Genomic DNA, 55,845 nt, shown 5'->3' on the forward strand with positions numbered 1-55,845 from the left:
CTTGAAGAACATACGGATAAAGCATGGTATGAGATTGACCGGGACAAATTTCCTGAGCTGGCAGAGAAGTATGAAGTGATGGGAATTCCAAGCCTGTTATTGTTCAAAGGCGGAGAAAAGCTGGCTCATTTGCACAGTGCAAACGCAAAAACACCAGAGGATGTTCGGGCGTATTTGGATAGTCTGCCCGTATAATTTCCTCCATCAAGCTGCGGTGCAGCTGGAGGTTTGGCTGCTTAACGCAGCCTTTTTTTTTGCCTATAACATGGATAAAATGAATAAAGAAATCACCATAATAACGAATTGCCATGAAGGGACATGTTATGGATATCAGACAGTTAAAGTATTTTGTAGAGGTCGGAAAACAGAAAAGTTTTACTAAAGCCGCACAAACCCTGTTCCTTTCCCAGCCTTCTTTAAGCAAAATGGTAAAATCACTTGAAGACGAACTGGAGGTCCAGTTGGTCGACCGCTCCGGGAGAACGATTGAATTAACGGATGCCGGACAGGCGGTATACCTTCACGCCCAGCAGATTCTTCATTCAATGAATGATTTGTCCTCCTCGTTGTATGATGTAATGAATTTGAAAAAGGGCCAGGTGTCTATCGGCCTGCCTCCGGTCATAGGTACGTTGTTTTTTCCGAAGATCCTTGGCGACTTTCATAAAAATTATCCGGAAATCGCCATCAGGCTCGATGAACACGGTGCAAAAAAAGTGGAAGAGGAAGTGATAGCCGGCCAGCTGGAGCTGGGGGTATCCGTTTTGCCTGTGGATGTAGAACAATTTGATGTGGTACCTTTTATGAAAGATGTAATGGCTCTTGTGGTAAGCAGCCAGCATCCCCTTGCCGGCAGAAAGCAAATTGAATTAAAGGAACTGCGTGATGAAAGCTTCATTTTCTTTACTGAAGAGTTTGCTCTATATGGCAGAATGCTGGGCGTATGCCGGCAAGCGGGATTTGAACCGACGATTGCCTATAAAAGCTCACAGTGGGATTTCATTACTGGCCTGGTTGGTGAAAATCTGGGTGTTTCTTTTTTGCCGGTTTCCATGTTTAACAAAGCAAACGATCCAAAAATTCAAATGGTTACGATTCAGGATGTGGATATTCCATGGCACCTTGGAATCATTATGAAAAAGCAAAAATACAGAACATACGCCGTGAAAAAATTTATCCAGCATCTACTGCACTATTAAACCTATAACCTGAAGGCATGAGTGATATTAACTTTATGTATTTTACGAATGAAACGGACGAGAGTACAGTAAAGGTATTCCATTCGCAAAAACAAATTGGAGGTATTTACTCATGGAACAAGACAACAGATATCAAAAAGGAATCAATAAGTTGATGGAGTATACCACAACAAAGAACGACGATGTGTCTACGCATTTGAAAATCATGGATGAATTGAAAGATCTTGCACCGGAAGTCGGACAATATATCATCGAATTTGCTTATGGGGAAATATATACGCGTGAGGGATTGGATAATAAGCAAAGAGCGCTTGTCACCATTTCCTCTCTCGTTACCCAAGGAACAGAGCCGCAGCTGGAGCTTCATATCAATACAGGACTTACAGCGGGGCTGCCCCCCCAAGAAATTGTAGAATCCTTTATCCAGCTCATTCCTTATACTGGTTTTCCCCGCATTTTAAATGCACTTGCCGTGGCCAAAAAAGTGTTTAGACAGCGTAAAATAGGTGTGGAAAAAAACAATATTCATTAACTAGAAAAGCACCCCAGGGAAACTGCCTGGGGTTTATTTGATGTATCCTTAAGCCGCTCTGCTTTTCGTTTGGATTAATCTTATGCTAGATTAGGTAACATAAATGATGTATGCAAAAGGAAAGGGGTTGAGCTGAATGAATGAAACGATAAAAAGTATTCTTTCTCACCGGTCGATCCGGCGGTTTAAAGACGAACCAATTGGGCAGGACACAGTGGAAACACTGATTCGATGCGCTCAGGCTGCATCCACTTCAAGCTACCAGCAGGTCTATTCCATCATCGGCATTGAAGAACAGAGCATCAAGGACAAGCTGGCAGAGCTGGCGGGCAGCCAAACCTATGTGGCCCAAAATGGTTATTTCTTTGTTTTTTGCCTGGATTATCACCGCCATCAATTGATGGCACAAATTGCGGGGCAAAATGTTGACGATACGATTAAATCCAAAGAGGGTTTTATGGTTGGAATGATCGACGTGGCGCTTGCGGCACAGAATGTAGCGGTAGCAGCTGAATCTCTTGGATTGGGCATCGTTTATATCGGCGGCATCCGCAATAAGTTACCGGAGGTTTCAGAGCTCCTCCGCTGCCCTGACCATGTGGTACCTTTATTCGGAATGGCTGTCGGCCATCCCGATGCTTCTCCAGGATTGAAGCCGCGGTTGCCTCAGGCGGCAGTTTTCCACAAAAACCAGTATGTTGAAGATGAAAAAGCGCTTCCGATCCTAAAAGAATTCGAACTTCAAACCGCCGAGTATTACAGGGAACGCACGGGCGGGGCTCGAGATGAAGGCTGGGCCACACAAATGGCCAGAGTGATGAGCCAGCCAAAACGAACGTACATGAAGGAATTTATTGAATCCAAGGGTTTGGATAAGCAATAAACGCAGTTGAATTGACGAGTTTGGGATTTGATATTTGTAACGGGCGAAAAAGAACGGTATACTTACATTATGCAAGTAATTAAATATTATTTTCCTTCGGGGTCGGGTGAAATTCCCAACCGGCGGTGATGAGGTATAATCCTCTTAGTCCGTGACCCGGACGCTTTTTTTGCGGACGGTGGATCTGGTGAAATTCCAGAGCCGACAGTATAGTCTGGATGGGAGAAGGAATGACGAAATGCCTTTTGGGATGCTTTTTACAAGTACACCAAGGCTTATTTCGACATACTGTTTATTGATATGATGAGTATTTTCAGAATGCAATAGATAGAAACCCCTGGGAGTTTAATGACTTTCAGGGGTTTTTTTTCATTCCTTGAATAAAAGAAGTGCAGCAGGAGGTGAATCGATGTTTACTGGAATCGTTGAAGAATTAGGTACAATCGAAGGAATTAAAAAAGGCAACGAGACCATTGTGTTAACCATTTCCGCTTCAAAAATTCTTGAAGATGTCCACCTTGGAGACAGCATTTCCGTTAACGGTGTTTGTTTAACGGTGACCACCTTTTCAGAGAAAAGCTTTACCGTTGATATTATGCCTGAAACCTATCGGAGCACAGGACTGAAACTCTTATCGTTTGGATCAAAAGTAAATCTTGAACGGGCTATGTCATCCGGAGGGCGGTTTGGAGGACATTTTGTCAGCGGCCATATCGATGGTACCGGCGAAATTGTTCAAAAACGTCCCGAAAAGAATGCTATTTATTATGATATAAAGGTTCCAAAAAGACTGTCCAACTATCTGTTGCTGAAAGGATCAGTGGCGGTGGATGGAACAAGCCTGACCATTTTTGGTTTGACGGATGATACGTTTACGGTCTCATTGATCCCTCATACCGTTTCCTATACTGTATTAGGTGATAAAACCAAGGGAGATTCGGTGAATGTGGAGTGCGACATGCTTGGAAAGTATGTTGAAAAATTTATCACAGGCAAAAAAGAAGAAAAACAAAAATCAGCCATAACACTGGAATACTTAGCAGAGCATGGGTTTTAAAGCAGAGGAGGGATGATCGATGTTTCACAGTATAGAAGAAGCGATTGAGGATTTGATTAACGGTAAACCCGTCATTGTGGTGGATGATGAAGACAGAGAAAATGAAGGAGACTTTGTCGCCATCGCTGAAAAAGTAACACCATCAACGGTTAACTTTATGGCAACTCACGGAAGAGGACTGATTTGCGCACCGATTGACGAAAATCTTGCAGCTAAGCTGGAGCTGACACCGATGGTCACAAATAACACGGATCCCCATGGGACGGCCTTTACAATCAGCATTGACCATGAAAGCACAACAACGGGAATTTCGGCTGCTGAACGGGCCATCACCATTCAAAAAATGGTTGAAGAAGGTGCGAAGGGAACTGACTTCAAGCGTCCCGGCCATGTCTTTCCCTTGATCGCCAAAAAAGGAGGCGTTCTGAGGAGAGCAGGACATACGGAAGCTGCCGTTGATCTTGCTCTGTTGGCAGGCGCAAAACCAGCAGGAATGATTTGTGAAATCATGAATGCAGATGGAACCATGGCAAGGGTGCCAGAGCTGCAAAAATTGGCACTAGAGCATGATCTGAAATTCATTACCATTAAAGATCTTATTCAATATAGAAACCGGAAAGAAAAAATGGTTAAAAAAGAAGTCGAAATTAAATTGCCGACGGATTTCGGAGATTTTACCGCCATTGGCTTTTCCAATCTTATTGATGATAAAGAGCATGTAGCGCTGATCAAAGGAACGATCGATCCCGAACAGCCGGTACTTGTAAGAGTGCATTCAGAATGCCTGACCGGTGATGTTTTCGGTTCTCATCGCTGTGATTGCGGCCCGCAGCTTCATGCGGCACTTCAGCAGATTGAAGAGGCTGGTTCAGGTGTACTGCTCTATATGAGGCAGGAGGGGCGTGGAATTGGCCTGCTGAATAAGATGCGCGCCTACAAGCTTCAGGAAGAAGGCTTGGACACGGTGGAAGCCAATGAAAAGCTCGGCTTCGCGCCTGACCTTCGTAACTATGGCATCGGCGCACAAATCTTGAAAGAACTCGGCATTAAGAAAATGCGACTTTTAACTAACAATCCCCGCAAAATTACCGGGCTTAAAGGTTACGATCTTGAAGTGGTTGAACGGGTGCCCATTCAGATGCCGGCAAATAAAGACAATGAAAACTATTTAAAAACAAAGAAGATGAAACTGGGGCACTTGCTGCAGTTCTAAACAGAGGAGGATACACAAAAATGGGAAACATTTTTGAAGGAAACTTAATCGGAACAGGACTAAAAGTAGGGGTCGTAGTAGGCCGTTTCAATGAATTTATTACAAACAAGCTGCTTGGAGGCGCACAGGACGCACTGAAACGCCATGGAGTGGAAGAAGAGAATGTGGACGTGGCGTGGGTGCCAGGTGCTTTTGAAATTCCTTTGATCGCCAAAAAAATGGCCGATTCCGGAAAGTACGACGCAGTAATTACACTTGGAACGGTTATTCGCGGGTCAACTCCTCACTTTGATTATGTGTGCAACGAAGCGGCAAAAGGTGTTTCAGCGGCTTCACTTCAGTCAGGGATCCCGGTTATATTTGGTGTTTTGACCACTGATTCGATCGAGCAGGCAATCGAGCGCGCAGGAACGAAGGCTGGTAATAAGGGTTGGGAAGCGGCTGCTTCTGCCATCGAGATGGCCAACTTAAATCGCCAATTTAATTTTTAATAAAAGGAAGTCCGTCTCTGGCGGGCTTTTTATTTTTTATAAATTGTTAGAAAATATACAATATTCCATATTGACACTTTAATTATAATAGTGGTACTATTACTGAGGTCAAAAGAATTCCAATTTATTGAAAGGGTGGTTGTGTCATGAAAAAGACTATGATTCATTTACTTTGTTTAACAAAAAGCTCTTTTTTAATTTCATATGGTGACCGGCCATTCCGTAATGACGCATAATCTTTAGACACGGCCGCGCTTTTTCCTTTGTGACGTGACGTGTCTCTATTTTTAGCATATCGCCTCCCTGAGGCGGTATGCTTTTTTGATTTTGGGGTTCTATTTACCATTCATATAAAGGAGCGATGCAGGATGAGATTACTAACAATGGTGAGATTAAAATGGCAGCTTCATTTGGGAACGGGGTAGCTTTCGGATGATGGTTTTTAGGAGGAGAGGAGTGAAACGATGTTTTCTGTTTTAAGCAAATTGGCATGGTTCTTTAAAGAGCACTGGAAACGCTATACGATCGCGGTCGTTTTATTAATTGTGGTTGGCATTCTGGAGGTTATTCCTCCAAAAATCGTCGGAAATGCAATTGATGCCATTAACCTGGGCAAATTGACAAAAGAAACACTGATCCAGACGATTTTAGTATATACCTGTTTATTAACTATTACTTATATATTAACGTATTTCATGATGTATCAGTTGTTTGGCGGGGCTTTTGTTGTGGAACGGATCCTCCGTTCCAAATTCATGAGGCATCTTTTAAAAATGACTCCTTCGTTTTATGAAAAAAATAAGACCGGAGACCTTATGGCCCGGGCAACCAACGATTTAAAGGCCATTTCAGTTACCGCAGGGTTCGGAATCCTCACCCTGGTAGACTCGAGTGCATTTATGCTGGTTATTTTGTTTACCATGGGGTTGTTTATCAGCTGGAAACTGACACTCGCCGCTGTCATTCCCCTCCCGCTCATGGCCATTGCCATGAATCGGTACGGAAAGAAGGTCCATGAACGGTTTTTGAAGGCACAGGATGCCTTTGGAGACATGAATGATCAAGTGCTTGAGAGCATTTCGGGAGTGAGGGTAATCCGTGCTTACGTAAAAGAGCAGGAAGATATGGCCCGCTTTCAAACTCTCACGGATGATGTCTTTGGAAAAAATATTGCTGTTGCCAAGGTGGATGCGTTGTTTGAACCAACCATCAAAGTGCTGGTTGGAATCAGCTATTTGATTGGATTGGGATATGGTGCATATCTTGTTTTTCACAACACACTCACTCTGGGACAGCTTGTTTCTTTCAACGTCTATCTTGGAATGCTGATATGGCCGATGTTTGCCGTTGGCGAATTAATCAATGTCATGCAGCGGGGAAATGCCTCTTTAGACCGGGTAAACGAAACACTTGCCTATGAACCGGATGTAAATAGCCATCCCCACCCGATAAAGCTGGACCGGCCGGGAACCATTGAATTCCGTAATGTATCGTTTCGGTATCCGTCATCTGAAAGGGATAACTTAAGAGGAATTCATGTAAGCGTTAAAACCGGTCAGACGCTTGGTATTGTTGGAAGAACAGGAAGCGGGAAAACAACGCTGCTCAAACAGCTTCTTCGTGAGTATCCGTTAGGAGAGGGGACCATCAGCATCTCGGAAATCAATCTGGCACAGCTTGCCATAGAGGAAATTCAGGGGTGGGTCGGCTATGTTCCGCAAGAAGCTACCCTTTTTTCAAAAACAATACGAGAGAATGTCCTGTTTGGGAATAGCCAGGGAACGGATAAGGAGCTTCAGCATGCTCTTAAAATGGCAGCTTTTGATCAGGATGTGAAGTATTTGCCGCAGGGACTCAATACGCTGGTAGGGGAAAAAGGCGTCGCTTTGTCCGGTGGGCAAAAACAGCGGGTTTCCATTGCCAGGGCCTTGCTCATCGATCCCGAGATCCTGCTGCTGGATGATGCCCTTTCAGCGGTTGATGCAAAGACAGAAGCTGCCATCATCTCTAACATAAGAAGAGAGAGAGCAGGCAAAACAACTTTGATTACAACCCATCGGTTATCAGCAGTGGAACACGCCGATTGGATCATCGTAATGGACGATGGGGAGATCGCCGAAGAGGGAACACATAACGAGCTTCTGGAGCACGGCGGCTGGTACAGTGATCAGTATGAACGGCAAAAGGTCGAAGAACGTCACGATGAAAGGGCGGTGTAAATAAGTGAAGCCTGGAAAACGATTATTCCAATACGCTCTGATTTATAAAAAAAGCTTTATAATTGGGCTTCTTCTGCTGGCTCTCGCGGTATCTGCAGAGCTTACCGGTCCTTTTATAGCAAAACGAATGATAGATGTACACATTTTGGGGATAGAAAAGCCATGGTTTGAAACCGGGACCGGTTCAAAAAACACGGTAGCTTTTCAAGGAAAGTTCTATAAAAGGGAAGACCGGCTGCTGCCGGGTGAACGCAAGGGAACGCAAGTCAGGATCACCCAGATCGGAAGAAGTTATTATTTCATTCCGCGACCTGCCAATATTGAAGGCGAGAAGAAGTACAATAACCATAAAATTACCGTTTCAAATAAAAGTGTTATAAAAGAATACCCGGCAGTACCGATGAAAAACAAGGATCTTTTTAAATTCTACAAGCCTGAGATTGGGGGACTCGTCAAACTGACCGGTTTTTATTTTGTTCTGCTATTGTTCGCGAGTATTTTTCAGTATGGCCAGCATTATATGCTGCAAAGCTCATCCAACCTTGTGATCAAAAAACTGCGTCAGGATGTTTTCTCCCAAATCCAGCGGGTCCCGATTACGTATTTTGACAATCAGCCTGCAGGAAAAATAGTATCCCGGGTAACGAATGATACGGAAGCGATCAAAGAATTATTTGTAAATGTGCTGTCGAATTTTTTTACAGGAATCATCTATATGGCGGGGATTTTCACAGCTCTCTTTATCCTTGATGCCCGCCTGGCCATGATCACCATGGTTTTGGTTCCTATTCTCCTTGTATGGATCAAGATGTACAGAAAAGTTGCCTCCAAGTATAACCATATTATTCGTTCGACGTTGAGTGATATAAACGGTATGGTTAATGAGTCCATTCAAGGCATGCCGATCATTCAGGCGTTCAAAAGGCAAAAAGAGACGGTTAAGGAATTTGAAGAGATGAACAAAACGTATTATTCCTACCAGAACAAGCTGCTAAGCTTAAATGGCCTAACGTCCCATAATCTTGTAAGTGTTCTTAGGAACCTGGCGTTCGTTGCTCTGATCTGGTATTTCGGGGGAGCTTCTTTAAAAGCGGATGCCCTGATTTCCGTTGGTGTCCTGTATGCTTTTGTCGACTATTTAAATCGGTTGTTCCAGCCCATTACCGGGATGGTGAATCAGTTGGCACAGCTTGAACAGGCACTCGTGTCGGCAGAGCGTGTGTTTGTCCTGCTCGACGAGCCTGGAATGAATGTGGTAGTGAGAAAGGCGCCCCGCTATAAAGGGGATGTTTCATTCAAGGATGTTTCATTTGCTTACAATGAGGAAGAAAATGTGCTGAACGATATTTCCTTTGAAGCAAAGCATGGAGAAACCGTAGCGCTTGTCGGTCATACCGGATCTGGAAAAAGTTCAATCATGAACCTGCTCTTCCGTTTTTATGATATCAAGCAAGGAAAGATATTAATTGATAACAAAGATATCATGACGATGCCAAAACAGGTTGTGCGTGAGCATATGGGTATTGTACTGCAGGACCCGTTTTTATTCAGCGGCACGATTGCTTCCAACATTAGTCTTGATGATCCTTCCATCACAAGGGAAAAGGTAGAAAAAGCGCTAACGGATGTAGGGGCCATGCCATTTGTACAAAACCTTCCCGGCGGTCTTGATGAACCGGTCATTGAAAAGGGGAGCACCCTTTCTGCCGGCCAGCGCCAGCTTCTGTCTTTTGCCAGAGCACTCGCCTATAATCCTGCCATATTAATTTTGGATGAAGCAACAGCCAGTATTGATACTGAAACAGAAGCCATTATTCAAAATGCGCTTGAAGTGCTCAAGCAAGGGAGAACGACCTTTATTATTGCCCACCGTTTGTCCACGATCAAAAACGCAGATCAGATTCTGGTTCTCGACCGCGGCAGAATTATGGAGCGGGGAACGCATCAGTCTCTGATGGAAACGCGCGGACGTTATTATCAGATGTATCAAATACAGCAGGGGCAGCAGACAAGTAAAGCAGTATAATACAAAGGGGAGCCAACGAGGGCTCCCCTTTTATTATATCTATTGTGCTGTTTTTTGTTCAGATGCTGCTTTTTCTGATCCCATGATCTTTACTTCATGTTCCTGGACGGACATTTCATCATGTGCAGTCGAAGCCGATGAACCTCCCAAGGCTGTGGACATACCGCCGATCACGATTTTCTTTTTCCAATCAGGATGCATGCATACCCTCCTATTTAATGTGAAGAAAATCAGTTTTGAAAGCAATACCCGTTGTTAGAATATTTTAAACTATTTTACAACTTATATGACTAAAAAGCAAAAAAAGAACCCTTTGCGGGTCCTTTTACGATTTCATGATGGCATACTGCCCTCTGCTTGTTTTAAAGGTTATGATGCTTTGGTCTACATTGATTTCCTCAATGCCATCCAGCGGCACCTCGTACAAAACAGAAGGAAGCTCTGTTTTTTCGCCGTCTTCGGAGCTGTAGGCCGTGCCATGAAGGAACATGACATTGTCTGCAATGTAGTCATCAACGGAATCCCGCTGTTCAAAGGTGGCCTTTTCCAGCTGAATGTTGATTTGATCCAAATCTTCATTTTCTTCTTTTCGAATGGTAATCTGATTTCCTGCCCAGTCGTTTATTGTATTTTTAATATCAATGATTTTCAATTCACTCATTTGGGTCACCTCTCTAACAATGTACCCCTATTGCACAAGAATAAACCATTTGGACAGCACGATGACGGAAAATACGCAGACTATAGCAGTCTTACTTTTCAGGCTGGATTTTCTGGATAACACCTTTGCCCCATGGCGCGACTTTTACTGCTACGGAGTATTCCTGTCCCGGTTCTTCAAACTTCTTTCCTGTATTTTCTTCGACATAAAAACGTTCAAGACCATATTCCAAATGAAGCATTCCAACCATAGAGGGGGTAGCCTTTGCTTTTAAATAGACCTGGCTGCCTGAAACGTCAGGAGAGCGATTTGTTAACTTTTCAATGTGGTACTTCCCGTTTTCCGGGGCAAGAACGACATATACGGGGGTTGGTTCTTTAATGGGCTCTCCTTTCCAAAGGGAATCGGGAGCATCACTGATTTCGTAATTTAAGGACACATAATCCCCGGAGAATACATCCGTCGGGTCCACGGGCTTTGTTTTCAGCTGGATCTCCTTGCCAAAATAATCAACCCCATAATAACTTCCTGCTATTCCAAACAGAACGAGGACCTGAAGAATGATCAAACTAATCCACCATTTATTTTTTTTCATGCTGGGTCCTCCTTTCCGCTAACACATCTTTTTTCTTTTTCTGCAAAAAGAAGTACAGAGCAAACAAAAGGATTCCACCAATCAGGAAGAACAGGGATTTTGGCATAAACGCCCACGCCAAATTCATGTAAGCAATAAAGGTGACGAGCAAAAACAAAATGATGCCCCAATTGATCTGATAGCGCTGTTCTGTCCGGTATCCTTCGGACAGCAGCAATCCGGAAAACACGAAGGCAACAATTAAATACAGGATTCCAACTGCCAGATTTCCGATGAAGATGGACAGATAAAACCAGGGGGAAAATAAAATGCCGCTTTTTATGAGTGCTGGCAAGGTGCCTTTTTTCATTCTCGAAAAAATGAGGAAAGCGGCTAAGAGAATAAAAATAAGTAAAAATGAAAGCGGCTCGGGATAATCAAAGGGATCTGAGGAAGAATTCGTTAATGTAAAGTACAGCACCAGATTTATCACAAAAGCTGCAGCTGAAGCAAAAAACTTAAGGGAAGATCCAAGACCTTGCTCAAGCCATTCTGACAGGCTGTATACACCTAGAAGAATAACGATCAGCCATAGCCAGTTTTCATCAAGAGTTCCTGCCAGGAAACCGAGATTCAAAATAAACCCGGCGGAGAAGAAGCGGATGTACAAACGGTTCTTTTCGTTCAGGACGAACCAGCCCAATCCAAGTCCGAACAAAATCAGGAGTACATAGCTGTAACTGGAGAACTCGGTCAGGGTATAAATTTGCCCTCCGGTTAAGATGGCAAAGGTAAGAAAAAATAACAGCCTTCCCCTAAGGAAGTTCAGATAAATCAAGGCAGGCACGGACCAGATAATAAAGGTGCGTGCGTCGTAAGAAACAAAGTGGTACGTTTGGCCAAGCAGGATTAAAGAAGCACCAAAGGTGGCTAAACCCAGGCCAATAAACGATTGTCCCAGAGCTTCCTTATCTTTTTGCAGAAATGCATGACCCAAGCCATAACAGATACCTAAAACCGCGATCAGCAATATCAGCCTGAAAGGAGGAGTAATGCCGCTCCAATTGGCTGCAATAAAGGACAAGATTCCGAGACCGATTAAAACACTTGCGAAGATGGGTATAAGGCCGATGCCCCTTTGTGAATGATTATCCTTATATTTTGCCACTATCAGACGATATTGCTCTTCGCTAATAATGTTTTCAGCTACCCACTTTTTTCCCTCTTTCTCTAACCATTGATCATTCAATGTTTCACCCCGTTTCTTTTTAATGGAAAAAAATACATGTTAAAATATGACGCAGTTGTCGTTTGAAGTTATACTGATTTTTCCTTTCCACTTTAACAGAGTAGGACGGAAATTTCAGTACTTCACAAGATGATATGCCAATTGATTTTAGAGAATGCAGCTAGGAAAGGAAAAGCAAAAAAAACTCCACATAATTTGGAAAATGGGGCAGTGTATATCCTTATTTTATTGAAGCACAATAGATTTAAGGAGGTGATATCAATGGCAAACAACAATAGCTCAAACCAACTAGTAGTTGCTGGTGCTCAACAAGCTCTTGATCAAATGAAGTACGAAATCGCTTCTGAATTTGGTGTTCAACTAGGTGCTGATACAACGGCTCGCGCTAACGGATCTGTAGGTGGAGAAATCACTAAACGTCTTGTAGCAATGGCTCAACAACAAATCAGCGGTTCAGCTCGATAACTCTATAATCATGGCTGTAAGGGGTGGAGCGATCCGCCCCTTTTTAATTAACTGCATTTGGAAAGAGGAATGTTTATGAGCATGTGTCCGGTCTGCAATCAATTACATACGGTCGTTTTCCATTGCCCGGACTGCGGCAATGCGGGCGAGGACCAGGGAAAGCTGAGCGATTATTTTGATGACTATAGTCCATATGTGGATTCCGATGGTCTGAAGCTCGAAAATGGATATCCGGCAGATTTTAAGGAGTCCGAGTGCCCACATGTTTATTATTGCAAAATTTGCCGGCAGGAAATGGTCATTTTTATATCTGAGTGGACATAAAAAAATCACCAGCCCGTTTTGAGCTGGTGATTTATTTAATAATACGAAGTCGCCGTTCGAGACGTTCACGGCTCCATTCAAGCAGGGTGGATAAACCCCAATATATAAGTGCGGCTTCCAAAAGAATCGGCAGAACAATCAAGCTGGATGCACTGCGCTGATCGGCAATAGAAGTAAGTTCAGGTACAGTAATGACAGATGCTAGTGACGAAGACTTGGCAACGTCTATCAGTGAGTTCCAGATGGACGGGATGGCAATGCGCCATGCCTGAGGCAGGATAACCTCCCTAAACGTCTGATAGTAGTTCATGCCAAGTGAATAGGATGCCTCCCATTGGCCGTTAGGTATGGATTGAATCGCTCCGCGGTAGGACTCCGCAATATAAGCGCTGAAATGAAGGATTAATCCGACAAGTGCTGCCTGCCATCCTTCAGGAGTGATCGCAAACGTAAATCCGTTATACCATATCAATAATTGAATAAGAAGGGGAGTTCCCCTGAAAAAGGAAATATAGATTCTTGCAATACGGGAAAGGACGCTGTTGCTCGACATTCTGCATAACGCGATGACCAGCCCAAAAATTAATGAGCCGATAATGGACCCCAGGCTAAGGAGAACGGTGATTTTGGCTCCCTCCAGTAAAAACGGGAGGGAGTCCACCATGTACTGGAGAGAACTACTCACTTACGTCTGCTCCGAAGTACTTTTTGGAAAGTTTGGAAAGCGTACCGTCCTTCTTCATGTCAGCAAGAGCCTTATCCACTTTTTTCGCTAAGTCTTTATTATCTTTCTTGAAGGCAAAGGCCATTTTATTTTCATTGAACGGTTTGCCCACTGCTTTTACATTGTATTTTGTGTTTTTCAGTTCTGTTAAAACGAACAGTTCATCATTCAGAGCCGCATCCACACGGTTAACGTCAAGATCGGACAGTACTTGTGCAATGCCTTTGTAATACTTAATCTTTGCTCCGGCCTTTTCAGCTTCAACGGAATAGTTGCTTCCTTGAGTGGTTCCGACCACCTTGCCTTTAAGGTCTTTGATTCCTTTAATGTCCTTGTTACTTTTATTTACAATAACTTTCCCGCCAGAAATGGTGTAGGGAGTAGAGAAGGCATATTGTTTCTTGCGCTCAGGCGTTATCGTCACCTGGTTGGCTACCATATCAAAACGGCTGCCAAGTGAAGTGAACATGTTCTTCCATTCTGTCGGTACGATTTTCGGCTTCATATCAAGGCGTTTCGCAACTTCTTTTGCTACCTCTACATCATAGCCGGTTACTTCGTTTGTTTTCTTGTCACGATAGGAGAAGGGAGGGTATGTAGCTTCCGTTCCGATCGTCAGTTCTTTTTTCTTTGCTCCGTTGCCGCCGTTATTATTGCCGCAAGCGGACAAAATTCCTGCAAGCATGACGGAAACCATGAGGATGGCCCATAGTTTTTTCATGTGTGTGTACCTCCATAATATATCCATAAATGGATGATTTTTTTCGTTAAATCCGATAAAACTCATCAGAATTCCTTAGTCATTTAACCAGTAAATGAAGGAATTGTCAATGATAAAACATTATTCCCTAATCCACCTTGTTTTTCACATGATTTGCCCAAAAAAATAAAAAATTCTCCATCAAGGAGAAGGCAAGCCTTCTTCCTGATGGAGATTCGGATATCCTTGCTGTTTTTTAGCTTAGTGAATACGTAGCTCTGAGTCGTTGTCAAAGAAATGCGATTTGTTCATATCAAGAGCAAGGTCAATATTTTGGCCGTTTCGTACATCGGTACGAGAGTCTACACGAGCGATGAAGTCTTGGCCCGCAATTGTAGAGTAGAGGAAGGTTTCAGCTCCCATAAGTTCTGCTACGTCAATACGGGCGTTGATTTTCGTATTGGCAGAAGACTCAAGGAAGACAGGCTCATCATGAATATCTTCCGGACGAATGCCGAGTGTTACTTCTTTATTAAGGTAGCCCTGATCACGAAGTGTCTTCATTTTGCCTCCAGGGATAGCAACACGCACATCACTGTTAACCACAAAGAAACCGTCCTCTACTTTTCCTCTGATGAAGTTCATCGCCGGGCTTCCAATAAATCCGCCGACAAACATGTTTTCAGGTGTATCGTATACTTCCTTAGGTGAACCAACCTGCTGGATGTGTCCGTCTTTCATAACAACGATTCGTGTAGCCATCGTCATGGCTTCTGTCTGGTCATGCGTTACATAGATGGTTGTTGTTTGCAGGCGCTGGTGAAGCTTGGTGATCTCTGCACGCATCTGTACACGAAGTTTTGCATCAAGGTTGGATAATGGTTCGTCCATCAAGAAAACCTGTGCGTCACGAACGATTGCACGTCCGAGTGCCACCCTTTGACGCTGGCCACCAGAAAGTGCTTTAGGTTTACGGTCAAGGTATTGTTCAAGGCCGAGAATACGAGCCGCTTCTTTTACACGTTTTTCAATTTCTTCTTTGCTGAATTTACGGAGCTTTAAGCCGAACGCCATATTGTCATATACATTCATATGCGGGTAAAGGGCATAGTTCTGGAAAACCATTGCAATGTCACGGTCTTTTGGTGCCACATCGTTTACTACGCGGTCTCCAATGACAAGATCTCCCTCTGAAATATCTTCAAGGCCGGCAATCATGCGAAGGGTTGTGGATTTACCACAGCCGGACGGGCCGACAAATACAATAAATTCTTTGTCCTTAATATCAAGGTTAAAGTCATGTACTGCGGTTACTTTGTTGTCGTAGCGTTTTACGATTTTTTGAAGTTTAATTCCTGCCATTGTATTGCCTCCTTGGTTTTTGCAAAAGAACGACCTTTGCTGAATGCCTTAATTGTAGCGAATGTAAGGGCTTTCGTATATTGGAGGCATGTCCGAAATTTTCAGTCAGTTTTTTGTGCACAGTGCACAAAACGGTCTAGCTTACCGTTGTTTCACGGCTGATCAGCGCATGGTAAACAGCGACCGCCTGTTTAAACTGTTTCACATCTATTCCTGTTTTTTCAATGAACTTGTCTACACGGTACTGCAGGCTGTTTCGGTGAATGTACAATTTTTTGGCTGCCATGGACAGGTTCATATTGCATTCGAGGAAAATTTTAATGCTGTGAATCAAATCACGGTCTTTGAATAATTCATCGGGAATGAGATTGGAAATGAATCGGCTGGAAAACTTGTCCAGATGAATATGAAGCAGATAGGGAATCAAATCCTCCCGGCAATAGACTTCCTGTGGAGGAAGATAGGGGCGGATGGAGGAAAACATTTCACGTTCGATTCTGAACTGTTCAGCTCCCTCTGCATAGCTATCCATCCACATGCCGATAAACAAATCGAGATCGGTATAAAAGTCAGCTGTGAGAACCGACTTTACCTGATCATACGGCAACTCTTCCGTTTCATTGGTTGTGGGCTCGATTAGCACACCGTGATGACCGGACATAAAAAGCAAGGTCACTTCATCGGGAAAAATGCCGGAAACCGCTTCGAGAAAGGCATCCTGGTCAATGAGATCGTCTTTTAAGAAAAAATGTATAAACCGGTAGCGGACTTGCGGGTGCTCACCCAAAAGGCCGCCTGAAATAACGTTTTTCCAAAAAATTTGCTGCTCTGAAAGACGAGTATCCGTTCCTGCCTCTGTAAACAACGAATGCAGCAATTCCAATTCGCTCGAAGTAACTGCTGTTTTGGCGATGCCGAACGTTACGCCTGCCTGATCTGCAAACCAGTAATACTGTTCCGGACGGTCGGCGGTGTGTAAGGAAAAATGGTTGCCATAATGCTGTTGAAGTTTTGATAGCATGCCAGAAACTCCTTTTCATGTTCTCACCCTAGTATACCAGTGCAAACAGTGTTCTAACAAAAAGAAGGGAAAAGGACAAGCTTTATTGGACATGCATCGTCTGTTTGGAAAGAAACGCTTGTTCAGCAAGGAGAATTCCATACTCCAGAGGAAGTCTTCGTGTTAAATAATCTTCTTTTCGGAACAAGGAATGAGAAAGAAGCATTCTGCCCGGCCTTGAATTTGCTTCGATTAGCCAGATACGCCCCTGCTTGTCGATCCCCAGGTCAAAGCCGATTTCTCCTATCAGTCCGTCTGTTTTCGCATCAATTTTTTTGCTGATTATAAGAGCTGCCTGCTTCAGTTTCTTGAGCAATAGAGATGGCATGCCGGCCAGTTTCAGCGCATCTTCTGCCCGTCTTGCTTCGCCTCCATAGGACAGGTGGGTGGTTAGCGCCTGGGATCCGGCAATCTTTGCGGCCATTGCACTGATCATCCACTGCCCAAGACGGTTTTTATTGGAATGGACTCTGAAATCGACAGGTGACTGTCCGATGGTGATCAAGTCAATTCCCTGCTGTACAAGTACATTGTTATTTTGAGAAACAAGTTTTCGCGAATGAAGGAGATCAGATAAGCAGTCAAAATTCATGGATTGAAGTTGTGGGCCATCCTGGAATTTGCATAGGTAATTCTTGTTTCCCACCTTGCTGACTATGGTAATGCCACGGCCAAAACTGCCGTCTGCGGGCTTGAAGAAAACGGCAGGATAAGTGGTCAACATCCGCTCGATTCCATAGACATCTGCATTGATGAGGGTCTCGGGCAGAAAATGCTCTGTTTCACCTACACCGGACAACATCTGAAAAATTTCCTGTTTGTTGAAAAAGGAGGGATTGAACACGGGAATTTTCCACTCGTTTTGAAAAAGGTGAAGCGCTTTTTGACAGGAGGAACTGTTTTCCGTTTTCCGCGTTGGAATCTGGTTGTAGATCACAGACGGAAGCGGCACGCTGTGCACAGTCCACCGGCTTCCATCGTGAAAGTATCCATAGACGGTACGGTTTTGTAAATCGATCTGCTTTGGGCCAAACAGAAAATAGTAGGAACCGACAGACATGGCAGCAGAAAGCAGCTTAGCAAAAAAGGGGGAACGCTCGCCGGCAGGACGTGAAGGTAAGAAACCGACATGAGAGGAAAAAATACCCGCCAAAGGGCCGATTTCGAGTGAAGAGCCGTGAATATGTATATGAACCCTTGAAGCAAATGGAATCTGCAGGGCAGTCCAAAGGGGGGAAGAAAGACGGAGCTCATCTCTGGTATGTGCGATTGCGGTGCATGTCACCGTGCTTGAACCGAAGGACAGAAATACCGGCTTTCCCGTATCTAAAGGCAGCCATTCAGGGATGAAGAGTACATTCTTTTCAGTCTGTTCGGAATAAAGAGGAAGAATCGTCATTTCTTTCGCTCCTTGTTTACCATTTTAAAATGGTATTCTCGTTTGATTAGGCCGATGCCCATATCGTATACTATGAAAGCAGCACGAAAATAGTGTTTAAACTAGGAGATTAATAATGGATACATGGATAAAAATAGTGTTTTTGATTGTGGTGGGAGCGATAATTGGGGGATTAACCAATCTGATTGCCATCCGGATGCTGTTCCGCCCTTATAAACCTTGGAAAATTGGAAAGTATCAAGTACCCTTTACCCCCGGGCTGATTCCCAAGCGGAGACATGAGTTGGCCATAAAGATGGGGGAAACGGTCAAGAACCATCTCTTAACAGCTGAAGGCATTCAAAGCAAGGTAACGGATCCTGTTTTTATTGAGGAAATTACTTCGCTTGTAAAAGCAGAAGCAAGAGGTTTTCTTGAAAGTGACCTTACGCTTCAGCGGTTTTTGGCGGAACAGTTGAATGTTTCGAATGCGGAGGCTGTCATTTCTGAAAAAGCAACATCCTTTGTTCAGGACAAGCTGAATGCCATTCTGGATGAGGTAAAGGAGCAGACATTCAGCGAACTCCTTCCTTCAAACATGAGGGAAACGGTCGACGGAAATATCGGGGGAGCTGCTCAATTTATTGTTGATAAAGGTATCGCATTTCTCCGAAGTAAAGATGGCAAAGAGACCTTATCCAAGGGCATAGATGCTTTCTTGGCAGAAAGAGGCATGCTGTTAAACATGCTTTCGATGTTTTTTGGAAATGTAAAATTGGTAGATAAAATTCAGCCGGAAATGATCAAGCTGTTAAAACAGCCGCAAACGAAGGAAACCATTGAAAAGCTGATCCGGCAGGAGTGGCATGCAGCTCAGCAACTAAAGGCAGGGAAGCTTCAGGACATACTGAATGCCGAAGCCTGGATCGAACCAGGAGCTGCCCAAATTGTTTCGCAGCTTCCGATTGCCAATTTTTTGAATCAACCGCTCGATGGCATTTCGGATCAGTACAAGGAAGCCATTCTTGAACGTTTCATCCCAAGAATTGTGGATATATTTATGAAATCGGTAAACGAGCGTTTAGCCATGATTTTGGACAAATTGCAGATTGCAAAAATTGTAGAGGAACAAGTAGAAACGTTTTCGCTTGAACGGCTGGAGCAAATCATTATTGATGTGGCCAAAAAAGAACTTACCATGATCACCTGGCTGGGCGCATTGCTCGGAGGAATCATCGCCTTGTTCCAGGCTTTGATTTTGATGTTGCTCTAAGGTCTGTTATAGTGGTAGGGACATTTAGAGTATGAGGAGGAAATTCAATTATGTCTAATCTTTATGATTTAGCGTACGATCTTGAAAACGCCTTGCGCAACAGTGAGGATTTTCAAACCTTGAAGAAAAGCTATGCAGAGGTAAACGCGGATCCGGAAGCCAAAAAAATGTTTGACGAGTTCCGCACGATTCAAATGGGCCTTCAGCAAAAGCAAATGTCCGGCGAGCAGATTACACAGGAGGAAGTGGAAAAAGCACAGGCTTTATTCCAATCGGTGCAGCAAAACGAGGTCATCAGCACATTGATGAACACAGAACAGCGCATGAGCGTAACCATCTCTGATCTGAACAAAATCATTACAAAGCCGCTTGAAGAGCTTTACGGACCGATGGTCGACGAAAATCAGCAATAATTATCGTATGAGAAAAAAAAAGCCTTTCTGCATCCTGCAGAAAGGCTTTTTTACTGGTGTGAACAGAGAATTGCACGAACGCCATAAAGCGCAAAAGGAGGGCGTCCTGTTCTATCCCAGCTTCATCCGGAATATAGTTTGACAGAGAGAGTCTATCTTTCAGTCAGAGGGGGGATTACCTTGATTTACCGAATGCTGGTTCTGGACATCGATGGGACCCTGTTGAGAAGCAACTTTCGCATGGATAAGGAAACAAGGGAAGCGATCGATTATGTGAGAAAAAAAGGGGTTTATGTGACGCTTGCTTCCGGCCGCAACTTTCCTTCAACCAGAAAAGTCGCCAAGGCTCTCAAGCTGGATGGAAATTTGATCAGCCAAAATGGAGGTTATATTGCAGCCAATCAGGATGAACCTTTTTTTGAATCACATATTTCCAGAGAAGATACACATAAGATGGTTTCCATACTTGAAAATTACAATTGCCATATCCGGCTGGTTCATGAGCGTTTCTCTGTGGGGAACCAGGTCCAGCAGAAAAATCAGCTTGTTGCCAAATTGACCCTGGGGGCAGGGGATCCATTGTTTTATCCTGTCACCTTTACTGAAAACTTAAGCCATCATGTTCTTGAAAAGGAAATTATGCCTTCCAAGATTGATGTACAATTTTTTGAAGAAAGAGAACGGCGGTCTGCAGAAAAACATTTGAAAAACCACTTTGCCAATTTTGAATACACATCTTCCACTAAATGCAATTTCGAGATTACATCTCCGAATGTGACCAAAGCCAATGCCTTGAGGATGCTTGGATTAAAACTTGATATAGCTCCTGAAGAAATGGTGGCGGTGGGTGATTCGCATAATGACCGTGAAATGATTGAAATGGCGGGACTTGGGGTAGCCATGGGAAATGCGCCGGATGATGTGAAACACGCCGCGAATTGGATTACACGCACCAATGACCAGCTCGGAGTTCCTTATATGATAAAAGAGGTGTTCAGAAAGCAGTTGAGAGTAGGGTTATATTAAACTGGAAAGCTCCATTCAGGAGCTTTTTTTCATGCAAATAAATTCTATAATATTTCATTTGTGTTACAAAACAAGAAAACGACATTTTTTGAAAGGGTTTTCAAAGACCTTGTCGAACAGATATAAGGTAAGGAACAAGGATATGAGGAGGATTAAAATGGAAAAAACTGTTAACCTGAATCTGAAGCCGAAGGTGGCCGAATTCTTAAACGGAACAAAGAAGTTTTTCATCAATGGAGAATGGGTAGAAGCAAAATCAGGAAAAACGTTTGAAACTCTGAATCCTTCAACAGGAGAGGTTTTGGCGCTTGTTGCAGAAGGTGGAAAAGAAGATATCGAACTTGCGGTGCAAGCGGCACGCAAAGCCTTTGATTCTGGATATTGGTCAAAAATGAGCGCTGCAAAGCGCAGCTATTTAATTTATAAACTTGCGGATTTAATGGAAGAGAATAAAGAAGAGCTTGCCCAGCTCGATACGCTGGACAACGGAAAACCAATCCGTGAAACCATGAATGGTGATGTGCCTTTGGCGATTGAGCATTTCCGTTATTATGCAGGTTGGGCGACTAAAATTGTTGGACAAACCATCCCAGTAGCCGGAAGCTTCTTCAACTATACACGCCACGAGCCGGTAGGCGTTGTCGGCCAGATTATCCCTTGGAACTTTCCGCTCTTGATGGCAGCTTGGAAACTGGGCGCAGCTCTTGCCACTGGTTGTACGGTTGTATTAAAACCTGCAGAGCAGACGCCGCTATCCGCTCTTTATCTTGCAAAGCTGGCACAGGAAGCCGGATTCCCTGAAGGTGTGCTTAACGTGGTAACAGGTGCCGGAGAAACAGGCGCAGCGCTTGTTGATCATCCGGAAGTTAACAAGATCGCGTTTACCGGCTCTACTGAAGTCGGTAAAATGATCATGAGAAATGCCGCGGACTCTCTTAAACGTGTAACGCTGGAGCTCGGAGGAAAATCACCCAACATTATCCTTCCGGATGCTGATATGACGCGTGCCATTCCTGGTGCTTTGAGTGGTATCATGTTTAACCAGGGACAAGTTTGCTGCGCAGGATCCCGTTTGTTCGTTCAGAAAAAAGCGTTCGACAATGTTATGGCAGACATGGTGTCCCATGCAAAGAGCATCAAACAGGGGCCTGGCTTGGATCCGGATACTACAATGGGGCCGCTCGTTTCAGAGGAGCAGCATAACCGCGTAATGAACTATATCTCCAAAGGTAAGGATGAGGGAGCTGAGCTTCTGACTGGAGGATCCAGACCGTTTGAGCAAGGTTATTTTGTGGAGCCGACTATTTTTGCGGACGTTGATGACAAGATGACCATCGCCAAAGAAGAGATCTTTGGTCCGGTTGTAGCAGCAATGCCGTTTGAGGATCTTGATGAAGTAATCGAGCGTGCGAACCGTTCTGAATATGGACTTGCTGCAGGTCTTTGGACAGAAAACCTCAAAACGGCTCACTATGTGTCCAACAACCTGAAGGCAGGTACAGTTTGGATTAACTGCTACAATGCATTTGATGCGGCTTCTCCATTCGGAGGATACAAGCAATCCGGTATGGGCCGCGAAATGGGATCTTATGCGTTGAATAACTATACTGAAGTGAAAAGCGTGTGGGTGAACCTGAAGTAAGACCAAGACAAACATGATCCGAGAAACAACGGGGAAAACAAAAAGAAGGCATGAAAAAGGGGTCAACAACTGAACGGAAACAAAAACCCGGCTGTCCATCCAGGCAGCCGGGTTTTTCGTGTTGCTGAGCAGGAGTTCCAACGCTTGTCGGATTTAAACGGAGTGCTGGATCGTCTGGGGAGGACGTCCAGCTCCAGCACCCAAATCCTCGAGGTCGTTTCACTCCTTCTCCACAACACAAAGATCGTGTTGCAGAGCAGGAGTTCCAACGCTTGTCGGATTTAAACGGAGTGCTGGAGCTTTTGTTTATAACATTACCTTGATGAAGCGGAGTCCGGTATCATCATAATCCAGGTTTCTGTAAAATTCGTGGGTTTCCTTGCGCTGTTTTCCACTGTGCAGAACAATAGCAGTGCAGCCCTGTTCCTCTGCCCAGTTTTCCGCATGCCCGACAAGGGCCTTTCCAAAGCCATTCCCCTGATATTCTTCCGTTACCACAAGGGCAATGATCCGCAGGCATGTCCCGTTTTTTTCGAAGTAGAATTCTTTGACAACCCCAATCATTCCAATCACCAGATCGTCACAGCAAGCGACAAAGCAGGTATAGGCCGGGTCTTGAAGAATATACGTTAACCTGTCTCTCATTTCCTCTTCAGTTGTGGGATAGCCGAGATCACCCATTAGATAAGAGAGAGACAGACTATCCTCAATGGTTCCCCGTCTGATGAAGAATTCACTCATCCTCACACCTCTTTCCCAAATAATGAAAATCTGATACTCGTTAACGATGAAACAGCAGAAGAGCTCCTGATGGCGATGTGAGGCGGTGTGTCCGGTCAATGAATTGTGCTTCTGTTAAGCGTTTTTCTCCCAGTTCCTTTGCCTCCCTGTCATCGGCAGCCTGGATGGTTTCATCGAGCAATTTTTCCCCGCTTTTGTCATAGACAGTAAGAAAGTATTTTTTCATAAGAAGTGAGGCTCCTTTCAGCATTTCTTTTCTTGTATTTCTTTTTTTTCGTCAAATTTCCTGCTTTTTTTTGTACGTTTAATGTTCATTCCGCATTTCTGCTGAAAATGTGTGTATTTTCCCAAATACGAGAACGTGTTTTCGTATATATGGTAAAATAAAGGTTAGAATGATTAGTGAAAAGGAGGCGATGGTGTTGAAGTTTTTGCATTGTGCCGATTTGCATTTGGACAGCCCTTTTAAAGGGTTATCCCATCTACCGAGGGAAATTTTTGAACGCATCCAGCACAGCACTTTCCGAGCCTTCAGTGCTATTGTCAGCGTGGCCATAAAAGAACAGGTGGATTTTATTGTGATTGCGGGTGATATTTATGATGGCGATTCCCGCAGCCTTAGAGCGCAAAGCTATTTCCGCAAGGAGCTTGGCCGATTGTATGCCAGTGGAATCGCTGTTTATATGATTCATGGAAACCACGACCATCTGGAAGGAACATGGATTGATTTGGAGTGGCCTAAGAACGTCCATCTATTTGACGGGGGGCACCCGCAAAGTGTGCCTTTTTATAAGAATGGAAGATTGAAAGCGATGCTGCACGGATTCAGCTATGAAAAACGGTCGGTTGCTGAAAATCGTGTCCCTTTCTATCCCGCAAAGTCCGGAGATGATGTGTATCATATCGGTATCCTGCATGGGAATGCAGAAGGACAGAACGGTCACGAAGTATACGCACCGTTCCATGTTGCAGAGCTTCTTGAAAAGGGATATGACTATTGGGCACTTGGCCATATTCATAAAAGAATGGAACTGCACCACGATCCGCCAGTTATTTATCCTGGCAATATCCAGGGAAGAAATCAAAAAGAAACAGGTCCGAAAGGCTGTCTTGTTATTGATTTGCAAAATAAGAGGCGGACGTTTCATGCAACCAATGATATTTATTGGCTGGAAAAGAGTTTAGATCTCACTGATCTATCCTCTGTATCAGAAATGATTGATCACTGCCTGGACATAAAGGAGAATACGAGAATACAAGGAAAAGGAGTTCTTCTGAAATTGGTTCTGAACGGGCATTCCGATTTATTCAACGAAATGGAACAAGAGGGATTGCTTGAGGAACTGATGGAGACACTACAGGACGGGGAAGAGGATCAAGCATCCTTTGTTTATACCTTTGCCATCATTAATCAGGCCAGAAGAAACTGGAACCGTGAAGAGCTGCAAAACGACGGCGGGTTTATCGGGGCCCTTTTAATCAACAGTACCGAATATATACAGGCTCAAAAGACCACAAAGGAGCTCTACCTGCACAGGAAGGCAAGAAAATACATAGATCCTCTTACTCCAAATGAAGAAAAAGAGATGATCGATGAGGCGGAAGCACTGCTCATGCAATTTTTACTGAAAGATTAGGAGGAACGGGATATGTGGATAAAAAAGCTGCACATCTATCATTTTGGCAAATTTCACAACCTCAAAATAGATCAATTATCCCGGGGGCCTCTTTTCATTTCAGGAGAAAATGAAGCCGGAAAAACGACATTGATGAATTTTATTACCTGTATGCTTTTTGGCTTTCCTTCCAAGGTAACGAATGAAAGGCGGTATGAGCCGAAAGATGGAAACCGGATTGGCGGTTCCATTAGCATTCATACCGATGCATACGGGGATTTAACCATTGAACGGGTTGCCGGCAAAGCGGCTGGGAATGTGACTGTTTACGGGGAAGAAGGACTGCAGGGAGGAGAAGAGCTCCTTCGTACGGTGCTTAAAGGAATGGATCGTTCTCTGTTTCAAGGCATTTACTGTTTCGGTCTGGAAGGACTTCAGGAAATTGAAAAATTAAGCTCTGAGCAACTGGGTAATTATCTCTTGGGTGCAGGAATGACCGGCAGCAGGGAACTGCATCGGCTTGAAAGCCAGCTGGAGAAAAAGCAGTCCGCGCTGTTTAAACCGGGAGGAAGAAAGCCGGTAATTAATGAATTGCTTCAGCAGCTGGAGAGCACGGAAGAGGAACTCAGGACATGGAAAAGAAAAAATGAGGAGTTTCAGCCTTCCCTTCAAGAACTTAAAATAACAGAAGCAGCGATCAGGGAGGCAGAAGAAGAGAAGAGGCAGCTTCAGGATCATTGGTACAACACAAAAAAGTGGAAAAATGTACTTCCTGCTCTTCGAAAGTGGAAAGAGCATCAGCTTGCACTTCAGGCACTGCCGGAGAACAGCTTTCCTGAAAACGGTCTTCACCTATTGGAACAGCTGCAGGAAAAACGGCTGGATGTGGAAGGAGATTTGACTGTTTTTCAAAACAAAGTGCATGAGATAGAAAAACAGCTTCATGCCCTTCACATCAATGAAGATGTGCTGCTATCCGAAAGCCTCGTCGTTTCTGCGGGTCAAAAGAGCAACGATCTTGAACGATTGCAGGAGGAAAAACGCAGCTGGGTCCAAAAAGCAGAATTTGTGCAAATGGAAGCCCGGCGCTTAAAAGAGGAAACCGGCTTTTTGGGAGTAACAGAGGAGTTGGAGCGGCTCAATACGGGGCTGGCGTCCAAAAATGAACTTCTGGTATTAATCAAGAAGGCTGATTTGCTGAATCAAAAGAAAGGCTGGCTGGATCAGGAGCTTGAGAACGCACGTGGGCGTCTTGAATCAGCTGAAGAAGCGCTGCGCCAGCATGAAGGAAGAGTGCTTGAAGAACAGGAGTTTCATAAATTAAAAGAACGAGCGGAGAGGGATTCAACCAACAGGCGGCTGTTGATTGAAAAGGCGCAGCTTCAGGCGATGATGGCGCAACCCAATGGGAAACGTCAGCACACTCCTTCTTCTTCCATAAGTTGGCCTCCTCTTCTGGTGTTCGGCATTCTGGCAGCAGTTTGTTTGATGTACCTTGCCGTCAAAGGAGAGCTGCTTGGGACGGTACTTTTTGCCGTGGCATTGGGTGCAGGTGCCTATTTATTTGCGAAGAGTTCAACCCGGAAAAATGATTCTTACTCAGCTGCTTCAGATGATGCGGAGCCTTTGTCCAAAATCCGGACACTTGAAGATGAACTATCAGGGGTTTCCAGCTTATCAGAACTGGACATGATCAATGAAAGATATGCGGATGAAAGAGCGAAGCGGGCCGAGCTTGAAAGGATGAGAGATGAAATCAAACGGCTGGAGCACACTTACCAGCAGCAGGTTGCCAACTATGACAAGCTGGAGCTTGAACAATATGATAACGAAGCCGCGGTTCAGCAATGGTGCAAAAAAAACCATTACACCGGGCCTTGGAACCATCTTCTTATCCCGGGATATTTCGAAAAGATCGAAAAGCTGAAAGAGATTGTTTTGGAAAGAAAACAGCTGCTTTTAAACATTGCACAAGCAGACAAACGGATTTCCGGCATTCTTGAAGAGGCTGACATACTGACGCACCGGCTCCGCCTGCCGGAGGAATCCTCCTATCAGGAAAAGGTTACGGAGGCACGGCTGCTGCTGCAGCAGGAAAAAGAGAAAGTCCAGGCTCAAGAAACATTGCGGGACAAATTAACGACCGCCACTGAACATCTAAACGAAGTGATCACGAAAAAACAGAGCTACGGTTTGGAAATCAACAAACTCCTTTCGCAGGCAAAAGCCCAGAACGAGGAAGCCTTCCGATTCAAAGGAAAGCAGGCTGAGATACGAAAACGGACAATCGAACTGCTGGATCAGGCTTCTCTTCAGTTGCAGTCGTTTGGCTATACAGGGGAAGAAGTACAAGATCTTTCGGACATTTTGCTGGACAAGGACTTTAATGTGGATAAGGAAAATGCTTCCGCAGAAGCGGAGCTAAAAGAAAAAGAACAGCAGATGGAGCAGTTGCAGCGGAAAAGTGCAGAACTTTCCCTTGTTCTGCAGACACTGCAAAATGAGGAAAGGTATTCGGAATGTCTGCAGCGGTATGAAAATCTCCGCAATGCACTGGGAGAACAGGCTAAAATGTGGAGTGTGTACAAAATTGCAGCTGATCTGCTGAAGAAAACAAAAGAACAATTTCATGCTGAGCGGCTGCCCGCCATCCTCCAACAGGCCTCCCATTATTTTTCAAAAATGACAAATGGAAAATATGTCAGGTTGTATTTGTCAGGAGACGGCCAGGACGTTCTGGAGCTCGAGCGGCATGACGGCGTACGATTTCATCCGGGAGAACTGAGCAGAGGCACTGCGGAACAATTGTATTTGTGTGTACGGCTTTCTCTTGCGTCACTTTATCAAAAGGAGAGCATGCCGTTGATCATGGATGACATTACGGTCAATTTTGATGCGGTCCGGACAAAGCATACGCTGGATCTTCTTACTTCGATGGGTCCGGGCCAGCAAATGATATTTTTTACGTGCCATGAGCATCTGTTTCAAGACCGGCCATCCGTTCCGGTCCTCTCGTTAAAGAAGCTGGAGAGAGCCTATCGTCAGGAAGGTGCTTTTCCATAAACAGATGCGTTATGATATAAAGAAATGAAAAAACCGCAAAACAGGAGGGGAAAATGCAATGTCTGACTACCAAATTTACCTTGTGGAAGATGAAGAAAATCTTGCCCAAGTGTTAAAAGCCTATATGGAACAAGAAGGATGGAACGTGACTGTCTTCAATAATGGGGAAGAGGCAGCACGGAATGTGACGGATGCCCCTCACCTTTGGATTCTGGATATTATGCTGCCAGGTATTGACGGGTATGAAGTGCTAAGGAAGATCAAACAGCATTCTGACACCCCGGTCATATTTATTTCTGCAAGAGACCAGGACCTTGACCGCATCGTCGGACTTGAGCTGGGAAGCGATGATTATTTGGCGAAGCCTTTCATGCCGCGTGAACTTGTTATTCGCGCCAAAAAACTGTTGACCCGTATCTACGAAACCGGAGCTATGGCGCCGAAGAAAATTGAAATTACAGGTTATGTCATCGATCCTGTCGCCAGAAAAATCACATTTGATGACGAACTGATCAACCTGACATCAAAGGAAATGGATGTTCTTTTATACTTGATCGAAAATCTTGGAACATCCAAAGCAAGGGAAGAGATTCTGTCCCATGTGTGGGGGACCGATTATTTTGGTTCAGAGCGTGCAGTGGATGACGTGATCCGGCGGGTCAGAAAGAAAATGCCCCGCTTAAACCTTGAAACGGTCTATGGCAACGGGTACAGGATAGTAACTTCATGATCCGGCTGAATCTGACGCAAAGAATCTGGATATCGTTTGCCCTGCTCATTTTGCTGATCGGGCTTGTACTCGCCATTATTTTTCCTCTTTCCATAAAAAAAACGATGACAGATGAAACCTACAAAATTATCTCACTGGAGCAGGAGAAACTGATGGACCAGGACAAGGAAGTTCCTGATCCCGACTCTTCTATTGATTTTATAGAACGAAGAAAACTGGGCCGTTCTGTGGGTCATGTGGTGATCAAGAACGATTACCTGGGAACAAAAGGAGACTATATTCCGGAGCGGGTGCTAGGTGAAATGAGCTCCCATGCCTACAAACAAAAAAGGACCCAGCAAAAATATGAACTCACATATGGGGATGCCACCCTTTTTTACATAGTGAAAAGGCTTGAGACTCACTCGCAGGGCAATTTTTACCTGATTTCCTACATGTGGGATACGTATCGTGACCAGATGGTCGACCGGCTGTGGACTCGCCTTTTATGGATTCTGTTTTTCACCGGAATGATTGCCGTGATTCCGGCTCTCTGGATGGCACGGTATTTGAGGGCTCCGCTTACCATTCTTGGCAAACGGTTTGAACAAATTGCCAAACGAAACTGGAAGGAGCCTTTTATCTGGCATGAGGATGATGAATTCCAGAGGCTTTCCCAGCAGTTTGAAACAATGCGACAGAATTTGATCCGCTATGATACCGCCCAAAAAACCTTTATTCAGCATGCTTCCCACGAGCTGAAGACACCGGTGATGACCATAAAAAGTTACGCTCAGTCGGTGAAAGACGGGATCATGCCGAAAAACAATGTAGAGGATATGATGGATGTTATTTTGAATGAAGCGAACCGGATGGAAAACCGGGTGAAAAACATGCTGTATTTCACAAAGCTTGATACACTTAAACAGCAGACCCTTCAATGGGAACTCATCTATTTTGGAGTGCTCGCCGAAGAGATTATCAGCCGCTTCCGGTTTCAGAGGGATGACATTGAATTTACTATTGCAGGTGATGAAGTGCTGTTCTGGGGAGATCGTGAGCAAATCACCATTGTTTTTGAAAACTTCATTCAGAATGCCATGAGATATGCCAATTCCCGAATTGTTTTATCCGCAAAAGAAGAAGGAAGCAACATTGCTCTTGGCGTATGGAATGATGGGGAGCAACTATCCGATCGTGACCGCGAAACGCTGTTCCTGCCGTTCCGCAAAGGCAATAAAGGACAATTTGGCCTTGGCCTTGCGATTGTGAACCGGATTGCGGAGCTGCACGGAGGAAAACCCAAGGTAACCAATGTCGATGACGGTATTTTATTCGAAGTCATTTTGCCAAAAGACAGGCTGTCATAGACTACTATACTTATAAAAAGACGAGGTGCGCACATGAAAAAAGGTTTGGCCCATTATAAAGTGGGAGAGATGGTAGATTCCTATCTGATGATTAAATCTTCCTCGAAATCAACTGCCAGTAACGGAAAACCGTTTTTAAACTTAACACTTCAGGACCAGACGGGGGATATTGAAGCAAAATTATGGGACTGCTCTCCCGAAGACGAGCAGCAGTATGTTCCCCAGGCACTGATCAAGATCATAGGGGAGATGAGCAGCTACAGAGGAAAGCTTCAGCTGAAACTGAAGCATATTCGTCCTGTTAATGATATGGACGGCGTAAAAATCGGGGACTTTGTGGAAACGGCTCCGCTTTCAGAAGATGTGATGATGGAAAAAATCACGCAATACATCTTTGATATGCAAAACCCCAATATTCAAAGAATTACGAGGCACCTTCTAAAAAAATATCAGGAGGACTTTCTGAAGTATCCTGCAGCCGTTAAAAATCATCATGAGTTTGTTTCCGGTCTTGCTTATCATGTTGTCTCTATGCTTGATCTGGCAAGAGGGATCGCTAGCCTCTATTCATCTTTGAACACCGATTTGCTTTACTCTGGCATCATTCTTCATGACCTTGGAAAAGTCATCGAGCTTTCCGGGCCTGTGGCGGCAAATTATACACTCGAAGGCAAGCTTCTTGGACATATTTCCATCATGGTCAACGAAATTGGGATTGTCGCCAAAGAGCTTGATATTGAAGGAGAAGAAGTGACGGTCCTTCAGCATCTGGTGCTGAGCCATCACAGCAAGCCAGAATGGGGCAGCCCCAAGGCTCCGATGATCAGGGAAGCTGAAATCCTTCATATGATCGATAACTTTGATGCAAAAATAAACATGATGGACCGCGCATTGGGCAAAGTGGAACCAGGGGAATTCACGGAAAAGATTTTTCCTCTGGAGAACAGAAGCCTATACAAACCGCTTTTTGAACAGGAATTGGTAAAAAAGTAATTGTCTTATAGCGGGGGAGTATGGTAAATTGTAAGAGAGATTAATGAGATGGAGGCTATGACAGATGAAACCCATTGTTCAAGTAAAGGTGTCGGCTAAATAACGAAGTAAATCAACCCATGTACCATGATGAAGAACATCAGTTTCTTTGCGTTTTTCATGTACAGTATTGATTTATTCAGTTATGACCCTTTCTCTTGAGCGTTGGTTCATCTGTCAGCTTGCAGCCTTCCAAAACGTATGGTGAAGCCTGTAGTTGACGTGAAATTGCGCAGCTGCAGGCTTTTTTATGCTTTCCTGCCCTTCCCTCAAGAGACCGGGAGATTTGTATTGGATTTTAAACGATGAAAAGAGTGTGATGGGTATGAAATGGAAAGATTGGGACAGAAACATTAAGGTCCGTCTGCTTGGAGAGTTTGTTATCAATTTATTATTTTGGATGTTTTTCCCGTACATGGCGATTTATTTTTCGGATCAACTTGGAAAGGAACAGGCAGGAATGCTCCTTGTGGCTTCCCAGCTTGTCGGCGTCGTTACCAATCTTGTTGGCGGTTACTGTGCGGATACGTTTGGCAGAAAAAGAATGATGGTGATCGCCGGTGCGGGTCAGGCGGTGTCCTTTGCCGTTTTTGCGCTTGCCAATTCACCCTGGCTGGATTCACCGGTTTTAACCTTCCTGGCGTTTACCGCTTTAGGATTATTCGGTTCACTGTACTGGCCTGCCAGCCATGCGATGATTGCAGATGTTGTGCCTGAAAAGAACCGCAGTGAGGTATTTGCTGTTTTTTATACAAGTATCAACATATCAGTCGTTTTTGGTCCTGCGCTGGGCAGTATTTTCTTCTTTGATTACCGGTTTGAGCTGCTGCTGGCCTGTACGATTGTCGGCATTATGCTCACCTTTGTACTTCAAAAGTATATCAGGGAAACGGTGCCGGAGAAAAAGCAGATTGCCGGGGATCAGTCAGGGACCCCGAAAAAGTGGAACCGGGTTATCCTTGATCAGCTTAAGGACTACCGTGTCATTGCAAAGGATAAGCTGTTTTTGCTATTTATTCTTGCAGGTATCCTAGTGGCCCAGACGTTTATGCAGCTCGATTTATTGATTGCTGTTTATACGACAGAAAAAGTGCCTGCCCAAACGCTTCTGCATCTTGGGAATTGGTCATTTTCTCTTACCGGTGAAAAGGCATTTGGCTATATTGTTTCGACAAACGGGCTGTTGGTCGCCTTGTTCACCGTATTTATGTCAAAGTGGATGAACCAATATAAAGAGGGCAATGTGTTTGTGATTTCTTCTCTTTTATATGGAGTGGCGATGCTTTTATACGGTAATACAACGATTCTTTGGTTTCTGTTATTGGCTATTGCCATCTTTACTGCTGCAGAGCTCATGGTGGTCGGGATTCAGGAAAGCTTTATCTCAAAGCTTGCTCCGGCGCATATGCGCGGTCAATATTTTGCTGCAGCAGGCCTGCGTTATTCGATCGGCCGCAGCCTTGCGCCATTGGCGATTCCGCTTACACTGTGGATCGGTTTTCGATGGACGTTCTTTCTTCTTTTTGTGCTAACTGTAATCAGTGCCTTTATGTACCACGTGATGTTCCGGCTCCATGATAAAAAATTGGCCGCGGAAAACAAAAAGGAGGCAGTGGCTCCCCAATCCGCCGGTTAATAAAAAGACCATCAGAGGGTGACATATATTCCTTTCCGCTTTCATAAGATGGAAATACGAAGCTTGTCTATGGGAGGAAGGGAAATGAAAGGATATGTAGCCCTGGGTCTTGGCGTTTTGATGGTTGTTCTGTTTGTTTTAAAGCAATTTTTTGCTCCTATTCAGTATTTCTTTGATCTTACGCCATTTTGGGTTTATTTTGTGGTTGCAGGCATTATTTTTAGTGCCTATCGCAGTTACAACTTGGGGTCAGAACAGAAGAAACTGGACTTGAAGGTGATCGAACAAGAAGGGGAAGTTTTTATGAAGCGGATTGCCGAAGAACGGGAACGGAGAAACAAATCAGTTAATGAATAAAAAAACCGGCCACTTGGCCGGTTTTTTTTCTATAGTGAGCAGGAGTGGCTGAAATAAAAAGAGGAGACTCTTGATGAGCATCCTCAAATGGCTATATCCCATATTTACTGTGTTTGCTGCGGTAATTGGGTATCTTGCTTCTTAAGGGCATCCTTAAGATCTTTGTCGTTGATCTTGATGTCTGCATCCTTCTGAAGCTTGGAAATGACTTCGTCAGTTGATTTTGCTTTTTGCTGCTGCAATTCTTCCTTGATTTGTTTCTTTTTATCTTCGAACTTATTGGTCTTTTTGTCTTCCACTTTAATAATATGGTAGCCGAACTGAGTCTTTATCGGATCGCTGACTTGTCCAGGCTTCAGTTTGAATGCAACCTTGTCAAACTCAGGAACCATTTGCCCCTTGCCAAAGTAGCCGAGTTCCCCACCTTTGGTTTTTGAACCTGGGTCTTTGGAATACTGCTCAGCAAGTTTTTTGAAATCTCCGCCTTTATCAAGCTTCGCCTTTACTTCATCTGCTGTCTTTTTATCATCGACAAGAATGTGGCTCGCTTTTACTTCTTCTTTGTACTTGTCATTGAAGAGCTTCTGCATTTCTTTATCACTGACTTTTACGCCGTCCGTTGCCGCTTTTTTATTTAACAGCTGGGTTTTCACAAGCTTTTTCAAGTCTTTTTCACTCTTGATGCCGTTTTGCTCCAACGCTTGTTTAAACTGGTCATCGCCGCCCAGCTCTTTTTTGATTTTATCGATTTCGGTGTTAATTTCTTTATCCGTAACCTTGTACTTTTTTTCGAGTAGCTTGTTATCTACCATTTGCTTAAGAACCTGGTCGCCATACTGGGCCTTAAGCTCATTGTAGAATTGATCCTTGGTGATGTCTCCAGCTTTGGATTCCACAACTTTCTCTGATCCTGCACCTGAGTTGCACGCAGACAGCGACAGAACTCCGGCAGCAAGTCCAAGGGACACTAACCATTTTTTCATCTGACACACTCCCACTGTTCGAGTAATATTTTCACTGTTTCTACTATAGCATAAACATTCAAAAAAGTACTATGCATCCTGACAATTATGAGAAAAATTACACATATTTACTTTGCAAGCCAGGAAGAAATTTTCGAAAACCGTGACATTCGTCTAATCAAACCGTGACATATCACTATATGATGTGGAGAAGACCAAAGGAGGAGATTAGAATGGGGTGCGGTACAGGATTGGGCCATAGCTTTTTACTCCTGATTATTCTATTTATTTTGCTGATTATCATTGGTTGTACCTGCTTTACATGCTAAGGAACCAAAAGGACGAGTAGGCATTCGTTTAAAAAATCTTCACGAATTCAGGCATTCGCCTAGGCCCTGAGAGAATAGGCTGCATAGGATACCGTAAGAAATAAAGGAGGTGGCATCATGGGTTTCGCACATGGAAGAGGCTTCGCGTTAATCGTTGTGTTGTTTATTCTGTTGATCATCGTCGGATGTGTATGTTGGGGAGGCTGGTGCTAAGCACCTGCCGTGCACTTTAGCAGTAAACCGGTGATTTTTGCCGGAGGAGGTAAAACAATGAGCGGTATAGCTGGCGGCTTTGAGCTGATTGTTGTATTGATTATTCTACTCATTATTATTGGCTGTATTTGTTTCTGCTAATGAAGCACGAAGGGGAGGTGTATGCCATCCCCTTTGTTAGTATGTAAAAATGTTTTCTACATAGGCACTGATTAAAAGCAATGTAATTAAAACATTGATTGTACGGAATACATTGGGCTGACTTTCAGCCGGAATGGACTTTTTTGCACAAAGTTCATTCGTCAGGGCATTAAAGATGAACAAAAATATAGGAGCAAGAATTACAAATATTAATCCTGGCATGTTACAATACCTCCATAAAAAGCTACCATTCTTACTTTAACAAAAGTTGGAGAATAAGAATAGAAAAATGCACGGATGGAGGATATAAATGATAAATAAATGGAAGTGGGGCTTTTTGACCTTGGCTGGTCTCGTGGTCATCGGGCTCATCATCATCGTTTCTTTGTTGTTTTCCGGAGGGGAAAAGAATTTTGATAAAGCGGCCAATGAGACACTGCCGGCCGGGAAAAAGTTGTTCACCATACATACAGGCAAGGAGCAGGCTGCTTTTTTAATGAATAAAGAGCTCGAAGATCAAAAAGGTGTGAAAATGAAAGCTGAGCTAACCGATCAGGTAAAACTGCTTGGTAAGGCAGACTTGTTTGGACGGGAAATCATGTACCAGATGGACCTCGATCCTGAAGTAATGAAAAACGGTGACTTGGTCCTACATGAAAAGAATGTCAGGGTAGGAAGGCTGAATCTGCCGGGAGAACAGGTTCTCACTCTGGTATCCAATACGGTGGATCTGCCGAAGTGGGTCAAGGTTTATCCGCAGGAGGAACTGATCCAGGTCCAGCTGACAAAGATGAAGGTAAAAAAACATATTGAAGTAAAGGCAAAAAAAGTGGATTTAACAAACGATGAAATTATCATCGATGTACTGAGCAAGTAATTCCTGACAAGCAGGCAGTATATGGAGAAATTTTGAAGAAAACAAGAAAGCCGCCTTACAAAAAAGGCGGCTTTGCTATACAATAGAAAGTATAGATCCACGATAAAGAAAGCAGGATGAAGATGGAAACGATTGAAGAACGTGTTGAACGGCTGGAGTATTATAACCGGCTGACTGTACAATCGATTAATTTAAGGACATATCCCTTTTACACACTGGTGATGGAAAAACACCTCACCGAGGCAGAAGTGGAAGATGTCCTTTCATTGTGTAATGAACTTCACCGGCGTTTCACCGCTCAGACGGAGAACGGTTATGTCCAGTACCTTCCTCTTCTTCTCCATTTTGCCGGAATGCTCAATTCAAAGCTGAAGCCGAGAGAAACCATCGAGGCTCTGCGTCTCCAGGGAATTCATCCAGAACTAATGGATAAACTCTATGAACTGGCACGGCGTTATGAATGAACGCTAGCCAGCTCTGGAGTCAGCGGAATGACATTGCTCGGTGCTTTCTCTTCAAGGCTTTCCTCTATTTTTTCTTCCAGTTTGTTAAAAATAGTCATAAAATCCTCACCATAAATATTTCGGAGCATGCTCATAATCTCAGGAAATTCGGGAAACTTCCCAAAAAGATCCTTGATTGGCAGTGCGGATGTATAAACACCAAATTTGGCTGGATCATACGTTTTCATTGTTTTTAAGAGCAATTCTTCACCCTTATCTGTCAATTGAATGTATGTATTTCGCTTGTCGTTTTCTCTTTTAGAAAAAGACAGATATCCTTGTTCTTCCAGCTTTTTCGAAAAATTGAATGCAGTGGAAACATGCATGACACCAAACTTTGCGATATCGGAAATGCTTGCTCCTTCCAGATGGTGAGCAATCCATAAAATATGGTGTTCATTTATGTTTAACCCAAAATCCTTGATCCAATTTTGCCAGTCTTTTTCCACACTTTTCCATAGCGCTTTACTGATTTGAGCGAATGTCTGACTGAAAATCATCGCTTCTTTTAAACTCGTTAAATTATCCTTTTCCATACCAAATGCCCTCCATCACAACATATAAGAACATCAATCTATTCCTCATTATGCCAGTGTTTCCTATAATAAGAAAGTAAAATTTTTGAAAAACGCAAGAAAAATTGGTAATAAAGGCGCGAAACTTAAGTATGATAAGATAGCAACGATGATTTCGTCCGTAACAAAAGAAATCTCCTTTTTAGGAGATCCCTGATGGATTTTATTTTGCAACGGTGCTTTTTGTCTCTTCAATGGTACCCTGGATTTCCTTTACACCCTCCTGAATATGTTCCATGTTGGGCTGTACATCTTCCTTCCAGTGGCTGATGTCTTTTTTCAGATCAGCTGATGCCTGCTTGAAGGCTTCTTTGCCTTCCTTTGATACAAACATCACCTTTTCCTTCAATGTGATGCTGTTTTGCTTCATTTTGGAAACCGAGCCTTTCAGCTTGGCCGCCCCGTTTTTAATATCCTGTCTGACATCTTTCCCTGATTTGGGAGCGGAGAGAAGTGCAGTGGCACCTGTAATAATTGTTCCGATCGCGAAACCGTAAAGTAGAGATTTTGTTTTAGCCATGATTAATTCCTCCTCTTTTATATTTATTAATTACTTTCTTGCTGTTAAAGAAAAATTCCTATTAAAAAATTTCCCGAAATGAGAAATATTTAACGATGTTTTTCGGCATGTTTGGACATGCGCCTGCATATCTTAATAGGGAGTGAGGGACAAATGAGCTGGACATCTTGGCTTTTTCTGGCTGCAGGACTGTTTCTGGTTATACGTATGCTGTACTCATTAAATACTACCCGCCAGTACTCTTTTCGTAACACACAGATTATTAGACAAAGAAAAAAAGCTTTATTTGTCGGTCTTATGGGCATTAGCGGACTTTTGATTTTTTTGGTTGTATTTGTCATAAAATAATGAAAAAGGGGGAAAGCTGATTCTTTGTGAATCGGCTTTTTTATGTTAGAAATAAAGTAGATAAAGGTATAATAACAACAAGTCAAGAGGAGGGGTTTAGTATTATGGAGCGTCACACCATTGGCAACTATTTTAACAAAATGAAAAGTAAAGCTTCTGTCATTCTCGATGATGATAAGCAAACGGGCGAGCTGATCACGGATGCGGAGAAGAAAACTGAAACCGCGCAGAACAGCAGCGGCCTTCGCGAGCTGATCACCCAGGTGAGCGGCTTGATCCGGCTGGTGAAGCATTACCGTGATGGCACGTACCGAGAAGTATCAAAAAAATCAATGATGCTTGTCATTGCTGCACTGCTTTACTTTGTCAGCCCGATTGATGCGGTTCCCGACTTCCTAGTGGGAATTGGATTATTGGATGATGCGGCTGTACTCGCTTTTTTATACAAAACAATCAAGGAAGAAATCGATCACTACATGGAATGGGAAGAAAAAGAGCAAACAATAAAGCCGGCACCTTAATTCCAGGTACCGGCCCTTTTTTGTTATGCTTTTCTTGCTGTATTTTGAGCTGCAATCCCTTTGTTGTTCTGTGGCGCTGTACGTTTACGCACACTGTTTGCTACAGGGTAAATCACGAACATGACCACGCAGTTAATAGCAGCTGTCGGCAGAACGACGGTGAGGAACAGGGCTGAAAATGTTCCGGGAAGTCCGGCTACGAAAAGAGCCGTTCCAAGGAAAATGGTCCCGCTCACAATGGTTCCGACAAGCGTAAGAATTGCAGCGGTCAGGGCATTTAGCTTAATACGTGAAATCATGAGAAATAGTGCCAGAAATACGAGTGCACTGATTGGTTTGTCCACCAGGTTGGCAATCTGCCCGCCGGGAAAAGTGGTTGTAATAGCTGTAATGGCCCCTGTTGCCAGTGCAGCGACAATCACATTGGACACCGCCGGAAACATAATAATGGTCAAAAATAGCATGGTCAGCATCATGTCAGGCCTCATGCCCAAAAATAAAGGGGGCATAACGGCATGCAGGACATACCCCAATGCTAAAAGTACAGCAGTTATTGCTAAAGATCTTGTTTTCATCTCTCATCTCTCCTCAACTCAACTAATTACTTCCTTCATAGGTGCTCTCGTGCCCTCTGCAAAGAAGTTCATCTTATTTTAACAAATTTCATTAGCATTGAACAGGCAACAAGCCCTAATTACCTTGTTTTTCCTGAAACTCAATCATGAATTTCTTTAACGCTTGGCATGCTTCCAAAGGAACCGCATTATACGCAGAAGCTCTGCATCCCCCAACAGAACGGTGGCCGGCAAGTCCAGAAAATCCTTGTTCCTGTGCCTCTTTTAAAAATTGCTTCGTAAGCTCTTCGTTTTGCAAGGTGAAGGTAATGTTCATCAAAGAACGGCTGTCTTTTTCGGCATGGCCGGTATAAAAGCCGCCGCTTTCATCAATAGCGTCATAAATGAGCTTTGCTTTTTCCTTGTTCCGTCTTTCCAGTTCTTCAAGACCGCCCAGTTCTTTTGCCCACTCCAGTACAAGTTTGAGCAGATAGATTGAAAATGTAGGTGGTGTATTATAAAGCGAACGGTTTTTCATATGTGTTTCATAAGAGAGTATAGTCGGAAGTTCTTTGTTTGCTTTGTCCGCTACCTCTTTTCGCATAATAACAACGGTAACACCAGCTGGCCCCAGATTCTTCTGTGCGCCTGCATAGATCATTCCGAACTTTTCAACCGGAAATCGTTTGCTGAGAATGTCACTGGACATATCAGCGATCAAGAATGGGTGCTCAAGGTGGTCGAACGAGGCCCATTGCGTACCGAAAATGGTGTTGTTGCTTGTCACGTGTACATACGTATAGTCATCGGAAAAAAGAGAAGGGATTTCCGGGATGGAGGAATAGTTGGAAGATTTGCCTGATACAATTTCCTCAGCTTCCCCAATTTTTTTCGCTTCCTTCAGGGCTTTCTCTGACCATGACCCTGTAAGAATGTAGCCTGGCTTTTGGTTTTGTTTCATGAAATTCATGGGGATCATGGCAAACTGCAGGCTTGCACCACCCTGTAGAAATAGGATCTCATACTCATCGGGGATGGATAAGAGCTCCTTTAACAGGTTTTTTGCCTGTTCATGCACAGCTTCATAATGCTTTCCGCGGTGACTGTGCTCCATGATGCTCATTCCTGTATCTTCAAAGTCCAAAAGTTCTTCTTTCGCTTTTTGCAGTACTTCCCGCGGCAAAGCCGCGGGACCGGCGTTGAAATTATATACGTGTTTCATGAATGCAATTCCTCCTCTGGTGAAATAAAAAACTGCCTTTAAACAGGCAGTGATCGTATTGATCAGGAAAGACGGGCTGCTATACTGCTCGATATTTCCTCAAATTGTTCTCTGGTGTAATCATGTGTTTCCCAAACCGCTCCAAAGCCATCACCTTTCCCGTAGCGCGGGATAATATGTACATGATAGTGGAATACAGATTGTCCGGCTGCTTCGCCATTATTGTTAAGCACATTTAAACCGATCGGATCAAACGCTTCTTTAATGGCAGTGGCGATATGCGGTACCGCAGAGAACAACTTTCCGGCTGTCTCAGACGGCAGGGCAAACACATCTTTGTGATGAGATTTTGGGATCACCAGGGTGTGTCCTTTTGTGACCTGGCTGATATCCAAAAACGCCACTACATTCTCATCCTCATAGACCTTGTAGGAAGGGATGTCACCTTTTATAATTTTACAAAAAATGCATTGATCATCATGATTCATTCCATCACCTCAAATGTTTTTTCTCATTTTAGCACAAGTCGGGACTATATGTTATTGGAACATTTAGAAATTTACATAAGAAAAAGAGCCCTGCGTATGCAGAGCTCTCTTCCTATAGAGGTTAGAGAAGAAAGGAGAACCTGGAAACATACATTCCGATTTTTTAGCGAACACCTCATTCCATTGGATTATATGCCTGGGTAAGCTATAATCTTTTCCAAGAGAATCATCTCCCTGAATTTGGTTGTTCAAATCGTGATATAGTACCTGAAATCTCCCTTGAAGAAGGGGGGATGCCTTCTTCCTTTTTAGGGTTGCCAGATCTGTTGAAGTTTATCCATTAAAATTGCCGCTGTTGGAAAACAAAAAAGAAAAATAGTATGATGAAAAGGAATTCAGACAGGAGTGCAGGCTGTTCTTTGCCAAAGGACAGCTTTTGTTGAAATAATATCGAAACGGTTTTACCAAACTAGAAACAAAGGTCCAAAAGAAGGGATATTGAATATGAAAAAAATTCTCGAAATCACTGGTTTAACAGGGGGGTATTCTCCCGACAGACCCGTCCTGCACGATGTCTCCTTTAATGTGCATGCCAATGAAATCGTCGGGTTGATCGGATTAAACGGCGCAGGAAAAAGTACAACGATCAAGCATGTATTGGGGTTAATGGAGCCAAGCAAGGGAACAACAAAGATTAATGGAAAAACGTTTCAGGAGGAACCGGAAGAATACAGAGGACAGTTGTCATACATACCGGAAACACCCATTCTTTATGAAGAGCTAACTCTGTGGGAGCATCTTGAAATGACGGCGATGGCATACGGGCTTGAAGAACAGACATTTTTAACGAGGGTTCGGCCGCTTTTGGCGGAATTCAATATGGAAAACAAAATTAAATGGTTTCCGGGCCACTTTTCAAAAGGAATGCGCCAGAAGGTAATGATTTTGTGTGCCTTTCTCGTTGAGCCTGAACTTTATATCGTTGATGAGCCATTTGTTGGTCTTGATCCGCTTGGCATCCATTCTTTTTTGGAGCTTATGCAAACCTTTAAAAACAATGGGGCGGGAATCCTGATGTCCACGCATATTCTTGCGACCGCTGAACGGTATTGTGACCGGTTTATTATCCTGCATGAAGGAAAAATCGCTATGCAGGGAACCCTTCAGGAGCTTAAAGACCAGTTGGGGAATCCTGATGCCACCCTGGATGACATCTATATTTATGCGAGCAGAGGGAAGCGGCCATGATAGATTTCACAAAAATTTGGCGTGTGAGGAAGGATCAATACTTCAGCCTGGCGCTTCGTTATTTCAGGCTGATCGGTAACAGCGGATTCATGCTGTCCTTGTATATCCTTTTTGTGACTGGAAGTTTCTATTACGCCCGTATTCTGAAACAGCTTCCTGATAATTTTCCAGCACTGTGGCTGTTCGTTGCTGTTTTTGCCTATTTACTTACGAAAAGCCCGGTCCGTACCTTCTTAAGGAACGGAGATCTTGTGTTTCTTTTGCCGGTTGAATCGCGAATGAAGGAGTATTTCAGACATTCCATCCGGTATTCCATGGTTGTTCAATCGTTTATTGTGGTTCTTGTTTTTGTGGCTTTGGGACCGTTGTTTTCGAAATATATTTCCGGCAGGGGGCTGGAAATGATCATCACGATTGTTCTTTTGCTCGCCGCCAAGCTGTGGAACATCAAAACATCGTGGGAGGAGCAGCGGCTGCCCTTTAATAGGAACAGAAGGAATCATACATACCTCCGTCTTGCTGTTAATGCGGTATTTGTATATCTTTTGTTCCAAAAGGCCTATGTGTTTTTAATCGCTATTCTTGCTATTATGTACGTTTTATCAAACTTCGTGTTTGGTTATATCAAAAAGGCCCACGGTTACAAGTGGGAGCACCTCCTGGAAGTGGAAAACGGAATGATGATGAAGCTTTACCGTGTAGCCAACCTGTTTACCGATGTGCCGCAGCTGGCTCAAAGGGTACGGCCTCGGGCATGGCTATCTTCGCTATCGAAAGTTTCTTACAGTCACAGCCACACGTTTGACGGCTTGTACAGAAAAACCTTTTTCCGTTCCAACGATTATTTCGGCATTTATATTCGTCTGATTCTTATTGGAGGACTGTTTCTTTTTTGGATTCCACAAGGCTGGTGGCATCCTGCCCTCGTTCTTCTTTTTCTGCATGCTACAGGGATACAGCTTTTGCCTCTGTATAAGCATCATAAGGGGAATGTCTGGTTTGAACTCTATCCAGTGAAGCACCAGTGGCGCCTCCGGGCGTTTCAAAAATGGCTGCGACTGCTGATGCTCATTCAGGCTGTTCTTTACGTAGCCTTCCTTCTCGCCATGGGGGGAACATGGACCAATGGAGTAGTCTGTGCCGTTCTTGCTGTTATTTTTGTCTGGTTGTTTACCGAATACTATACTAAAAAGCAGCTGTTGCGAGTAAGGTAGAATAAAACAACCCTGAAGTTCATGAAAGAGGCGAGTCCATGAGCAGGTATGAAACCGAAATATTAGCGGATCTTCACAGGTGGGAGCAAGAGATGAGGAAAGAGCCTTCTCTTTGGGACCGCTCTTCAAAAAAACTGCAGAACCGATTCAACAGCATGCTTCCGGAAAAGGTGCATCTGATGCTCACGAAAAGTATAAAAAGCATGGTGCATGGGACATTGATCGGGTCGGAGTACATTTCGAAAAAACAGCCATTGGTTCCCCGCAGTCTCAGGGAAAGTGATGAAGCAGCGGATGATCTCATCGTTTCTTACCGGCGGACAGCAGCGGTGGAAGGAGCAGGTACAGGAGCCGGCGGATTTTTGCTGGGGCTTGCCGATTTCCCTATCCTTTTAGGTATAAAAATGAAATTTCTATTCGATGCTGCGGGGATATACGGGTTCGATGTGAAGGATTACCGGGAGCGGCTTTACATTCTTTATATTTTTCAGCTGGCTTACAGCAGTCCGTTTAAACGGGTGGAGCTTCTTGAAAGGATTCTGAACTGGGAGGATACGATCGGTGATTTCCCGGCGGAGCAGCAATACTTGCAGGGGATTGACTGGCAGACACTGCAACAGGATTACAGAGATCACATTGACTTGGTGAAGATGCTCCAAATGGTTCCGGGCTTTGGTGCAGTGGTAGGAGCCTTTGCCAATTACCGCTTTCTTGATGAGCTGGGAAAGACAGCTAAAAACTGTTTTCGACTTCGTACAGTCAAGGAACTAAAACAAAAGGGCTGGCTTTAAAAAAAGCTGCTGCTTCACCCCTGGGGAAAGCAGCAGCTTTATATCGCATTTCCTTTTTTTAGAATCGGTTATCTTTTAGCAAGCGATCCATTTCTTCTTTATGTTTAGTTTCATCCGCAATCATATCCTCCAGCTGCACGACCAATTCAGTCATGTTAAGCTTGGATGCCTGTTCTTTTCGCTCTTCATAACGGCGGATTGTATCAATTTCCGCATTACGGGCTTCTTCAAGCATTTGGCGGACATCATTCACCTGTTTTACTTCTTTTGGCGTGGTCGTTGGGGTACCGCCCAGCGTGCTGATTTTCTCGGCAAGATACAAGGCATGTCCCTGTTCGTCACCAATTTCGGATTCGAAAAACGGCTTCAGAACCTGGCGGAAAATTCCGGATACAGTGGCTGCATTATGGTTGTACATAATGATCGCTGAATATTCGTTGGCTAGGTCTTCGTTCAGTCCTTCAATCAATACTTCTAAATCTTTTTCCATTTTACATTACCTCCCAATATTCATTCAGCTATATACTTCCCTATTTAAACATGTAATAAACTACTGAAAAAACGGGTTTACTTCTTTTGTCAAAAGGAAATGTTAATGGGTGTAGATTACTGAAGAGGAGAGGATTGCAGATGGCTAAAATTGCAACTGTATTAACTAATTTGTTTGAAGACGTCGAGTTCACCGATCCAGCCAAAGCTTACAAGGAAGCTGGGCACCAAGTAACAGTAATCGGGTTTGAAAAAGGACAAACCCTAAAAGGGAAACAGCAGGAAGCAACCGTCACCTCAGATGCAGGAATCGGTGAGGTCAGTTCTGCGGATTTTGATGCGCTGTTTATCCCTGGCGGGTTCTCTCCGGACCAGTTAAGAGATGATGAGCGTTTTGTCAGCTTTGCCAAAGAATTTGCTGACAGCGGAAAGCCCATTTTTGCAATCTGCCATGGGCCTCAGCTGCTCATTACGGCAGGCGTGCTAAAGGACCGCAAAGTAACGGGCTATAATTCCATCAAGGTGGACCTAAAAAATGCGGGTGCCAACTTTGTCGATGAAGAGGTTGCCGTTTGCGGCGGAAATCTAGTTACGAGCAGACAGCCGGACGATATTCCAGCGTTTAACCGAGAATCACTCTCTATCCTTTCAAAATTAAATCAATAAAGGAGAAAAAGGCCATGGACAATGAAGAAAAACATATTTTGCACAAAGACGATACAATAAACCTCAACAACGTCGATGACACCGTTGATCGCATCAGTGACGAGCGAAAAGATGAAATACTGCACAACTTTGCAGAATTTAAATCTTACCTCCACACAAGAGTAGCGCTTGGCGAAAAATTGGGACTTGATGAAGAAACTTTGGCCAAAGCAGCACAAAAGGTCGCTGAACATCTTGCACAAACAGAAGAACCGCGCAACGCAGAAGAAAATCTTCTTAAGGAGCTTTGGAAGGTTGGAGATGATCAGCAAAAGCACCAATTGGCCCATATGCTCATTAAACTTGTACAATAGAGAGAAAAAGCTGCCATTTTGAAACCCCTGGCAGCTTTTTTTCGTTTAATAAGTTATTCTTTTGCAAGAGGTGCACAAATGATTAAACGCTTGATCAAAAAAGTATCTTTTCCTCTTATCCCGACGCTTTTGCTTCTGGCCGGTTTTGGACTGGCCACAGCTTGTCTTTTGATTTTTGCTGAATTATCGGAAGACGTATTGGAAAAGAAAACGTTTGGATTTGATCCCGTCATTATTGATGCTGTTCGTTCGTATTCATCACCGGCAATGGACCGGATCATGCTTGTTTTTACTGAAATTGGATCAAAACTAGCGCTGGGAATCCTGGTAGCAGCAGGAATGTTGTGGTTATGGCTTAAACGCAAAAATATTTGGGGAATGCTCTTTTTTCTTATTGCCGTTGGCGGGGGAGGCTTGCTGAACCTGATCCTGAAAGGTGCATTCCAAAGAAAACGGCCCCACACAGATCCGATTGTTGAAGCTCTGGGCTTCAGTTTTCCTAGCGGACATGCGATGGGAAGTTTAGTTTATTATGGATTTCTCGGATACTTGGTTGTCAGGAGTAAAAGGACGGCTGGCATTAAATTTCTCTGGGCCTTTCTTTTCGGTGCTGTCATCATTTTAATTGGAATTAGCCGGATATATCTGGGTGTCCACTATCCATCAGATGTGATTGCCGGTTATGCTGCTGGCCTCGTATGGCTTCTATTATGTGTAGCTGCACTTGAAGCCGTTTATTTTTATAAAAGGCGTAACCCTTAAAGACAACGTAATCAAACCGGGAATTGGCCGACGACAACAGACAAGTAGTTCTTCAAGTTTTCGAGTTTTGCCGGCGTTCTTGCATTTCGTTCTCCGTCACAGTCAATCAATTGGCCGGGTGTGGCGGTCACTGACAATAAACTGGTTTTATAGTATAGCAGATCTTCATTGGCAGGTGTGGTGTTCATTATTTTGGATTGAACCGCATCCCAGATTAATTTTAGTGAGGGTTCTTTTACAATCAGGATGTCAAACTTTCCGTCCTGAATGTCCGTGTCAGGAAAGAACGCTCTAATGCCTCCGGTAAACGGGCCGTTTCCGACAATCAGCATGGAGGCATCTCCGGTATAGGTGAAATCAGGGCTTTCAATTTCGAGATGAAACGATTTATAATTTTTCACCGTCTGTGCAGTAGAAAGGTAGTAAGACAAGCGGCCAAACCGGTCTTTAACCTGGCTGTCAATATTCGCAGAGACTTGAGTGATTAAGCCGATTCCCCAAAAGTTAAGGAAGTAGTTTGTGCTGCAATGGCCGACATCCAGTTTTTCAATTCTGTTCTCGAGAATCTGATCCAAGGCCTTAAAAGGGTCCTGATCCATACCAATGGCACGTGAAAAATCGTTGCATGTGCCCCCGGGCAATATGGCGAAGATTGGACGATTTTCAAGAGGGCATAGAGCGTTCACAAGTTCATGAATCGTCCCGTCTCCACCAGCTCCGATAATCAAATCCACATCTGCTGCAATCTCTGTCAGAAATCTGCCGCCGTCTCCTTCTTCTTTTGTTTTGTAGAGAATAACCTCGCTGTAGCCTTCTTCTAATTTTTTGACCACATCATCTATATTATCAACGAGCTGTTTGTTTCCCGCAAACGGATTCAGGATAATTGCTGCTTTTTTCATATGAATCCCTCCTCATTTACTAAAAGTATTCGCACGCTCCTATCGATTTATCATATCTTCCTGAATTTATTTCCCACAAGGAAAAACCTGCACGGCTTACGGATGCCTGCAGGCTAAGCTGAGAGAATGTATATGAAGGTGATTAGGAAAGTACTCTGTATTGCTTTGCATACGATGGTCCGGAAAACAATGTTTGTGGAAGACCGCCGCCTGTGCCCCTGTCCTTGTGGGCCTCTGCATAGGCGGAAGATTGCTGCCAATTGATAAAGTCTGATTGTGACTCCCATAACGTCAGGATGATATAAGGGTCATTTTTGTCTGGCCGCAATACGCGAATTGCTGCAAATCCGGGTTCTTTTTCCACAAGACCGGCTCTCTGCTGGAATCGTTCCTCAAAAAGGGCACGTCCTTCATCGGTGACCTGAATGTGGTTCAACACGGCAAATGAACCATTTTTAAGGTTTCCGCGTGAATTCAGAATTTCATATGAATGTCCTTCTTCAAAAGGATTTGCTTCCTCATTTTCGGCCAATAATGCCGCATCTCCCCCGCTTTCGAGCAGGATGGCATGTTCATGAGAGGCTTCCGGCAGTTTTTCTAGATAATGCTGTGTTCCGTAAGTGATAAATAGCTTCATATATAACCGCTCCTTTTTGGTCAGATAGTAGTGGGAAGAAAGCTTCTAATTCATGAATTACCCGCTGAATGCAAATAATAAACGAGTGTTAAGTTTATGAATAGCGTCTACAGTATTATGTGATTTATCCTTCTTTTCGCGTAATCTGTAATAATATAGTAAAATAAGCAATCAGTAAGGCACGTTGATAGGGAAACTTTGTCATAAAGAGAGGTACATGGCGTGTTTAAAAATGGAATGCTGGGCATTGGTTTACTAATTGGGATCTTTATAGCGGGATTTATGGGCTATTTATTTATACTCATGGCTGGGGATTATGTGGTGGATGAGAAGGACCTTGTCATGAACTCTGCTTCAAAACTGGTCGACTTAAGGGGGAATACCATTACACGAATCTATTCTGAAAACCGGGAGCTGGTATCTGGGAAAGAGATTCCGAATGAGGTGAAAGATGCGTTTGTGGCGGTGGAAGATACGAGATTTTATGAACACCACGGCCTTGATTTTCGCTCTATCGCCCGTGCAGTTTACCGGGATATTGCCGCGGGGCATAAAGTTGAGGGAGGAAGCACGATTACTCAGCAGCTGGCAAAGAACGTTTTTCTTTCTCATGAAAAATCACTGCTCCGAAAAACGAAAGAAGCTGTCATTGCCATTAATCTTGAAAGAAGATACAGCAAAGATAAAATTTTGGAAATGTACCTTAACCAAATTTATTTTGGACATGGTGCATATGGGATTCAGGCCGCTTCCAAATTTTATTTTAATAAAGATGTAAGTGATCTGACGCTTGAAGAAGGAGCTATGCTTGCAGGAATGCCAAAAGCACCAAGCTACTATTCACCGATTGAGCATCGAGAGGCCAGTAAAAAAAGAAGGGACCTTGTGTTGGATCTGATGGCCAAGCATCATTTCATTACCGCTGAACAGGCGGTAAGAGCGAAGGGCAAAACGATTTCTCTGAATCTTCATAAGGAAGAACGAAATCCAGCCCTAACCACATACATTGATATGGTGCTTGATGAAGCAAAGGACAGATATCATCTAACGCGCGAGGAAATGCGCAAAGGCGGTTATAAAGTGGTCGTGCCGCTCCAGAAAGACACACAGGAGACCCTTTATCAAACCTTTTTAAAACCCGACTATTTTGTCGGAACGGGGCAGGAGCGTCCTGAAGGCGCAATGGTAATGATGGACGCAGACACGGGCGGAATCATTGCTGCACAAGGAGGAAGAGGATATTTAAGAGAAGGCCTTAACCGGGTGAATGTCAATCGCCAGCCTGGTTCTGCCTTCAAACCATTGGCGGTTTATGCACCAGCTCTGGAAACCAAGGCGTACAAACCGTATTCGATGCTAAAAGACGAGCAGCTTAGCTACAAAGGCTATGCGCCCAAAAACTATGACGGAAAATACCGGGGCAAAGTATCCATGGCCGAAGCCATAAGGGATTCAATTAATGCTCCCGCGGTATGGCTTCTCAATGAGCTGGGCATCGACCAGTCTAAAGCAGCACTGAAGAAGCTTGGTATGGACATCCCGGACAAAGGGCTCGGCATTGCGCTTGGCGGTCTGGATAATGGCGTATCCCCCTATCAGATGATGGCCGCCTACCGGTCGTTTGCCAGGGAAGGAAAGACGATCAAACCGTATGCGATTGCCAAAATCTATGACCGAAACGGAGAGCTTGTCGGAAAGGCCAGCCATAAAGAAAAGAAAGTATTTAAAAAACAAACCGCATGGTATATGACCCGCATGCTTCAGCAGGTAGTTGAAAAAGGGACAGGGAAATCCGGAAACGCCGGTACAGAACTGGCGGGCAAAACTGGTACTACGAATTATGAAGGAGTTCCTCATGCAAACAAAGATGCCTGGTTTGTCGGGTACACGCCAAAAGTGGTAGGAGCCGCATGGATTGGATATGACAGGACCACAAACGAAAGCTACTTGAACACATCGAGTGAAAAGGCGACGCTTCTTTTTAAAGATGTGATCTCCCAAATGCCGTCTCAGCGGGGGCTGACGTTCAAGAGACCAAAAGGTGTGAAAGAACTCGATCCACCAGTGGATTTGATCAAAATCAGTGATTTAAAAGCAAACTTTGCCCTTGGGGGTTTCGGTGTGCCCGGGATTAAACTTTCCTGGACGCCATCTGACGATGAACGTCTCCAGTACAAGATTTATGCTATAAAAGATGGAGAATCCACACATGTCGATACAGTAACCGGAAAGGGCTCTTATACAGTTTCAGGAAGATATTTGTTCACCATGCCTAAATTCTACGTGGTGCCCCTGAATCCGCAAACTGATCAGGAGGGGGAGCCATCCAATTCTGTTGCGCTTGATCTGTTCCGCTAACACTTTTAACAGCTGTAAATGATATTCGTCTGTAGCCGCTTGTCGAATTCATGACATTTAAATCCGTACGCTATACATTTATTGTGAATTCTTTTACAATGTTCTATGGATAATGGAGCGAACGGGTTTCTGATCATCAAGGAATTCATAATAGGTCGGGACACAAAGCAGGGAAAAATGTGGATCGGGCTTTTGCTTCAAAGCAGAAAGGTGTGTTGATGTTGATGATGAATGAGGAGTTTTTAAAAGCCTGTCGAAAAGAGGAAAACAGTTTTGTGCCGGTATGGTATATGCGCCAGGCAGGGCGATCTCAACCGGAATACCGAAAACTGAAAGAAAAATATTCGCTTTTCGACATTACTCACCGCCCGGAGCTTTGTGCCCAGGTTACTAAATTGCCCGTTGATCAGCACGGAGTTGATGCGGCAATCCTTTATAAGGACATTATGTCTCCCGTTCCCGCTCTTGGAGTAAATGTTGAGATCAAGTCCGGCGTTGGCCCGGTGATTGATGCACCTGTCCGGACGATGGAAGATGTTGAGAAACTGGGTATGATTAAACCGCAAAAGGATGTTCCTTATGTTTTGGAAACGATTCAGCTTCTCCGCCAGCAGCTTGATGTGCCGTTAATTACTTTTGCAGGGGCTCCGTTCACGATCGCAAGCTATATGATTGAAGGAGGACCTTCAAGAGACTATCATCATACAAAAGCATTCATGTATTCAGATCCTGAAGCCTGGTTTTTGCTTATGGATAAACTGGGTGACATGACGATTGCTTATGCAAAAGCACAGATTGCTTCAGGTGCACAGGCGTTCCAGATCTTCGATTCTTGGGTTGGCGCCCTGAACGCCGAAGACTTCAGACATTACATCAAACCGGTGATGAATCGTATCTTTTCTGAACTGCGCACCGAGGGAGTTCCCCTTATTCTTTATGGAACCGGGGCACGCCACCTTTTGCAGGACTGGAATGACCTGCCCATCGATGTGATTGGGCTGGATTGGAGAACGTCTCCTAGGGAAGCGAGAGAAATGGGAGTGACCAAAGCGCTTCAGGGCAATCTGGATCCTTCCATTTTACTGGCTCCCTGGAAGGTCATTGAGGAAAAAGCCATGCAAATCCTCAATGAAGGAATGGAAGAGCCGGGGTTCATCTTTAATGTGGGGAAAGGGATTTTCCCTCAGGTACAGGTGGAAACATTGCAACGTCTGACCGCTTTTATACACGAATACTCTTCTAAAAAATTGGGGTGAAATAAATGGGAAAACGAAAAATGGGATTGCTTGTCATGGCTTACGGCACACCGCGAAGTCTCGATGAAGTAGAATCATACTATACTCACATTCGCCGCGGACGTAAGCCATCCGAAGAACAGCTTCAGGATCTCACACACCGTTATGAGATGATCGGAGGAATATCCCCGCTGGCTAAAATCACCGAGGAACAGGCTTTTCGGCTCGAAGAGGAGCTGAACCGCCGCTTTAGCGATGTGGAATTTAAAAGCTATTTGGGCTTGAAGCACATTGACCCTTTCATTGAGGATGCGGTTAAGCAGATGAAAGAAGACGGAATAACGGAAGCGGTGTCCATCGTTCTTGCGCCGCACTATTCCACCTTCAGTGTAAAATCCTATAATGGACGTGCAGCTGAAGAGGCAGAAAACGTTGGTATTCAACTGACCTCAATCGACCAGTGGTATGATCATCCGAAATTTATTGACTATTGGGTAACGGAGATTAATAAGGTTATGAGCGGGATTTCATCGGACGAAAAGGAAAAGACAGTCGTTATCTTTTCTGCCCACAGCCTGCCCGAACGCATTTTGAAAATGGGAGATCCCTATCCTGATCAGTTGAAAGAAACGGCAGACCTTATCGCGGGCAAAGCCGGAATCGCTCATTATACAATCGGCTGGCAAAGTGCAGGAAATACGCCTGAACCCTGGATCGGTCCTGATGTACAAGATTTGACGAGAGATTTATATAAAGAACATGGATATACATCCTACGTGTATTGTCCGGTCGGCTTTGTTGCTGATCACCTCGAGGTTTTGTTTGATAATGATTATGAGTGCAAGGTTGTAACCGAAGAACTGGGCGTAAATTATTACCGCCCGGCAATGCCGAATGCCAAGGATGAATTTATTGGCGCACTCGCTGATGTTTTATCAGAAGCTTTAACCCAAGAAGGAAAGTGATAATCATGCCCAAACGGCAGCATGTGGTAATAATTGGCGGAGGAATAACCGGCCTGACGGCAGCTTTCTACCTTCAGCAAGCGAAGGAAAAAGGCCTTCCGATAACCTATACATTGATTGAAGCTTCAAGCCGGCTTGGCGGTAAGATCAAAACCATTCATCGTGATGGATTTGTGATCGAACGGGGGCCGGACTCCTACCTTGGGCGGAAAAAAAGCATGACACGTCTGATTGAGCAGGCAGGGCTTGCTGACAAACTGGTCAACAATGAAACGGGACAAGCTTATGTGATGTCCGGGGGAACCCTTCATCGCATACCCGAAGGCGCGGTTATGGGTGTTCCTACGAAAGTAGGCCCCTTTATTAAAACCAAATTGTTTTCTCCGGCTGGGAAAGCCAGAGCCGCGCTTGATCTCGTTCTTCCACGGCGTGAAGAAGCAGATACCGATATTTCAGTGGGCCACTTTTTCAGAAGAAGGCTGGGGGACCAAGTGGTGGAGAACTTGATCGAGCCTTTGCTCTCGGGCATTTATGCCGGCGACATCGACCGGTTGAGTCTGCAATCGACATTTCCGCAGTTTCAGGATGTTGAAAAAAAATCAAGAAGCCTTATTCTTGGTATGAAACAAAACATTCCAAAGCCATCCGACCGTCCGGGAATGTATGGAAAGAAAAAAGGGCAGTTTCTCACGCTGTCTTCCGGGCTAGAATCGCTTGTAGAAAGAATTGAGGAACGACTGGAATCGGAAAGCATATGGAAAAACAAAAAGGTTTCAGGAGTAGTAAGGGAAGAAACAGGCAGATACCGGATCGATTTAGAGGATGGAACCAACACGCATGCAGATGCTGTGATTTTGGCTTCTCCCTATTCGGTGACAAAACAGCTGCTTCCGGAACATTTAAGAGTAGACGGATTCCACGCCACCCCATCTACCTCAGTAGCAACAGTAGCGATGGCTTTTCCTGCTTCAGCATTGAAGAAGGATATTAACGGAACAGGGTTTGTCATTTCCAGAAAAGAGCCGACAACCATTACCGCATGCACATGGACCCATCGGAAATGGCCGCATACTACGCCTGAGGGAATGGTGCTGCTGCGTTGTTATGTGGGTCGGGCCAACAATCAGGATATTGTTTTTGAGTCGGATGAGACGATATTGAAAACCGTATTGAAGGATTTAAATACCATTATGGATATTGCCGATGAACCACAGTTTTATTATGTGTCCCGCTGGGTTCAATCCATGCCTCAATATGAAGTTAACCATAAGCAGCAATGGGAGAGACTGCAGGCTAACCTTTCTGAGCATTTTCCCGGTGTTTATGCAGCAGGTGCTTCCTATGAAGGGGTAGGGCTTCCCGATTGTGTGGCTTCAGCTGAAAAAGCGGTAATGCATATTGTTCAAAATTTGCGGTAGGCCCATTGGCGCCTGCCGCTTTTCTCTAGGGGTTAAGGGATTTTTGAAGGAGCTTTAATAAAATGAGGGACTTTTTACAGCCATTATTTGTGAATATTGCGATTGTGTTTTCATTAACCTATATTGCCAACACACTGATTCCATTTATGATCAGGCGGGAGTTTACCCTTCGCATGAAAGGCATTTATGGCTTGATCGCGAGTGCATGTGCTCTGCTTTGCATGGTCTATCCAATCCAGACGCTTCAGGATTCTGTTTTTGATTTACGAAACGTTCCAATTATGGTGGCCACCTTATACGGAGGACTGCTCCCTGGAGCTATTTGTACCTTGTTTGTCTGTGCGGCACGCTTATTTATTGGCGGGAATTTTGCAATGGTTGGTGTAGGTCTGGCATTGATCGCATTCCTTATTGCAGCAGCCTACAAGGGATTTTTTACAGAGAACAAAAAGAAATGGAAAGCAGGCATCGTGATTGCATCCATTTATACAGTCATTTATATGATGATCATCCATAACCGGTTAAGCTTTTTGCCTGTTGATTTTTACTGGGTGTATTTTACCTCTTTTCATATTTCCTTTTTCTCTACTATTTTACTGATTGAAAGGCTGACTGCGGTGAACATGAGATTGGAAGAAACCGCCTACCTTGATAAACTGTCAGTCGTGGGGCAAATGGCTGCCGCTATTGCCCATGAAGTCAGAAATCCGATGACCACGGTGAGGGGACTCATCCAGTTTTTAGCGAAAGACACGGAGGACAAGAAACTCAAGGAATTTTCGCCGCTTATTTTGGACGAACTTGACCGTACAAATAAAATCATTACGGATTTTCTGATGCTGGTCAGGCCTTCCGCTCCTGAGCTGACTGTTCTTTCCTTGAATGAAGTGATTAATGATACGCTGGCGCTCATCACTCCATATGGTGCTTTGCATAGCGCTTCTATTCAGTATAAAGAAACAAAGCGGCCTTACCAGATTGTCGGAGATTCCCAGCATATCAAGCAGTGTTTGATTAATATTATAAAAAATGCCATTGAGGCAACCGAAGGGAAAGAAGGAATGATTGATATCTATAAGCACTCTTCTTCAAAAAACTCCGTGACGCTTGTTATTGAGGATAATGGCAAAGGGATGACGGAAGAGGAGCTTCAAAATATCGGGTTGCCCTTTTACACGACAAAAACAAAAGGCACTGGTCTTGGCACCATGATTATTAACCGGCTGATCAGGGAAATCGGAGGCAGTGTCCAATATGAAAGCAAGCCACTGGAGGGAACGAGAGTCTTGCTCACATTGCCGGTTTCTTCTCCTTAAATGAATCTTGTATAAAGAATCGTTACATGGTAAAATGAGGAATTGACCAGTTCTGAAAAACGGTCAATGAAAGGAAATGTGCCCATGGTTGATCGTAGACATAATATCTTAGAAGCAGCTGCCAAGTCATTTACTTTGTTCGGTTACAAGGCAACCACAATGGACCAGGTAGCGAAAATTGCCAATGTTGGAAAGGGAACGATTTATACTTTTTTTGAAAATAAAGAGGAGCTTTTTAAAGAAATAGTATTGGACCTTGTTCAGCAAATTAAACATGTAGCGGTGGAGGCGATTCGGCAAGAACGCCCATTTCATGAAAATCTTCATGCTGCCCTTTATGGCGTTTTGGACTTTCGCAAGTCTCACCAGCTTGCCATCAAAATTGCGCAGGAAGGCAGAGAGATGAATACTCCTGCAGTAAAAGAAGCAAGCAATATGCTGGAAACAGCGGTAATGTCATTCATCAGGCAAGAGCTTGATAAGGCAATCGAAAAAGGTGAAATTAAGAAATGCAATACAGAAATTGCTTCCTATGTCATGTTGAAGATGTATATCTCGCTTGTATTTGACTGGGAAATGGAGCACAAGCCGTTAAGCAAGGAAGAAATCGCCGACATCTTTGAAAATATCCTTATTACCGGTTTAAGAAAGTAACAGTTGCAAACAGGGGAAACTCGTGATATTTTAGTAATGACCAATTTTTGATTTTAGTCATTTTTGCAGCGATCTTTTAAAAAGATCTCTTTTTTTAAACAAAATTGACCATATGACTAAAATGGTCATTATGTATTAACTGAAAGAAATGGGTGAAAACAAGTGATTTTGAAACAATTTCAATCCGTCCTGCGCAATCCAAAATTACTGATACCAGTGGCGGCTATTTTATTTATTCCTATTCTTTACGCTGGCATCTATCTATGGGCTTTTTGGGATCCTTATTCCCATACGGATCAGCTGCCTGTCGCTGTTGTTAACGAGGACAAAGGTGCTGTAATGGATGGAGAAAAACTCCGGATCGGGGATGATCTCGTCAAGGAATTAAAGGATAATCCCGATTTTAAATGGGAGTTTGTAGGAAAAAAACAAGCCGAAAACGGACTTAAAGAAAACCAGTATTATGCAGTGATTGAGGTTCCGGACAATTTTTCAAAAAAAGCCAAGACAGCAATGGATCCCCATCCGGACAAGCTGCAATTAACGTATAAAACCAATTCGGGATATAACTATCTGGCATCTCAAATTG

General features: G+C 44.0%; 62 protein-coding genes and 1 riboswitch (2 of these 63 running past the window's edge). Of the genes, 41 read left to right on the top strand and 21 right to left on the bottom strand.

The annotated features are described in order from the left end of the window. The 9 genes from BLT53_RS19790 to BLT53_RS19830 all read left to right on the top strand — a co-directional run. On the top strand, positions 1–195 hold the 3' portion of the coding sequence (locus BLT53_RS19790) for a thioredoxin family protein (protein ID WP_090237668.1). Its footprint begins 126 nt before the window's first position; 195 of the gene's 321 nt are visible here — the last part of the coding sequence; its start codon lies off the left edge, out of view; its stop codon occupies positions 193–195. Positions 196–323: 128 nt separating this feature from the next. Beyond that, on the top strand, positions 324–1,199 hold the full coding sequence (locus tag BLT53_RS19795; RefSeq protein ID WP_090237670.1) for a LysR family transcriptional regulator: 876 nt from the start codon (positions 324–326) through the stop codon (positions 1,197–1,199). Between the two features lie 112 nt (positions 1,200–1,311). Further along, positions 1,312–1,731, top strand: coding sequence for a carboxymuconolactone decarboxylase family protein (locus BLT53_RS19800; RefSeq protein ID WP_090237671.1), 420 nt, complete (start codon positions 1,312–1,314; stop codon positions 1,729–1,731). Positions 1,732–1,867: 136 nt separating this feature from the next. Next, positions 1,868–2,614 (top strand): oxygen-insensitive NADPH nitroreductase, encoded by a 747-nt coding sequence (gene nfsA / locus BLT53_RS19805; protein WP_090237672.1) that lies wholly within the window; start codon positions 1,868–1,870, stop codon positions 2,612–2,614. Between the two features lie 88 nt (positions 2,615–2,702). Continuing rightward, a riboswitch (FMN riboswitch) is annotated at positions 2,703–2,848 on the top strand. A gap of 175 nt (positions 2,849–3,023) precedes the next feature. Continuing rightward, a complete protein-coding gene (gene ribE / locus BLT53_RS19810; protein ID WP_090237674.1) occupies positions 3,024–3,671 on the top strand; it encodes a riboflavin synthase in 648 nt (215 codons plus the stop codon). A 19-nt stretch (positions 3,672–3,690) separates the two neighbouring features. Beyond that, positions 3,691–4,884 (top strand): bifunctional 3,4-dihydroxy-2-butanone-4-phosphate synthase/GTP cyclohydrolase II, encoded by a 1,194-nt coding sequence (locus BLT53_RS19815; protein ID WP_090237675.1) that lies wholly within the window; start codon positions 3,691–3,693, stop codon positions 4,882–4,884. Between the two features lie 20 nt (positions 4,885–4,904). Beyond that, entirely contained in the window at positions 4,905–5,375 is a 471-nt protein-coding gene (gene ribH / locus BLT53_RS19820; RefSeq protein WP_061967161.1) for a 6,7-dimethyl-8-ribityllumazine synthase, read from the top strand. Between the two features lie 464 nt (positions 5,376–5,839). Continuing rightward, the gene (locus BLT53_RS19825; protein WP_090237677.1) at positions 5,840–7,594 is read left to right on the top strand and encodes an ABC transporter ATP-binding protein; all 1,755 of its coding nucleotides are present in this window, start codon (positions 5,840–5,842) and stop codon (positions 7,592–7,594) included. 4 nt (positions 7,595–7,598) lie between these two features. Beyond that, positions 7,599–9,620: an ABC transporter ATP-binding protein gene (locus BLT53_RS19830; protein WP_090237679.1), complete on the top strand. Its 2,022-nt coding sequence runs from the start codon at positions 7,599–7,601 to the stop codon at positions 9,618–9,620. 39 nt (positions 9,621–9,659) lie between these two features. On the opposite strand, the gene BLT53_RS25200 is transcribed toward BLT53_RS19830, so the two are convergent. The 4 genes from BLT53_RS25200 to BLT53_RS19845 all read right to left on the bottom strand — a co-directional run bounded on the left by BLT53_RS25200 (position 9,660) and on the right by BLT53_RS19845 (position 12,104). Further along, positions 9,660–9,821: a hypothetical protein gene (locus tag BLT53_RS25200; RefSeq protein ID WP_170834442.1), complete on the bottom strand. Its 162-nt coding sequence runs from the start codon at positions 9,819–9,821 to the stop codon at positions 9,660–9,662. A 124-nt stretch (positions 9,822–9,945) separates the two neighbouring features. Beyond that, positions 9,946–10,281 (bottom strand): protein YmzB, encoded by a 336-nt coding sequence (gene ymzB / locus BLT53_RS19835; protein WP_090237680.1) that lies wholly within the window; start codon positions 10,279–10,281, stop codon positions 9,946–9,948. A gap of 91 nt (positions 10,282–10,372) precedes the next feature. Then, a complete protein-coding gene (locus tag BLT53_RS19840) occupies positions 10,373–10,876 on the bottom strand; it encodes a GDYXXLXY domain-containing protein (RefSeq protein ID WP_090237682.1) in 504 nt (167 codons plus the stop codon). Beyond that, entirely contained in the window at positions 10,863–12,104 is a 1,242-nt protein-coding gene (locus BLT53_RS19845; RefSeq protein ID WP_170834443.1) for a DUF2157 domain-containing protein, read from the bottom strand. The genes BLT53_RS19840 and BLT53_RS19845 overlap by 14 nt, the downstream gene beginning before the upstream one ends. A 261-nt stretch (positions 12,105–12,365) precedes the next feature. On the opposite strand from BLT53_RS19845, the gene BLT53_RS19850 reads away from it, so the two are divergent. Both BLT53_RS19850 and BLT53_RS19855 read left to right on the top strand, forming a co-directional pair. Continuing rightward, positions 12,366–12,569: an alpha/beta-type small acid-soluble spore protein gene (locus BLT53_RS19850; RefSeq protein WP_090237685.1), complete on the top strand. Its 204-nt coding sequence runs from the start codon at positions 12,366–12,368 to the stop codon at positions 12,567–12,569. A gap of 75 nt (positions 12,570–12,644) precedes the next feature. Beyond that, a complete protein-coding gene (locus BLT53_RS19855) occupies positions 12,645–12,893 on the top strand; it encodes a hypothetical protein (RefSeq protein ID WP_090237686.1) in 249 nt (82 codons plus the stop codon). A 31-nt stretch (positions 12,894–12,924) separates the two neighbouring features. Here the strand turns inward: BLT53_RS19855 and BLT53_RS19860 are convergent, their stop codons facing one another. The 5 genes from BLT53_RS19860 to BLT53_RS19880 all read right to left on the bottom strand — a co-directional run bounded on the left by BLT53_RS19860 (position 12,925) and on the right by BLT53_RS19880 (position 18,138). Then, positions 12,925–13,578 (bottom strand): amino acid ABC transporter permease, encoded by a 654-nt coding sequence (locus BLT53_RS19860; protein WP_205728262.1) that lies wholly within the window; start codon positions 13,576–13,578, stop codon positions 12,925–12,927. Then, on the bottom strand, positions 13,571–14,338 hold the full coding sequence (locus BLT53_RS19865; protein WP_090237688.1) for a transporter substrate-binding domain-containing protein: 768 nt from the start codon (positions 14,336–14,338) through the stop codon (positions 13,571–13,573). Before BLT53_RS19865 ends, BLT53_RS19860 begins: the two co-directional genes overlap by 8 nt. Before the next feature lie 240 nt (positions 14,339–14,578). Continuing rightward, on the bottom strand, positions 14,579–15,679 hold the full coding sequence (locus tag BLT53_RS19870) for an ABC transporter ATP-binding protein (RefSeq protein WP_090237689.1): 1,101 nt from the start codon (positions 15,677–15,679) through the stop codon (positions 14,579–14,581). A 136-nt stretch (positions 15,680–15,815) separates the two neighbouring features. Then, positions 15,816–16,700, bottom strand: a complete 885-nt coding sequence (locus BLT53_RS19875) for a PucR family transcriptional regulator (RefSeq protein WP_090237691.1) — start codon at positions 16,698–16,700, stop codon at positions 15,816–15,818. An 82-nt stretch (positions 16,701–16,782) separates the two neighbouring features. Continuing rightward, positions 16,783–18,138, bottom strand: coding sequence for a YheC/YheD family endospore coat-associated protein (locus tag BLT53_RS19880; RefSeq protein WP_090237693.1), 1,356 nt, complete (start codon positions 18,136–18,138; stop codon positions 16,783–16,785). 115 nt (positions 18,139–18,253) lie between these two features. On the opposite strand from BLT53_RS19880, the gene BLT53_RS19885 reads away from it, so the two are divergent. The 4 genes from BLT53_RS19885 to BLT53_RS19900 all read left to right on the top strand — a co-directional run bounded on the left by BLT53_RS19885 (position 18,254) and on the right by BLT53_RS19900 (position 22,471). Next, entirely contained in the window at positions 18,254–19,390 is a 1,137-nt protein-coding gene (locus BLT53_RS19885; RefSeq protein ID WP_090237695.1) for a DUF445 domain-containing protein, read from the top strand. Between the two features lie 50 nt (positions 19,391–19,440). Beyond that, positions 19,441–19,803 carry a YlbF/YmcA family competence regulator gene (locus tag BLT53_RS19890; protein WP_425284722.1) on the top strand — a complete coding sequence of 121 codons (363 nt, stop codon included), beginning with the start codon at positions 19,441–19,443 and terminating at the stop codon, positions 19,801–19,803. Positions 19,804–19,983: 180 nt separating this feature from the next. Further along, entirely contained in the window at positions 19,984–20,829 is an 846-nt protein-coding gene (locus tag BLT53_RS19895) for a Cof-type HAD-IIB family hydrolase (protein WP_090237700.1), read from the top strand. Between the two features lie 157 nt (positions 20,830–20,986). Further along, positions 20,987–22,471 carry an aldehyde dehydrogenase family protein gene (locus BLT53_RS19900; RefSeq protein WP_090237702.1) on the top strand — a complete coding sequence of 495 codons (1,485 nt, stop codon included), beginning with the start codon at positions 20,987–20,989 and terminating at the stop codon, positions 22,469–22,471. Between the two features lie 306 nt (positions 22,472–22,777). Here BLT53_RS19900 and BLT53_RS19905 read toward each other — a convergent pair whose 3' ends face one another. Both BLT53_RS19905 and BLT53_RS19910 read right to left on the bottom strand, forming a co-directional pair. Continuing rightward, a complete protein-coding gene (locus tag BLT53_RS19905) occupies positions 22,778–23,212 on the bottom strand; it encodes a GNAT family N-acetyltransferase (RefSeq protein ID WP_090237704.1) in 435 nt (144 codons plus the stop codon). 40 nt (positions 23,213–23,252) lie between these two features. Further along, positions 23,253–23,438, bottom strand: a complete 186-nt coding sequence (locus BLT53_RS19910) for a YhzD family protein (protein ID WP_090237706.1) — start codon at positions 23,436–23,438, stop codon at positions 23,253–23,255. 196 nt (positions 23,439–23,634) lie between these two features. On the opposite strand from BLT53_RS19910, the gene BLT53_RS19915 reads away from it, so the two are divergent. The 7 genes from BLT53_RS19915 to BLT53_RS19945 all read left to right on the top strand — a co-directional run bounded on the left by BLT53_RS19915 (position 23,635) and on the right by BLT53_RS19945 (position 32,995). Next, on the top strand, positions 23,635–24,849 hold the full coding sequence (locus tag BLT53_RS19915; RefSeq protein ID WP_170834444.1) for a metallophosphoesterase family protein: 1,215 nt from the start codon (positions 23,635–23,637) through the stop codon (positions 24,847–24,849). A gap of 12 nt (positions 24,850–24,861) precedes the next feature. Continuing rightward, positions 24,862–27,891 carry an ATP-binding protein gene (locus BLT53_RS19920; protein ID WP_090237709.1) on the top strand — a complete coding sequence of 1,010 codons (3,030 nt, stop codon included), beginning with the start codon at positions 24,862–24,864 and terminating at the stop codon, positions 27,889–27,891. Between the two features lie 58 nt (positions 27,892–27,949). After that, a complete protein-coding gene (locus tag BLT53_RS19925) occupies positions 27,950–28,621 on the top strand; it encodes a response regulator transcription factor (RefSeq protein ID WP_090237710.1) in 672 nt (223 codons plus the stop codon). Beyond that, positions 28,618–29,970: a sensor histidine kinase gene (locus BLT53_RS19930; RefSeq protein ID WP_090237712.1), complete on the top strand. Its 1,353-nt coding sequence runs from the start codon at positions 28,618–28,620 to the stop codon at positions 29,968–29,970. The genes BLT53_RS19925 and BLT53_RS19930 overlap by 4 nt, the downstream gene beginning before the upstream one ends. 33 nt (positions 29,971–30,003) lie before the next feature. Beyond that, complete coding sequence (gene yhaM / locus BLT53_RS19935; RefSeq protein ID WP_090237714.1) at positions 30,004–30,963, top strand: 3'-5' exoribonuclease YhaM; 960 nt, start codon at positions 30,004–30,006, stop codon at positions 30,961–30,963. A gap of 364 nt (positions 30,964–31,327) precedes the next feature. Next, positions 31,328–32,638, top strand: coding sequence for an MDR family MFS transporter (locus BLT53_RS19940; RefSeq protein WP_090238075.1), 1,311 nt, complete (start codon positions 31,328–31,330; stop codon positions 32,636–32,638). Positions 32,639–32,722: 84 nt separating this feature from the next. Then, positions 32,723–32,995 carry a sporulation YhaL family protein gene (locus BLT53_RS19945; RefSeq protein ID WP_244520521.1) on the top strand — a complete coding sequence of 91 codons (273 nt, stop codon included), beginning with the start codon at positions 32,723–32,725 and terminating at the stop codon, positions 32,993–32,995. Between the two features lie 104 nt (positions 32,996–33,099). Here the strand turns inward: BLT53_RS19945 and BLT53_RS19950 are convergent, their stop codons facing one another. Beyond that, a complete protein-coding gene (locus tag BLT53_RS19950) occupies positions 33,100–33,978 on the bottom strand; it encodes a peptidylprolyl isomerase (protein WP_090237716.1) in 879 nt (292 codons plus the stop codon). Between the two features lie 212 nt (positions 33,979–34,190). On the opposite strand from BLT53_RS19950, the gene BLT53_RS19955 reads away from it, so the two are divergent. From BLT53_RS19955 to BLT53_RS19965, 3 genes are all read left to right on the top strand, one after another. Then, positions 34,191–34,286 (top strand): YjcZ family sporulation protein, encoded by a 96-nt coding sequence (locus BLT53_RS19955; RefSeq protein ID WP_139168442.1) that lies wholly within the window; start codon positions 34,191–34,193, stop codon positions 34,284–34,286. A gap of 117 nt (positions 34,287–34,403) precedes the next feature. Beyond that, complete coding sequence (locus BLT53_RS19960; protein WP_074440426.1) at positions 34,404–34,499, top strand: YjcZ family sporulation protein; 96 nt, start codon at positions 34,404–34,406, stop codon at positions 34,497–34,499. A gap of 57 nt (positions 34,500–34,556) precedes the next feature. Continuing rightward, positions 34,557–34,640 (top strand): YjcZ family sporulation protein, encoded by an 84-nt coding sequence (locus tag BLT53_RS19965; protein WP_074440427.1) that lies wholly within the window; start codon positions 34,557–34,559, stop codon positions 34,638–34,640. 36 nt (positions 34,641–34,676) lie between these two features. On the opposite strand, the gene BLT53_RS19970 is transcribed toward BLT53_RS19965, so the two are convergent. After that, entirely contained in the window at positions 34,677–34,862 is a 186-nt protein-coding gene (locus BLT53_RS19970) for a hypothetical protein (RefSeq protein ID WP_090237720.1), read from the bottom strand. Positions 34,863–34,950: 88 nt separating this feature from the next. On the opposite strand from BLT53_RS19970, the gene BLT53_RS19975 reads away from it, so the two are divergent. Both BLT53_RS19975 and BLT53_RS19980 read left to right on the top strand, forming a co-directional pair. Beyond that, positions 34,951–35,517 carry a YpmS family protein gene (locus BLT53_RS19975; RefSeq protein ID WP_090237722.1) on the top strand — a complete coding sequence of 189 codons (567 nt, stop codon included), beginning with the start codon at positions 34,951–34,953 and terminating at the stop codon, positions 35,515–35,517. Positions 35,518–35,639: 122 nt separating this feature from the next. Further along, on the top strand, positions 35,640–35,981 hold the full coding sequence (locus tag BLT53_RS19980; protein WP_170834445.1) for a DUF1878 family protein: 342 nt from the start codon (positions 35,640–35,642) through the stop codon (positions 35,979–35,981). On the opposite strand, the gene BLT53_RS19985 is transcribed toward BLT53_RS19980, so the two are convergent. Then, positions 35,972–36,556, bottom strand: coding sequence for an HTH-type transcriptional regulator Hpr (locus BLT53_RS19985; protein WP_090237727.1), 585 nt, complete (start codon positions 36,554–36,556; stop codon positions 35,972–35,974). The genes BLT53_RS19980 and BLT53_RS19985 overlap by 10 nt on opposite strands. Before the next feature lie 202 nt (positions 36,557–36,758). Next, complete coding sequence (locus BLT53_RS19990; protein ID WP_090237729.1) at positions 36,759–37,115, bottom strand: YtxH domain-containing protein; 357 nt, start codon at positions 37,113–37,115, stop codon at positions 36,759–36,761. Between the two features lie 452 nt (positions 37,116–37,567). Between BLT53_RS19990 and BLT53_RS20000 the strand changes: the two genes are divergently transcribed. After that, the gene (locus tag BLT53_RS20000) at positions 37,568–37,984 is read left to right on the top strand and encodes a YkvA family protein (protein ID WP_090237732.1); all 417 of its coding nucleotides are present in this window, start codon (positions 37,568–37,570) and stop codon (positions 37,982–37,984) included. 23 nt (positions 37,985–38,007) lie between these two features. Here BLT53_RS20000 and BLT53_RS20005 read toward each other — a convergent pair whose 3' ends face one another. From BLT53_RS20005 to BLT53_RS20015, 3 genes are all read right to left on the bottom strand, one after another. After that, entirely contained in the window at positions 38,008–38,559 is a 552-nt protein-coding gene (locus tag BLT53_RS20005) for a tryptophan transporter (RefSeq protein ID WP_090237734.1), read from the bottom strand. A 115-nt stretch (positions 38,560–38,674) separates the two neighbouring features. Further along, on the bottom strand, positions 38,675–39,760 hold the full coding sequence (gene serC / locus BLT53_RS20010) for a 3-phosphoserine/phosphohydroxythreonine transaminase (protein WP_090237735.1): 1,086 nt from the start codon (positions 39,758–39,760) through the stop codon (positions 38,675–38,677). A 62-nt stretch (positions 39,761–39,822) separates the two neighbouring features. Then, the gene (locus tag BLT53_RS20015) at positions 39,823–40,248 is read right to left on the bottom strand and encodes an HIT family protein (RefSeq protein ID WP_090237737.1); all 426 of its coding nucleotides are present in this window, start codon (positions 40,246–40,248) and stop codon (positions 39,823–39,825) included. 504 nt (positions 40,249–40,752) lie between these two features. Here BLT53_RS20015 and BLT53_RS20020 point away from each other — a divergent pair. Genes BLT53_RS20020 through BLT53_RS20030 form a run of 3 tightly spaced genes read left to right on the top strand, consistent with a single transcriptional unit; the run spans position 40,753 to position 43,501 of the window. Further along, positions 40,753–41,496 (top strand): ABC transporter ATP-binding protein, encoded by a 744-nt coding sequence (locus tag BLT53_RS20020; protein WP_090237739.1) that lies wholly within the window; start codon positions 40,753–40,755, stop codon positions 41,494–41,496. Next, complete coding sequence (locus BLT53_RS20025) at positions 41,493–42,710, top strand: ABC transporter permease (protein ID WP_090237743.1); 1,218 nt, start codon at positions 41,493–41,495, stop codon at positions 42,708–42,710. Before BLT53_RS20020 ends, BLT53_RS20025 begins: the two co-directional genes overlap by 4 nt. 38 nt (positions 42,711–42,748) lie before the next feature. Continuing rightward, positions 42,749–43,501 (top strand): EcsC family protein, encoded by a 753-nt coding sequence (locus BLT53_RS20030; protein ID WP_090237744.1) that lies wholly within the window; start codon positions 42,749–42,751, stop codon positions 43,499–43,501. A gap of 58 nt (positions 43,502–43,559) precedes the next feature. On the opposite strand, the gene BLT53_RS20035 is transcribed toward BLT53_RS20030, so the two are convergent. Continuing rightward, entirely contained in the window at positions 43,560–43,991 is a 432-nt protein-coding gene (locus tag BLT53_RS20035; protein ID WP_061967247.1) for a ferritin-like domain-containing protein, read from the bottom strand. Positions 43,992–44,131: 140 nt separating this feature from the next. On the opposite strand from BLT53_RS20035, the gene BLT53_RS20040 reads away from it, so the two are divergent. The 3 genes from BLT53_RS20040 to BLT53_RS20050 all read left to right on the top strand — a co-directional run bounded on the left by BLT53_RS20040 (position 44,132) and on the right by BLT53_RS20050 (position 45,771). Next, positions 44,132–44,656, top strand: coding sequence for a type 1 glutamine amidotransferase domain-containing protein (locus BLT53_RS20040; protein ID WP_090237746.1), 525 nt, complete (start codon positions 44,132–44,134; stop codon positions 44,654–44,656). Between the two features lie 14 nt (positions 44,657–44,670). Then, positions 44,671–45,009: a DUF3243 domain-containing protein gene (locus BLT53_RS20045; RefSeq protein WP_090237748.1), complete on the top strand. Its 339-nt coding sequence runs from the start codon at positions 44,671–44,673 to the stop codon at positions 45,007–45,009. A 78-nt stretch (positions 45,010–45,087) separates the two neighbouring features. After that, positions 45,088–45,771, top strand: a complete 684-nt coding sequence (locus BLT53_RS20050) for a phosphatase PAP2 family protein (protein WP_090237750.1) — start codon at positions 45,088–45,090, stop codon at positions 45,769–45,771. Positions 45,772–45,782: 11 nt separating this feature from the next. Here BLT53_RS20050 and BLT53_RS20055 read toward each other — a convergent pair whose 3' ends face one another. Beyond that, positions 45,783–46,673, bottom strand: coding sequence for a diacylglycerol/lipid kinase family protein (locus BLT53_RS20055; RefSeq protein ID WP_090237753.1), 891 nt, complete (start codon positions 46,671–46,673; stop codon positions 45,783–45,785). A 142-nt stretch (positions 46,674–46,815) separates the two neighbouring features. Next, positions 46,816–47,310, bottom strand: coding sequence for an antibiotic biosynthesis monooxygenase family protein (locus BLT53_RS20060; RefSeq protein ID WP_090237756.1), 495 nt, complete (start codon positions 47,308–47,310; stop codon positions 46,816–46,818). 222 nt (positions 47,311–47,532) lie between these two features. On the opposite strand from BLT53_RS20060, the gene BLT53_RS20065 reads away from it, so the two are divergent. From BLT53_RS20065 to BLT53_RS20095, 7 genes are all read left to right on the top strand, one after another. Beyond that, complete coding sequence (locus tag BLT53_RS20065) at positions 47,533–49,668, top strand: transglycosylase domain-containing protein (RefSeq protein ID WP_090237759.1); 2,136 nt, start codon at positions 47,533–47,535, stop codon at positions 49,666–49,668. A gap of 218 nt (positions 49,669–49,886) precedes the next feature. Beyond that, positions 49,887–50,924: a uroporphyrinogen decarboxylase gene (gene hemE / locus BLT53_RS20070; RefSeq protein WP_425284724.1), complete on the top strand. Its 1,038-nt coding sequence runs from the start codon at positions 49,887–49,889 to the stop codon at positions 50,922–50,924. Positions 50,925–50,929: 5 nt separating this feature from the next. After that, positions 50,930–51,868, top strand: coding sequence for a ferrochelatase (hemH, locus tag BLT53_RS20075; RefSeq protein ID WP_090237762.1), 939 nt, complete (start codon positions 50,930–50,932; stop codon positions 51,866–51,868). A 5-nt stretch (positions 51,869–51,873) separates the two neighbouring features. Next, the gene (gene hemY / locus BLT53_RS20080; RefSeq protein WP_090237765.1) at positions 51,874–53,286 is read left to right on the top strand and encodes a protoporphyrinogen oxidase; all 1,413 of its coding nucleotides are present in this window, start codon (positions 51,874–51,876) and stop codon (positions 53,284–53,286) included. 62 nt (positions 53,287–53,348) lie between these two features. Further along, on the top strand, positions 53,349–54,602 hold the full coding sequence (locus BLT53_RS20085; protein ID WP_090237767.1) for an ATP-binding protein: 1,254 nt from the start codon (positions 53,349–53,351) through the stop codon (positions 54,600–54,602). Positions 54,603–54,686: 84 nt separating this feature from the next. Continuing rightward, entirely contained in the window at positions 54,687–55,256 is a 570-nt protein-coding gene (locus tag BLT53_RS20090) for a TetR/AcrR family transcriptional regulator (RefSeq protein WP_090237770.1), read from the top strand. 162 nt (positions 55,257–55,418) lie between these two features. Next, a protein-coding gene (locus BLT53_RS20095; protein WP_090237773.1) for a YhgE/Pip domain-containing protein crosses the window boundary here: on the top strand, positions 55,419–55,845 show its 5' end (the start). The gene runs 1,967 nt beyond the window's last position; 427 of the gene's 2,394 nt are visible here — the first part of the coding sequence; its start codon is at positions 55,419–55,421; its stop codon lies beyond the right edge, outside the window.

Origin of the sequence: Fictibacillus solisalsi (genome assembly GCF_900103485.1) — a bacterium.
GTDB classification, from domain to species: domain Bacteria; phylum Bacillota; class Bacilli; order Bacillales; family Fictibacillaceae; genus Fictibacillus_C; species Fictibacillus_C solisalsi.

Bases quoted from the DNA above. Each gene is read 5' to 3' on its own strand.
- serC (WP_090237735.1), bottom strand. From the start codon at position 39,760: ATGAAACACGTATATAATTTCAACGCCGGTCCCGCGGCTTTGCCGCGG.
- BLT53_RS19855 (WP_090237686.1), top strand. From the start codon at position 12,645: ATGAGCATGTGTCCGGTCTGCAATCAATTACATACGGTCGTTTTCCAT.
- BLT53_RS20085 (WP_090237767.1), top strand. From the start codon at position 53,349: ATGAGGGACTTTTTACAGCCATTATTTGTGAATATTGCGATTGTGTTT.
- BLT53_RS19825 (WP_090237677.1), top strand. From the start codon at position 5,840: ATGTTTTCTGTTTTAAGCAAATTGGCATGGTTCTTTAAAGAGCACTGG.
- BLT53_RS19975 (WP_090237722.1), top strand. From the start codon at position 34,951: ATGATAAATAAATGGAAGTGGGGCTTTTTGACCTTGGCTGGTCTCGTG.
- BLT53_RS20040 (WP_090237746.1), top strand. From the start codon at position 44,132: ATGGCTAAAATTGCAACTGTATTAACTAATTTGTTTGAAGACGTCGAG.
- BLT53_RS19840 (WP_090237682.1), bottom strand. From the start codon at position 10,876: ATGAAAAAAAATAAATGGTGGATTAGTTTGATCATTCTTCAGGTCCTC.
- BLT53_RS19870 (WP_090237689.1), bottom strand. From the start codon at position 15,679: ATGGCAGGAATTAAACTTCAAAAAATCGTAAAACGCTACGACAACAAA.
- BLT53_RS25200 (WP_170834442.1), bottom strand. From the start codon at position 9,821: ATGCATCCTGATTGGAAAAAGAAAATCGTGATCGGCGGTATGTCCACA.
- BLT53_RS20000 (WP_090237732.1), top strand. From the start codon at position 37,568: ATGGAGCGTCACACCATTGGCAACTATTTTAACAAAATGAAAAGTAAA.
- BLT53_RS19920 (WP_090237709.1), top strand. From the start codon at position 24,862: ATGTGGATAAAAAAGCTGCACATCTATCATTTTGGCAAATTTCACAAC.
- BLT53_RS19795 (WP_090237670.1), top strand. From the start codon at position 324: ATGGATATCAGACAGTTAAAGTATTTTGTAGAGGTCGGAAAACAGAAA.
- BLT53_RS19900 (WP_090237702.1), top strand. From the start codon at position 20,987: ATGGAAAAAACTGTTAACCTGAATCTGAAGCCGAAGGTGGCCGAATTC.
- hemY (WP_090237765.1), top strand. From the start codon at position 51,874: ATGCCCAAACGGCAGCATGTGGTAATAATTGGCGGAGGAATAACCGGC.
- BLT53_RS19905 (WP_090237704.1), bottom strand. From the start codon at position 23,212: ATGAGTGAATTCTTCATCAGACGGGGAACCATTGAGGATAGTCTGTCT.
- BLT53_RS19815 (WP_090237675.1), top strand. From the start codon at position 3,691: ATGTTTCACAGTATAGAAGAAGCGATTGAGGATTTGATTAACGGTAAA.
- BLT53_RS19800 (WP_090237671.1), top strand. From the start codon at position 1,312: ATGGAACAAGACAACAGATATCAAAAAGGAATCAATAAGTTGATGGAG.
- BLT53_RS20025 (WP_090237743.1), top strand. From the start codon at position 41,493: ATGATAGATTTCACAAAAATTTGGCGTGTGAGGAAGGATCAATACTTC.
- BLT53_RS19950 (WP_090237716.1), bottom strand. From the start codon at position 33,978: ATGAAAAAATGGTTAGTGTCCCTTGGACTTGCTGCCGGAGTTCTGTCG.
- BLT53_RS20045 (WP_090237748.1), top strand. From the start codon at position 44,671: ATGGACAATGAAGAAAAACATATTTTGCACAAAGACGATACAATAAAC.
- BLT53_RS20050 (WP_090237750.1), top strand. From the start codon at position 45,088: ATGATTAAACGCTTGATCAAAAAAGTATCTTTTCCTCTTATCCCGACG.
- hemE (WP_425284724.1), top strand. From the start codon at position 49,887: ATGTTGATGATGAATGAGGAGTTTTTAAAAGCCTGTCGAAAAGAGGAA.
- ribE (WP_090237674.1), top strand. From the start codon at position 3,024: ATGTTTACTGGAATCGTTGAAGAATTAGGTACAATCGAAGGAATTAAA.
- hemH (WP_090237762.1), top strand. From the start codon at position 50,930: ATGGGAAAACGAAAAATGGGATTGCTTGTCATGGCTTACGGCACACCG.
- BLT53_RS20090 (WP_090237770.1), top strand. From the start codon at position 54,687: ATGGTTGATCGTAGACATAATATCTTAGAAGCAGCTGCCAAGTCATTT.
- BLT53_RS19940 (WP_090238075.1), top strand. From the start codon at position 31,328: ATGAAATGGAAAGATTGGGACAGAAACATTAAGGTCCGTCTGCTTGGA.
- BLT53_RS19875 (WP_090237691.1), bottom strand. From the start codon at position 16,700: ATGCTATCAAAACTTCAACAGCATTATGGCAACCATTTTTCCTTACAC.
- BLT53_RS20035 (WP_061967247.1), bottom strand. From the start codon at position 43,991: ATGGAAAAAGATTTAGAAGTATTGATTGAAGGACTGAACGAAGACCTA.
- BLT53_RS19925 (WP_090237710.1), top strand. From the start codon at position 27,950: ATGTCTGACTACCAAATTTACCTTGTGGAAGATGAAGAAAATCTTGCC.
- BLT53_RS20020 (WP_090237739.1), top strand. From the start codon at position 40,753: ATGAAAAAAATTCTCGAAATCACTGGTTTAACAGGGGGGTATTCTCCC.
- BLT53_RS19880 (WP_090237693.1), bottom strand. From the start codon at position 18,138: ATGACGATTCTTCCTCTTTATTCCGAACAGACTGAAAAGAATGTACTC.
- BLT53_RS19930 (WP_090237712.1), top strand. From the start codon at position 28,618: ATGATCCGGCTGAATCTGACGCAAAGAATCTGGATATCGTTTGCCCTG.
- BLT53_RS19910 (WP_090237706.1), bottom strand. From the start codon at position 23,438: ATGAAAAAATACTTTCTTACTGTCTATGACAAAAGCGGGGAAAAATTG.
- ymzB (WP_090237680.1), bottom strand. From the start codon at position 10,281: ATGAGTGAATTGAAAATCATTGATATTAAAAATACAATAAACGACTGG.
- BLT53_RS20015 (WP_090237737.1), bottom strand. From the start codon at position 40,248: ATGAATCATGATGATCAATGCATTTTTTGTAAAATTATAAAAGGTGAC.
- nfsA (WP_090237672.1), top strand. From the start codon at position 1,868: ATGAATGAAACGATAAAAAGTATTCTTTCTCACCGGTCGATCCGGCGG.
- yhaM (WP_090237714.1), top strand. From the start codon at position 30,004: ATGAAAAAAGGTTTGGCCCATTATAAAGTGGGAGAGATGGTAGATTCC.
- BLT53_RS20055 (WP_090237753.1), bottom strand. From the start codon at position 46,673: ATGAAAAAAGCAGCAATTATCCTGAATCCGTTTGCGGGAAACAAACAG.
- BLT53_RS19965 (WP_074440427.1), top strand. From the start codon at position 34,557: ATGAGCGGTATAGCTGGCGGCTTTGAGCTGATTGTTGTATTGATTATT.
- BLT53_RS20060 (WP_090237756.1), bottom strand. From the start codon at position 47,310: ATGAAGCTATTTATCACTTACGGAACACAGCATTATCTAGAAAAACTG.
- BLT53_RS19945 (WP_244520521.1), top strand. From the start codon at position 32,723: ATGAAAGGATATGTAGCCCTGGGTCTTGGCGTTTTGATGGTTGTTCTG.
- BLT53_RS19980 (WP_170834445.1), top strand. From the start codon at position 35,640: ATGGAAACGATTGAAGAACGTGTTGAACGGCTGGAGTATTATAACCGG.
- BLT53_RS19960 (WP_074440426.1), top strand. From the start codon at position 34,404: ATGGGTTTCGCACATGGAAGAGGCTTCGCGTTAATCGTTGTGTTGTTT.
- BLT53_RS20005 (WP_090237734.1), bottom strand. From the start codon at position 38,559: ATGAAAACAAGATCTTTAGCAATAACTGCTGTACTTTTAGCATTGGGG.
- BLT53_RS19850 (WP_090237685.1), top strand. From the start codon at position 12,366: ATGGCAAACAACAATAGCTCAAACCAACTAGTAGTTGCTGGTGCTCAA.
- BLT53_RS19985 (WP_090237727.1), bottom strand. From the start codon at position 36,556: ATGGAAAAGGATAATTTAACGAGTTTAAAAGAAGCGATGATTTTCAGT.
- BLT53_RS19885 (WP_090237695.1), top strand. From the start codon at position 18,254: ATGGATACATGGATAAAAATAGTGTTTTTGATTGTGGTGGGAGCGATA.
- ribH (WP_061967161.1), top strand. From the start codon at position 4,905: ATGGGAAACATTTTTGAAGGAAACTTAATCGGAACAGGACTAAAAGTA.
- BLT53_RS19865 (WP_090237688.1), bottom strand. From the start codon at position 14,338: ATGAAAAAACTATGGGCCATCCTCATGGTTTCCGTCATGCTTGCAGGA.
- BLT53_RS19990 (WP_090237729.1), bottom strand. From the start codon at position 37,115: ATGGCTAAAACAAAATCTCTACTTTACGGTTTCGCGATCGGAACAATT.
- BLT53_RS19970 (WP_090237720.1), bottom strand. From the start codon at position 34,862: ATGCCAGGATTAATATTTGTAATTCTTGCTCCTATATTTTTGTTCATC.
- BLT53_RS19890 (WP_425284722.1), top strand. From the start codon at position 19,441: ATGTCTAATCTTTATGATTTAGCGTACGATCTTGAAAACGCCTTGCGC.
- BLT53_RS20030 (WP_090237744.1), top strand. From the start codon at position 42,749: ATGAGCAGGTATGAAACCGAAATATTAGCGGATCTTCACAGGTGGGAG.
- BLT53_RS19955 (WP_139168442.1), top strand. From the start codon at position 34,191: ATGGGGTGCGGTACAGGATTGGGCCATAGCTTTTTACTCCTGATTATT.